At 35.9% G+C, this 57,671-nt stretch carries 46 protein-coding genes, 2 tRNA genes, 1 rRNA gene and 5 pseudogenes; 13 read left to right on the top strand and 41 right to left on the bottom strand.

What is annotated here, in order from left to right; all coding sequences use genetic code 11:
• Positions 1-223: 223 nt before the first annotated feature.
• A complete protein-coding gene (locus tag CWR45_RS08590) occupies positions 224-505 on the bottom strand; it encodes a CD3324 family protein (protein ID WP_115749453.1) in 282 nt (93 codons plus the stop codon).
• A 1,001-nt stretch (positions 506-1,506) separates the two neighbouring features.
• Between CWR45_RS08590 and CWR45_RS08585 the strand changes: the two genes are divergently transcribed.
• The gene (locus tag CWR45_RS08585) at positions 1,507-2,349 is read left to right on the top strand and encodes an HAD family hydrolase (RefSeq protein WP_115749452.1); all 843 of its coding nucleotides are present in this window, start codon (positions 1,507-1,509) and stop codon (positions 2,347-2,349) included.
• Between the two features lie 291 nt (positions 2,350-2,640).
• On the opposite strand, the gene CWR45_RS08580 is transcribed toward CWR45_RS08585, so the two are convergent.
• Together CWR45_RS08580 and CWR45_RS20130 are read right to left on the bottom strand one after the other, a co-directional pair.
• Entirely contained in the window at positions 2,641-3,903 is a 1,263-nt protein-coding gene (locus CWR45_RS08580) for a glycoside hydrolase family 18 protein (protein ID WP_115749451.1), read from the bottom strand.
• A gap of 291 nt (positions 3,904-4,194) precedes the next feature.
• Positions 4,195-4,284 (bottom strand): annotated as a pseudogene (locus tag CWR45_RS20130) (manganese catalase family protein); the annotation flags it as partial.
• A 171-nt stretch (positions 4,285-4,455) separates the two neighbouring features.
• On the opposite strand from CWR45_RS20130, the gene CWR45_RS08570 reads away from it, so the two are divergent.
• The gene (locus CWR45_RS08570; RefSeq protein ID WP_115749450.1) at positions 4,456-5,325 is read left to right on the top strand and encodes a polysaccharide deacetylase family protein; all 870 of its coding nucleotides are present in this window, start codon (positions 4,456-4,458) and stop codon (positions 5,323-5,325) included.
• A 201-nt stretch (positions 5,326-5,526) separates the two neighbouring features.
• Positions 5,527-5,707 (top strand): annotated as a pseudogene (locus CWR45_RS20390) (hypothetical protein); the annotation flags it as partial.
• A 58-nt stretch (positions 5,708-5,765) separates the two neighbouring features.
• Here the strand turns inward: CWR45_RS20390 and CWR45_RS08560 are convergent.
• The 5 genes from CWR45_RS08560 to CWR45_RS08540 form a co-directional block, all read right to left on the bottom strand.
• Complete coding sequence (locus CWR45_RS08560; RefSeq protein ID WP_115749449.1) at positions 5,766-6,719, bottom strand: zinc-binding dehydrogenase; 954 nt, start codon at positions 6,717-6,719, stop codon at positions 5,766-5,768.
• A gap of 102 nt (positions 6,720-6,821) precedes the next feature.
• Positions 6,822-7,847: a sugar ABC transporter substrate-binding protein gene (locus tag CWR45_RS08555; protein ID WP_245975391.1), complete on the bottom strand. Its 1,026-nt coding sequence runs from the start codon at positions 7,845-7,847 to the stop codon at positions 6,822-6,824.
• Between the two features lie 26 nt (positions 7,848-7,873).
• Positions 7,874-9,580 carry a methyl-accepting chemotaxis protein gene (locus CWR45_RS08550; RefSeq protein ID WP_245975390.1) on the bottom strand — a complete coding sequence of 569 codons (1,707 nt, stop codon included), beginning with the start codon at positions 9,578-9,580 and terminating at the stop codon, positions 7,874-7,876.
• 819 nt (positions 9,581-10,399) lie between these two features.
• Positions 10,400-10,501: a hypothetical protein gene (locus CWR45_RS20125; protein ID WP_245975395.1), complete on the bottom strand. Its 102-nt coding sequence runs from the start codon at positions 10,499-10,501 to the stop codon at positions 10,400-10,402.
• Positions 10,502-11,019: 518 nt separating this feature from the next.
• On the bottom strand, positions 11,020-13,014 hold the full coding sequence (locus tag CWR45_RS08540; protein ID WP_245975389.1) for a methyl-accepting chemotaxis protein: 1,995 nt from the start codon (positions 13,012-13,014) through the stop codon (positions 11,020-11,022).
• Positions 13,015-13,755: 741 nt separating this feature from the next.
• Between CWR45_RS08540 and CWR45_RS08535 the strand changes: the two genes are divergently transcribed.
• Both CWR45_RS08535 and CWR45_RS19795 read left to right on the top strand, forming a co-directional pair.
• Complete coding sequence (locus CWR45_RS08535) at positions 13,756-14,580, top strand: ABC transporter permease (RefSeq protein WP_115749448.1); 825 nt, start codon at positions 13,756-13,758, stop codon at positions 14,578-14,580.
• Between the two features lie 174 nt (positions 14,581-14,754).
• Positions 14,755-14,898: a hypothetical protein gene (locus CWR45_RS19795; RefSeq protein WP_170138828.1), complete on the top strand. Its 144-nt coding sequence runs from the start codon at positions 14,755-14,757 to the stop codon at positions 14,896-14,898.
• Between the two features lie 619 nt (positions 14,899-15,517).
• Here CWR45_RS19795 and CWR45_RS19625 read toward each other — a convergent pair.
• The 12 genes and pseudogenes from CWR45_RS19625 to CWR45_RS08480 all read right to left on the bottom strand — a co-directional run bounded on the left by CWR45_RS19625 (position 15,518) and on the right by CWR45_RS08480 (position 28,339).
• The gene (locus CWR45_RS19625; protein WP_147294829.1) at positions 15,518-15,793 is read right to left on the bottom strand and encodes a Gfo/Idh/MocA family oxidoreductase; all 276 of its coding nucleotides are present in this window, start codon (positions 15,791-15,793) and stop codon (positions 15,518-15,520) included.
• Positions 15,794-15,964: 171 nt separating this feature from the next.
• Positions 15,965-16,993: pseudogene (locus tag CWR45_RS08525) on the bottom strand (Gfo/Idh/MocA family protein).
• Between the two features lie 29 nt (positions 16,994-17,022).
• Positions 17,023-17,730, bottom strand: a complete 708-nt coding sequence (locus tag CWR45_RS08520) for a ThuA domain-containing protein (RefSeq protein ID WP_115749447.1) — start codon at positions 17,728-17,730, stop codon at positions 17,023-17,025.
• 89 nt (positions 17,731-17,819) lie between these two features.
• On the bottom strand, positions 17,820-18,443 hold the full coding sequence (locus CWR45_RS08515) for a YesL family protein (RefSeq protein WP_115749446.1): 624 nt from the start codon (positions 18,441-18,443) through the stop codon (positions 17,820-17,822).
• Between the two features lie 25 nt (positions 18,444-18,468).
• A complete protein-coding gene (locus CWR45_RS08510) occupies positions 18,469-19,362 on the bottom strand; it encodes a carbohydrate ABC transporter permease (RefSeq protein WP_115749445.1) in 894 nt (297 codons plus the stop codon).
• Positions 19,363-19,374: 12 nt separating this feature from the next.
• Positions 19,375-20,229, bottom strand: a complete 855-nt coding sequence (locus tag CWR45_RS08505) for an ABC transporter permease (RefSeq protein ID WP_115749588.1) — start codon at positions 20,227-20,229, stop codon at positions 19,375-19,377.
• A gap of 136 nt (positions 20,230-20,365) precedes the next feature.
• On the bottom strand, positions 20,366-22,039 hold the full coding sequence (locus CWR45_RS08500; RefSeq protein ID WP_115749444.1) for a type 2 periplasmic-binding domain-containing protein: 1,674 nt from the start codon (positions 22,037-22,039) through the stop codon (positions 20,366-20,368).
• 226 nt (positions 22,040-22,265) lie between these two features.
• On the bottom strand, positions 22,266-23,984 hold the full coding sequence (locus CWR45_RS08495) for a sensor histidine kinase (RefSeq protein ID WP_115749443.1): 1,719 nt from the start codon (positions 23,982-23,984) through the stop codon (positions 22,266-22,268).
• A 16-nt stretch (positions 23,985-24,000) separates the two neighbouring features.
• A complete protein-coding gene (locus CWR45_RS08490) occupies positions 24,001-25,536 on the bottom strand; it encodes a response regulator transcription factor (RefSeq protein WP_115749442.1) in 1,536 nt (511 codons plus the stop codon).
• A 269-nt stretch (positions 25,537-25,805) separates the two neighbouring features.
• Positions 25,806-26,016, bottom strand: a pseudogene (locus CWR45_RS20480) (integrase core domain-containing protein); the annotation flags it as partial.
• A 225-nt stretch (positions 26,017-26,241) separates the two neighbouring features.
• A complete protein-coding gene (locus tag CWR45_RS20475; protein WP_425453610.1) occupies positions 26,242-26,529 on the bottom strand; it encodes a transposase in 288 nt (95 codons plus the stop codon).
• Between the two features lie 151 nt (positions 26,530-26,680).
• Positions 26,681-28,339: a glycoside hydrolase family 13 protein gene (locus tag CWR45_RS08480; RefSeq protein ID WP_281271849.1), complete on the bottom strand. Its 1,659-nt coding sequence runs from the start codon at positions 28,337-28,339 to the stop codon at positions 26,681-26,683.
• 116 nt (positions 28,340-28,455) lie between these two features.
• Here CWR45_RS08480 and CWR45_RS08475 point away from each other — a divergent pair, with 116 nt between their 5' ends.
• Positions 28,456-29,334, top strand: coding sequence for an AraC family transcriptional regulator (locus CWR45_RS08475; RefSeq protein ID WP_115749441.1), 879 nt, complete (start codon positions 28,456-28,458; stop codon positions 29,332-29,334).
• 200 nt (positions 29,335-29,534) lie between these two features.
• Here CWR45_RS08475 and CWR45_RS08470 read toward each other — a convergent pair whose 3' ends face one another.
• On the bottom strand, positions 29,535-31,475 hold the full coding sequence (locus CWR45_RS08470; RefSeq protein ID WP_115749440.1) for a sucrose-specific PTS transporter subunit IIBC: 1,941 nt from the start codon (positions 31,473-31,475) through the stop codon (positions 29,535-29,537).
• A gap of 197 nt (positions 31,476-31,672) precedes the next feature.
• Between CWR45_RS08470 and CWR45_RS08465 the strand changes: the two genes are divergently transcribed.
• Both CWR45_RS08465 and CWR45_RS08460 read left to right on the top strand, forming a co-directional pair.
• Positions 31,673-33,169 (top strand): sucrose-6-phosphate hydrolase, encoded by a 1,497-nt coding sequence (locus CWR45_RS08465; RefSeq protein WP_115749439.1) that lies wholly within the window; start codon positions 31,673-31,675, stop codon positions 33,167-33,169.
• A 24-nt stretch (positions 33,170-33,193) separates the two neighbouring features.
• Positions 33,194-34,174, top strand: a complete 981-nt coding sequence (locus CWR45_RS08460; RefSeq protein WP_115749438.1) for a LacI family DNA-binding transcriptional regulator — start codon at positions 33,194-33,196, stop codon at positions 34,172-34,174.
• Positions 34,175-34,658: 484 nt separating this feature from the next.
• Here CWR45_RS08460 and CWR45_RS19790 read toward each other — a convergent pair whose 3' ends face one another.
• Complete coding sequence (locus CWR45_RS19790) at positions 34,659-34,805, bottom strand: hypothetical protein (RefSeq protein WP_170138826.1); 147 nt, start codon at positions 34,803-34,805, stop codon at positions 34,659-34,661.
• Positions 34,806-34,829: 24 nt separating this feature from the next.
• Here CWR45_RS19790 and CWR45_RS08450 point away from each other — a divergent pair, with 24 nt between their 5' ends.
• On the top strand, positions 34,830-35,060 hold the full coding sequence (locus tag CWR45_RS08450; protein WP_245975388.1) for a DUF2255 family protein: 231 nt from the start codon (positions 34,830-34,832) through the stop codon (positions 35,058-35,060).
• A 526-nt stretch (positions 35,061-35,586) separates the two neighbouring features.
• On the opposite strand, the gene CWR45_RS08445 is transcribed toward CWR45_RS08450, so the two are convergent.
• The 7 genes from CWR45_RS08445 to CWR45_RS08415 form a co-directional block, all read right to left on the bottom strand.
• Positions 35,587-36,195: a YesL family protein gene (locus tag CWR45_RS08445; protein ID WP_170138825.1), complete on the bottom strand. Its 609-nt coding sequence runs from the start codon at positions 36,193-36,195 to the stop codon at positions 35,587-35,589.
• Positions 36,196-36,249: 54 nt separating this feature from the next.
• Positions 36,250-37,218 carry a carbohydrate kinase family protein gene (locus tag CWR45_RS08440; RefSeq protein WP_115749434.1) on the bottom strand — a complete coding sequence of 323 codons (969 nt, stop codon included), beginning with the start codon at positions 37,216-37,218 and terminating at the stop codon, positions 36,250-36,252.
• A gap of 113 nt (positions 37,219-37,331) precedes the next feature.
• The gene (locus tag CWR45_RS08435; RefSeq protein ID WP_115749433.1) at positions 37,332-38,798 is read right to left on the bottom strand and encodes a glycoside hydrolase family 32 protein; all 1,467 of its coding nucleotides are present in this window, start codon (positions 38,796-38,798) and stop codon (positions 37,332-37,334) included.
• A 14-nt stretch (positions 38,799-38,812) separates the two neighbouring features.
• The gene (locus tag CWR45_RS08430) at positions 38,813-40,414 is read right to left on the bottom strand and encodes an extracellular solute-binding protein (RefSeq protein ID WP_115749432.1); all 1,602 of its coding nucleotides are present in this window, start codon (positions 40,412-40,414) and stop codon (positions 38,813-38,815) included.
• 18 nt (positions 40,415-40,432) lie between these two features.
• On the bottom strand, positions 40,433-41,329 hold the full coding sequence (locus CWR45_RS08425; protein ID WP_211315954.1) for a carbohydrate ABC transporter permease: 897 nt from the start codon (positions 41,327-41,329) through the stop codon (positions 40,433-40,435).
• Between the two features lie 16 nt (positions 41,330-41,345).
• Entirely contained in the window at positions 41,346-42,290 is a 945-nt protein-coding gene (locus tag CWR45_RS08420) for an ABC transporter permease (RefSeq protein WP_115749430.1), read from the bottom strand.
• Between the two features lie 222 nt (positions 42,291-42,512).
• A complete protein-coding gene (locus CWR45_RS08415) occupies positions 42,513-43,496 on the bottom strand; it encodes a LacI family DNA-binding transcriptional regulator (protein WP_245975387.1) in 984 nt (327 codons plus the stop codon).
• 302 nt (positions 43,497-43,798) lie between these two features.
• Between CWR45_RS08415 and CWR45_RS08410 the strand changes: the two are divergent.
• A pseudogene (locus tag CWR45_RS08410) lies at positions 43,799-44,410 on the top strand (tyrosine-type recombinase/integrase); the annotation flags it as partial.
• A 71-nt stretch (positions 44,411-44,481) separates the two neighbouring features.
• On the opposite strand, the gene groL reads toward CWR45_RS08410, so the two are convergent.
• Together groL and groES are read right to left on the bottom strand one after the other, a co-directional pair.
• Positions 44,482-46,110: a chaperonin GroEL gene (gene groL, locus CWR45_RS08405; RefSeq protein ID WP_115749428.1), complete on the bottom strand. Its 1,629-nt coding sequence runs from the start codon at positions 46,108-46,110 to the stop codon at positions 44,482-44,484.
• 51 nt (positions 46,111-46,161) lie between these two features.
• Positions 46,162-46,446, bottom strand: a complete 285-nt coding sequence (gene groES, locus CWR45_RS08400; protein WP_114915352.1) for a co-chaperone GroES — start codon at positions 46,444-46,446, stop codon at positions 46,162-46,164.
• A gap of 663 nt (positions 46,447-47,109) precedes the next feature.
• Between groES and CWR45_RS08395 the strand changes: the two genes are divergently transcribed.
• Entirely contained in the window at positions 47,110-47,814 is a 705-nt protein-coding gene (locus CWR45_RS08395; protein WP_115749427.1) for a CPBP family intramembrane glutamic endopeptidase, read from the top strand.
• 35 nt (positions 47,815-47,849) lie between these two features.
• Here the strand turns inward: CWR45_RS08395 and CWR45_RS08390 are convergent, their stop codons facing one another.
• Entirely contained in the window at positions 47,850-48,491 is a 642-nt protein-coding gene (locus CWR45_RS08390) for a redox-sensing transcriptional repressor Rex (RefSeq protein WP_211315953.1), read from the bottom strand.
• Positions 48,492-49,037: 546 nt separating this feature from the next.
• Between CWR45_RS08390 and CWR45_RS08385 the strand changes: the two genes are divergently transcribed.
• Entirely contained in the window at positions 49,038-50,960 is a 1,923-nt protein-coding gene (locus tag CWR45_RS08385; RefSeq protein WP_115749425.1) for an ABC-F family ATP-binding cassette domain-containing protein, read from the top strand.
• Positions 50,961-51,162: 202 nt separating this feature from the next.
• Positions 51,163-52,539, top strand: coding sequence for a hemolysin family protein (locus tag CWR45_RS08380; RefSeq protein ID WP_115749424.1), 1,377 nt, complete (start codon positions 51,163-51,165; stop codon positions 52,537-52,539).
• Between the two features lie 118 nt (positions 52,540-52,657).
• On the opposite strand, the gene CWR45_RS08375 is transcribed toward CWR45_RS08380, so the two are convergent.
• From CWR45_RS08375 to rrf, 9 genes are all read right to left on the bottom strand, one after another.
• Entirely contained in the window at positions 52,658-53,836 is a 1,179-nt protein-coding gene (locus tag CWR45_RS08375) for an FtsW/RodA/SpoVE family cell cycle protein (RefSeq protein WP_245975386.1), read from the bottom strand.
• Between the two features lie 227 nt (positions 53,837-54,063).
• Complete coding sequence (tsaD, locus tag CWR45_RS08370; protein ID WP_115749422.1) at positions 54,064-55,074, bottom strand: tRNA (adenosine(37)-N6)-threonylcarbamoyltransferase complex transferase subunit TsaD; 1,011 nt, start codon at positions 55,072-55,074, stop codon at positions 54,064-54,066.
• Positions 55,074-55,520: a ribosomal protein S18-alanine N-acetyltransferase gene (rimI, locus tag CWR45_RS08365; RefSeq protein WP_115749421.1), complete on the bottom strand. Its 447-nt coding sequence runs from the start codon at positions 55,518-55,520 to the stop codon at positions 55,074-55,076. Before rimI ends, tsaD begins: the two co-directional genes overlap by 1 nt.
• Positions 55,513-56,220, bottom strand: coding sequence for a tRNA (adenosine(37)-N6)-threonylcarbamoyltransferase complex dimerization subunit type 1 TsaB (gene tsaB / locus CWR45_RS08360; RefSeq protein WP_115749420.1), 708 nt, complete (start codon positions 56,218-56,220; stop codon positions 55,513-55,515). Before tsaB ends, rimI begins: the two co-directional genes overlap by 8 nt.
• A gap of 11 nt (positions 56,221-56,231) precedes the next feature.
• Positions 56,232-56,687, bottom strand: a complete 456-nt coding sequence (gene tsaE, locus CWR45_RS08355; RefSeq protein ID WP_115749419.1) for a tRNA (adenosine(37)-N6)-threonylcarbamoyltransferase complex ATPase subunit type 1 TsaE — start codon at positions 56,685-56,687, stop codon at positions 56,232-56,234.
• 4 nt (positions 56,688-56,691) lie between these two features.
• Positions 56,692-56,928: a hypothetical protein gene (locus CWR45_RS08350; protein WP_115749418.1), complete on the bottom strand. Its 237-nt coding sequence runs from the start codon at positions 56,926-56,928 to the stop codon at positions 56,692-56,694.
• A gap of 260 nt (positions 56,929-57,188) precedes the next feature.
• A tRNA-Asp gene (locus CWR45_RS08345) sits at positions 57,189-57,265 on the bottom strand.
• Between the two features lie 17 nt (positions 57,266-57,282).
• A tRNA-Met gene (locus tag CWR45_RS08340) sits at positions 57,283-57,359 on the bottom strand.
• Between the two features lie 48 nt (positions 57,360-57,407).
• A 5S ribosomal RNA gene (rrf, locus tag CWR45_RS08335) occupies positions 57,408-57,523 on the bottom strand.
• Between the last annotated feature and the right edge of the window lie 148 nt (positions 57,524-57,671).

The raw sequence follows: 57,671 nt of genomic DNA, 5'->3' as shown, positions 1-57,671 counted from the left end.
TCCACCTCAATTATTTTAGTCAACATCCTTGTTACCTCCTTTCTCTAAAATCAATCGCTATATACTTATTAATGCATGGAAAGACCTGGACAAACAAGCGAAAGAATGATTATATCCGATTTGTACCATCTAGCTTCTCGTACATTTTCAGTAAGTTTAATTTCGGGCACAAAAAAAGCATGTAGCTTGGACTTGCTGGCTTCACGCTTTTTTAAGTGAAAACTTATTTATGATGATTACTTCGCATTTTGTAAATAATTTTTCGTATGCTATCAATTGATAAATGAAATTTCACTTCCAATTGTTCAAATGAGTCGCCATTATTGTATAACTGGAAAATTTCCTCATTCCGTTCAGCGATTAACGCTCTCATTCCACTTACTTCTCCCCATCCTGCCCGCTCTTTTTTTGCTTTTGGAATATAAATTAAATCACCTTGAATATATTTCTGCATCTCTTTTAGCAAACTAGGGGGAAGGACCTCTTTTGCATTTTTGTATTGCACGATTTACGTCCTCCTTCTCAACATATACATATTCAGCAATATCGAAATTAACCTGTAAGACATTCATCACGTAACAACTCCTTTCATAATTTTTTAAAATAACAGTACTACTTATTGCAAATTATAAGCGATTTTTCCTATTATGGAAAGGTGCAAATTTTCCGAAATTTTTTATTAGAAAACTTGGCATATCGCCAAGTTTTATGGCAAAATGCCTTAGTTGCACTTATGCAGCGGAAGAAAGTTTGCTTTCTTACCTGCTAAATAAAATGGGACCGCACATCGTGATACGGTCCCACTTAGTGATTCCCGCTATGCGGAAATCACCTCAGAATTTGTGATCAATATAATCAGCCTCCTTTCACAAGAGTCTATCGGTCCGACATCTTAATTAACTCATACTTTCCATTGCATTCTCAAGGGAAAGAATGATTATAATTGTTTTATGTTTACATACTCACTTTCTTCCAATGAACAGTGTGTATTTTGATGTAAGAGTAAGAATGCATGTATGAAATTAGAGACGATAAAGTCGTGTAAGCAATTGATATATCAATGTTTAGGTTGATGTGATTACATCATGTCGCCCGTAAGATGAGAGTGTGTAATATCGTTAATGATATATGTGAAAGGTGCGTTAAATCACCATTTTGGATATTGTTGTTGCCTGTAACATCTATAACGAGAATTTATCGTTTTTCACTGGATCGCGTTAGCAAGATGTTAGCAAATAAGGGCATGTAACCCTGTTACAGTTGCTAGTTATTTCTTATTCAATCTATTCAACTTTAGTACTTTCCCCTATTTATGCGTAATGTCTAATTTTTATTGAAAAAACTCACATGAAAAGACTGCCATAATTATAAAAATGATTAATATCCACTATAAAATCAACCTCTTACAATACTGTCTAAAATTCCCATTAAATCCCTATATATTTTAGACCATTTTATGCTGATAATATACCAGTGGATATTTTTAAAGAATTACTGGAGGTAGGCATGGAAAGAAATATAATAGAAAACGCGGAATTAGTCATTTTTGATTTCGACGGCACTTTATACGAGGATACAGACCATTTCGTTTATTATGCGGAACAATTAAAAAATCAGCTGCCAGAAGATGTACAGCCATTTTTTATAAAAGAATACGAAAAGATAGTATCTGGAGAACATGTTGTAACAATAGGAAGAGTATACGACGTTATTCATGATTATGTATTAAAATTAGCTCCGGTTCAATCAACGGTTGTAAAGGCTTGGACTTGGAAAGGAAAAGAATTGGAATCAGACTTAATACGAAAGCTTTATCCGCAACCATTAAATTTTGATTCTGATACAATGATCGCAATTAGCGATGGATGGTGGATCCCAAATGTTTGTGCAAAACATTTCGGCATACAAGATACAAAATCCGCCTATGTTCAAACGAAAAACTTTATGGCAACAGATCAGTTTCATTTAACCAAAATAACTGGTCTACGGGATGCACTTATACATCTTAAAGAAAAGAAAAATATAGTGCTATTGACGAACAGCCAGAAAGAAAATGTACATCGTATTCTTCAAAATTTAAATTTGCAGAACATATTTGAAAATATTATCACTGAAGCAAATAAACCGTTAGATACAAAGAAACATTTTTTAAACCTCTTACAAGAGTTTAATATTCGACCTGAAAAAGGTTTATCTATTGGTGATAATTATATAAACGATATTGCTCCAGCCATTAACATTGGGATGCAAACGGTATATATTGATTTATATAGCTCGGAATATACCGAATATAACGGAAGAAAAGTGAAAAGTATATCGGAATTGATTAAAGAGATGAATTCACTATAGAAAGTCGTGATGATTCATGCTAATATACAAATTAGTCAAGAAGATTAAGTTCTTCCCAGCTGATTTTATTCCTGACTTGCATGGATAAGAGCTCTAGAGTCCCAAACTGTACCAAAATAATAAAGCTTCTCATCAATTTGTACAGATTGATGAGAAGCTTAAAATTATATACATTAATTTAATATTTTACATCTTTTTGCTAGGAAACCTTTACTTACAAGAATTTTCGGGCTTAATACATCATGCCGCACTGAATTTTGTTTCACTGAGTTTTTTTACATTATATTAAAATTATGCTTTTTTAATGGTGAAAAACTTTGTTAAAAGCCATGTTCCTTGAGCAAACCCTAGTGTTAATTGCCATGCACCTAATCCTAGTAAACGATACTCTCGAACTGTTATCATTTTTTTGCTCATACTTCTGACATCCTCAAACCAAACTTCATGTAGTAGTCCTTCCTCATCTCTATATCGAAAGAATGGAGATTCATATTCCTTTGAATATTGTATAGGTGACTGATACTTCATGGCTGTATCAATTGCACTCTGGTTTGATATAGCTGGTGCAACTGTCCCAGGTGTAAATGGTATTATCCAGTCATAGCCGTAAAGAGGTACTCCAAGGATAATTTTGCTTCTTGGAACCCTTTCTAAGGCAAATTCAATTGCTTTTCTAACTTCAGTAATTGGGGCAACAGGACCCGGTTCGCCCCCTCCATAATGCCAATCATAAGCCATGATAAACATAAAATCGACAACAGACCCAATTCCTCCATAATCATAGCCCTTTAACCATGGGATATCTTCGCTTGTTTTAGCGGGAATAGCTATTGTTAACAAATATCCAATTGATGCAAAGCGGTCCCTTAATTGACGTAAAAACCCTGTAAATAAATCCCTATCCTCAGTACTTACGCGCTCAAAATCAATATTTACTCCACCGTACCCTTTTCTTGATATCAAATAATAAATATTATTGACAAGATTTGTTCTCGCTGTTGGATTATTTAGCACTTGATGAACAATTTCTGTACTGAAACCTTTTGGAGTGAGATTCGTAATGGTTGCAAGTGGTGTTACTCTATTTCTCCAAGCCTCTTCAATAGCTGCTAAATCATTAAGATCATTTGCAATATCTCCATTTGCAGTAATATGGAATTCAAAAATAGAAATTGAAGTTGTGTAAGGTGCAAAGTCCCTAATTGTTGTACGATCCAATTCTGGGGTTCGAACAGCATAAAAACTTAAAGTACTTGCAAGATAATCTGATATATTTGGAATGGTAATTTTCATTCCTGGTTGTAATGAATAGGGGATTATTGAAGGATTAACTGCTCTTAATTGTTCTAAGGAAACATCTGCTTTTCTTGCTATACTAAACAGTGTGTCGCCAGGTTGAACAGTATATATATAAAGTGGAATAAGAAGTGCCTGCCCTGGAACAATATTGGTTTCCACTAAACCATTGACACTCCGTATCTGTTCAATGGACAAACCATACATTCTACTTATTGTAAATAAAGTGTTACCCGGCTGAACGATGTGAGTAAACATTTTCAAGCCCCCAATACTTCATACTATATTTAACTTAATAAAGGAAAGGTCTGACAGGACTATTTAAATCATATTAACTTTTATTCCCAAATATGCTCTTTATAGCAGGTAGATTGGATAATCATGTTTTTTGAAAACCTTTGAACAAACATTGTTATTAAAAAGAATTCATTTTGATTAATCTTTTCGAAATGGATTCTATTACGCCCTATTATTGATAGGTATCTCTATTTCTATCTCCCTAAGATGATACATTGTTTTATTTCAATGTAAGGTGCGAAGCAAAAACCTCTTCCCCACCTCTACCCCTGTAGCTACTTCGAGTACTTTCACATAGGCAATAATGTGAATAACGCCTCGAATGAGTAAGTAACCAATCACGATTTAATTGTGGTTTACCCGGAAAATGACTTAAATTAAGATACTCAATAATAATAAACGGAAACTATTTTCCTTCTTTTTGAATAAATAATCCTCTTTCATCAACAATAACAATGGTGATAATAAATAGTCCCTGTTAAACGGGTATTATAAAAGGAGATGAATGAATGGATGAAAGATCGAATATTAAAGTGGTTGTTGGTTGCCGGGTTTTTATTTTGTTTTCATATAACAGATATCATGACTGTTTATGCGAATGAGGAACACTTGGTAAATGTATCGCGACAATGGTCGAAAGAGGACATACGAGATGATTCTGAAGCAGATTTTCCTGACCTGAAAGGAGGACCTGAAAATCCCGAGCGGGAACGTCAGCAGCCTGTTGACCTGAGAATTTTACAACAACGGTATCCAGATATATTTTTCTTACAAGGTCCTACTGATCAAAAAAGAGTAGCTTTAACTTTTGATGATGGTCCTGACCCACGTTTTACAAATGGGGTATTAGATGTATTAAAACAGTACAATGTACCAGCAACATTCTTCATGTTAGGTTCAAGAGCCGTTGCTAATCCTGAAATTGTCAAGCGAGTTCAAAACGGGGGTCATATAATCGGAAACCATACGTACTCCCATCCTAATCTTGTCGAAGAATCCGACCTCAAAACCCTCGAGCGGGAAGTAACTAGAACGGAAGATGCTCTTAACGATATAATAGGTTACCGGACAAAATTATTTAGACCACCATATGGCTTCTTATACAATGAATTAGTCGAAAAGCTTGGCGAAATGAACTATTATGTGATTGCCTGGTCGGTTGATTCGTTGGATTGGCAGGAAGACCCGCCGGAAGTTATTGCTTCGAATGTTTTAGACAACATTCAACCAGGCGCGATTATTCTCATGCACGATGGGGCAGAATCGGGTGGAAATCGAACCAATACAATCGAATCGCTTCGTCAAATTATCCCGGCACTGCAAGAGCAAGGCTACGAGTTTGTCACAGTACCAGAATTATTGAATATTCCATTTAAGAAATAGAATGTATCTCTTCTATTTCTTTTTTTTACTAGTTTTATTTACCTTCTATCTAAAAATTCGCCCTATATGAATTTAAATGTTTAAACGCATAGGATGGGATGTACCAACAAAAAGACAGGCGGTTAGGCGCTTATAACAGATAAATTGGACCTAACCCTGTGTCCCGCTTTATATACTCAACGCCTAATATCTTATATGAAAGGGGCAGGTATAAAAGAGATTCAGGAACGTTTATGGCATTCTGACATTAATACTACGATGAACATTTACGCACATATTAACTAAAAATATAGAAGAAAAGACCTCTCAAAAGTTCAGTGAACTAACGAAAGGTCTTCTCTACAAGTATAAATATATGGCGTATCAAAAATATGGAAGTTAGCAAAAAAAACCTAAGAAGCAGGGAGTTAATATCCACTTCTTAGGTTGATATTAAATACTTATTTTTCCATGTTAGCTACTAATCTACCAGTTACTTTACCATTTTCTAGCATCTGAATACCTTCAGGAATTTCATCAAAAGTAATTTCAGTTATTTTAGGATTTACTTTGCCGCTAGCAAACAATTCATATATTTCTTCAATATCTTGTTTGGTACCCCCGTTACTTCCAACAAGTGTTGCTTGTTTTGTTATCAATGAAGTAACATTTAGAGTTGTTTCTAGTTTACCCATACCAACAAGGACTACTTTACCTTGGAAACCAATAGACTCTAAAGCTTCCCTCGTCGTTACATCAAATCCAGCAAAATCAATAATTACTTCAGGTTTAAATTGTTCAATATCTTTTACACTTTCATAGGTTCCTGCTGCGCCTAATTTTTCAGCTAATTCACGAGCATTTGGATTTTTATCAATTGCATAAACTGTAGCTCCTTTTGCAACAGCAGCTTCTAAAGCAATTTGACCTAACCCGCCAATACCAATCATACCAACCGTCATACCTTCTTTTACTCCACCTTTAGTGAAAGTTGCATGATATGATGTCATTCCTGCATCCGTACCAGCAGCTGCTTGTGCAAATGAAACGCCATCAGGAATCCTAACTAAGTCTTCAGCTGGCGCTAAAACTTTTGTACCAAAGCCCCCGCCATACGCATAACCTGGAGCCATTCCACTTGGGCCAGTAGGACAGACAGCTACTTTGTCGCCAACTTGATACCCTGTTACTCCTTCACCAACTTCACTAATAACACCTGCTACTTCGTGTCCCATTATAACTGGCAGTTCACCAAGTAATGCTTTCCAACCTGGGTCCCTTAAAACACCAACATCAGAGTGACAGAGGCCTGCCACCTTTGTGTCGATTACAACTTTGCCGGATTCAGCCTTCGGATCTTCTTTTTCTACCATTTCTAACGGTTCATTTGTTTCAACAAATTGCCAACCTTTCATGATGATCCCTCCTTTAGTATGTACATACTTATTATAAACCAAAAATGAAAAATACCGAATAAATTGAATTGCATCAAGTAGTGAGATAGTATATTCTTTCCTTTATTTAATATCATCTTTCGTGAGTATTCTTGGCTCGAGCAATATAGTTGGGATATCTTCTTGGCCATTTTCTACAGTTATATCAGTCTGTATATCTTCTCCGTTCGCCAATTTCATCGCCATTTCAGCTGCATGCGTTGCAATAACTACCATAGGTTTTTCAACAGTCATTGTTTGTGTTCCAGCTTTTACCCGATCAAGTGCTTCTTTTTCAGCATCCTGACCTGACACAGGAATTTCTCCAGCTAACTGTGCTTCTTCCAATGCTCGAATAGCTCCTCCTGCCGTTCCATCATTCGCCGCTATAATAGCATCGACTTGACCACTATTCGCACTTAGAACCTCTTTCATGTTTTGCTCGGCTATAGCCGGATCCCAATTATCCGTATACTGATCAAAGATAATATTAATATCCTCTGAATCAACATGTGGTTGTAAGATATTCATTGTCCCATTTCTTAACAAAACAGCATTATTATCCGATTCAGCACCACCTACATACACATAGTTACCTTTAGGAGCATGTTTTAATATTTCTTTTGCCTGTAATTCCCCAACTTTCGTGTTATCAAAAGAAATATAGTAATCAACAGCTGCATTCCTTATTAAGCGATCATAAGATATAATCTTAATTCCTGCTTCATGTGCTAACTCAACAATTGGAGCAGCAGCTTCTCCATCAGAAGGTACAACAACTAGAACATCAACACCTTCTGCAATCAATAATTCTGCTTGTTTGATTTGTACTTCAGTGTGGCCATTCGCAGCAAGTGTCTTCACATTTCCACCTAAGTTAATTATTTCATTCTCAAAAGCTTCCTTATCACCATACCAACGTTCATCACGAAGTGTATCAAGAATAAAACCTACATATAATTTTTCCTCATTGTCGACAAGTTTTATTTTTTCATTTTCTAGCGATTTCTTAGATGATGAAGCACTATCAGAACATCCTACGAGAACTAGACATAGAAATAAGCTAAAAACCAACAATTTGAATACTCTAGGTTTGGCAAATTGATTCAATTTTTTTTGCTCCTTTTTTTAAAAAATTAAAGTTTAAATCTTTGAATTAATACATTCATTCTTTCAACCATACCGGCCAATTCTTTTGCGCTTGTAGATATATTATCAACCGACATTACTTGCTCGTCTACAGAAGCTGATATTTCTTCAGATCCTGCAGCAGACTGTTCAGAAATTGCGGCAATCTGTTCTACAGATTCATTAATTGTGCTGCTAGAACCTTCAATAACTTCAAGAATATTAGATATTGTTCCGATTTTATCTGTCATCTCTTCTACATTTACCTTAATTGCTGAAAAACTTTTGCCAGTTAATTCTATTTGTTTAGCACCTTTATCTACTTCAGTGTATCCATGATTTAATTCCTCTGATATTTGGGCTGTTTCCTCTATAATCGAAAACACGATATCACTAATCTTGGTAACAGATTGGGCAACTCCTTCAGCTAAATTTCTAACTTCGTTTGCTACAACATTAAATCCTCGACCAGCTTCACCCGCTCTTGCTGCTTCAATCGAAGCATTCAATGCCAGCAAGTTCGTTTGATCTGCGATAGACTGGATAACATCTACTAGTTCTGTAATTGACCGTGTTTTGTTCTCAAGGCTTGTAATTTTCCCTAATGATTCTTTCATTACGAGATGGATGACGTCCATCTGCTGAATAGTTTCCTTCATGAGCTTATCTCCACTCGTGGACGCTTCTAGAACTTCGCTAGAAAATATATTTAATTCGTTGCTTTGCTCACCAGCGCGTATGACTTCTAAACTGAATAGTTGTGTGCTCTCAGAAATCTCTACAGAATTATCTGCTTGGTTAGCAGAGCCTTTAGCCATTTCTTCAATCGTAATAGCAACTTGTTCACTACCAGCTTTTACCTCAACAGAAGAATCTAGTAATGCCGTGCTTTGTTGATCAACTTCTCTAGAAACCTCCCGAATTTCTGAAATCATTTCACGTAAACTACTACCCATATGGTTCATTGCATATGATAGTTGTGCAACCTCATCTTCACCTTTGACAGTCAATGATTTAATATTCAAGTTTCCACTCGCAATTTCACCACTGTGTTGAACAATATTTTGCAAACTTTTACTAATATTTCGGCTAATAAAGAACAATAATATTATCGAAATAACAATTGAAAATGTGGCAGATAGGATCAAAATAGAAGTAACTTTCTTCAAATCGTTTTGCGCAGTACTTAATGATTGTTCACTTTCTTCGTTTGCAGCGTCCATGAGTTGCTGTCCTAAATCCGCAGTTTCATTTTTAAGTTCATTTGCAACCTTCTGTAGTTCTGCAAATTGATCTGTATTTATTTGCTGTACATTAGGAACAATCATACTAAAAAAATATTGGTCTAATTCATGGTTGTTCGCAATCATTTGATCAAAGTTTAATAACTGTTGTTTATTCAAGAGAGGTTTAATATTTTTAGCCACTTCCACAAATTCAATACTTTTATCCATATACTGAGAGAGCATCTCATCATCAGATAACAATATATATTCTGGAATAAATAAGTACTTCTCTTGATAAATTGTAACAAGTTCTCCAGCATAGCTCGAAAGCTCATTTTTAACAGTCGTATCTTGCATTCTATTATCAGTTGTCTGTAAAAACAAAAACGTTATGAAAATGGATGAAATAAATGCTACGGCCATAACAGAAAATACAATGGTGTATTTAGCACCTATCTTCATATTATGCCAAAAAAATTTTCTCAACAATAAAATCCCTCCACCCCAGATGTCTACTAGTAACTCTTTCTTTATATATCGGTTAAATGTCATTGTTTTTGTACTTAAATCACTTTTTGGTTAATTTTGGATAAACCACCGATAAATTAGATTATTAAAACTTATTGCACTTCTTGAAAATATCAGAATCATAATCTTAGAAAAAGGGGTGAAATAAAAAAAGGCATCTAAAAAGTCAATGAGTTAATCTGATGATTAAATCACGAGAAATATGTATTTCCACGGAACTCAAGAAATGTAAAAAGAAGCCTCTCAAAAGTTCAGTGAACTAATGAGAAGCCTCCGTTAAAAACCTCGGGTGCTAGCAAAATGTGTTAGCATTTCACTTTCACCTTACATACAAACCCAATCAGATGAAGGGGTGTAGGGCACTATTACATCATGCCACCCGTAAGATGAAAGTATGTAATATATCATCTATAACGGGAATTTACCGTTTATTATAGGATTGCGTTAACAAAATGTTAGCAATTTCAGCAGTTTTGTCTTTTCCGTTGTTCACACACTTCACATGTGCCGAGTGTATTTGGCAACACATAAGGTGCTGGTGAGTCACCTTGCAACCCGTGTCACTAGTTAATAAATTCAACTTGCTTTAAAAAAGAATTCTCCCTCACTAATCTGTAAACCATTAGGCTTCACCTGGATATTAGCTCAATTATACCAAAATGATAAGGCATATAAAAAATCACCGAAAGTCCAATACTTTCTCTAATGAAGGTAGTGACGATATGCTCCAACCTTTGTGCAAACAAGTGCAGCCACTGTATTTCTGAAAGATATAACCTTTTAAAGGTGTTCAAATTCTCCTATCATTTTCTTTGGATCCTCTTTTGCTAACTGATATAATGTTGCGCCTACGAAAGTATCACCGGCTCCAGTTGAATCAATTGACTTTACTTTAACACTCGGAATAATTTTACTCTTTTTTCTGTATAGACTGGGCCTTCTGGATAATTGTTTCTTGATTCAATATCATACGGTATGTCCCCACCAATTTCATACCAGAATGAAAACTAAAATATCTTTTCCATGTTGCACAAGTAATAAAAATAAAAATAGAAGAAGCTTCCCAAAGTTTAATCAACTAATGAGAAGCCTCTTCTATTTTACATAATGATTATGTTAGCACTTTGTTAACAATTCACTCAAAAACCCTTATATACCAAGGTCTGGAGGACATGGTTACATCATGCCGCCCGTAAGCTGAGAGTGTGTAATATCGTTAACGCGAGGTTCTAAAAGTGCGGTAAATCAACGTCTTGGATATTGTTGACTGTAATATCTTTAACGGAGATTTACTTTTTTTATGAGGTTGCGTTAGCAAAATGTTAGCATTTCATTAGTACCACACAACAATCCGGTTAAATCAAAGTCCAGGATAATAGTAATGGCTACTACAGATATTGTTAGTATTTAAAATTAGCTATAGCAGATTTTAAATCTTCTGCCATAGACGAAAGCGACTGAACTGAAGCTGAAATTTCCTCCATTGATGCCAACTGTTCTTCTGTTGATGCAGCGACCTCTTCTGAAGTGGCGGCATTGCTTTGTGCAACTTGCACAATTTCATCTGATTGAGCAGTTACTTCTTGAATAGCTGCAGACATTTGCTCGACCGCCGCTGAAACTTCTTCCATCTGTGGAGAAATCTCATTGGTGGTATGAAGAATTCCATTAAATTTCTCAATAGCTTCTCTTGTAATCTCTACTCCGTCTTCAACGTCCTCCGTAATACGTTCCATAATACCCACTGTATTTTCCGTATCATCTTGAATCTTCGTGATAATCGCATGAATTTCTTTAGCTGATGTTTGCGTCTGTCCAGCAAGGTGCCTTACTTCTTCTGCTACAACCGCAAAGCCCTTTCCATGTTCGCCTGCACGGGCCGCTTCAATAGCTGCATTTAAGGCAAGCAAATTCGTTTGATCTGCAATACCTGAAATAACGCTCAAAATTTCGTTGACCGCTTTGGAGCTCTCATGCAAAGATTGTATGGTTTCATGCGATTCGCTAACAGAAGTATGAATAGACTGCATTTGAGTGACTGTTTTGGATACAGCTTGCCCCCCTTCATCTGCCTCGAGAACAGCATGGCGGGAAAGGTCTGTAACTTTTGATGAACGTTCGGCAATGTTGGTAACACCAATTGCTACTTCATTATAGGTTTGGGACACCTTATCAACGGTATTTGTCTGTAATTCCGCATTTTTCGCTACTTCTTGGATCGAAGAGGATACTTGTTCGGTTGCAGCATTTGTTTCTTCAGTGTTCGCAGATAATTGTTCTGAAGCAGACGCCACACTTTCGGCTGTTCGTTCCACTTTTTGAGTAAGAATACGTAGACCATCTATCATTTCATTAAATGCCTGCCCTAATTTTCCAATGACATCATTCGTTTGTATTTCCACGTATTGGGTTAGATCCCCTTGACTTACTTTTACGGCTGATTCTCCTAATTGTCTTATTGGTTTAGTAATGGATTTTATGATAAAGATGACAGCAATGATTCCTATAACGACGGCGATTGCTGCCACCAACCATGATGTATATAAAATAGGGGCGGATGCCTGTTTAATTTCTTTGGTGTAGATGGTTCCACCTATTTTCCATCCAGTCAAATCATTAGTTATGTAATCCAAAACTACAGTTTCTCCACTAACCTTATTGTTTAACTGGCCACTTGCTTCTTTATATAAATTGCCATAGACTGCTGCTTCTGCTTCACTTCCTAAATCAGCAGTGGGGTGAGCAAGATACTTTTTGTTTTGATCTAAAATAAATCCATACCCTTCTTTACCAATTTGAGTGGTCTGGGCTACTTCCTGTAGCTTATTAAGATTAATATCAATACCTACTACTCCTGTACCGTCGTCATTTGCTTTTGAAATAGTTATAACCATCTCACCCGTACTTGCGGCAACATAAGGTTCTGAAATCACGCTTTCGCCTTTTCGTTCCATTGCCTGCTTATACCAATCTCTTTCTCTTGCATCGTAGCCATCTGGTACGCCTAACTCCGCTGGCTCCATTATGTAAACTCCATCTTCGTTACCTGTATATACAATATCGACTTCTGGGTGTGTCTGCTGATAAAATTTCAAAGGTTCTTGAATTTCAGGACTACTTAATACTTGGTATTGGTTTGAAGTAATATTATTCGCTAAAACTTCAATATCAATTAACTTAGGATTAATCGTATCGTTTATTGCCCTATTCAGTTTTGCTACATTATCATTAACACTATCTAATATTTGTTGTTGCATCTCGTTTTTAGCGGTTTCGTAGGATAATAATCCGATTGCTAAGGCAGGAATAATTAGGATTAATGTAAAAGAAAGAAATAATTTTACATGTAAATTACGCAAACTAAACTTGCTTACTTTTTTTGAGACAATTTTCACTAGGCTACCCCTTTTCTCTGGATGATAATAGTAAAGACTGATGGAATGCATTTCCAAAATTAACCACCTTTATTATATCGACCAATTTATCAAACATTTAATCATTTTATCCTATATTTAAAACTTTTCTTTCTTTACACAAGACTTTTGACCTACTAAATTTTGCACAATAGTTACGAAAAAAGCTTTAGGTTTTGTATCCGGAATACCTAATTTTGAAATTGGTGCATCTAAACGATCTTGAAGGACTTTTCTTGTGCAGAAATTGGAAGTACAATACTAAAACTCGCTAACTGGTATTCATAAGAAATAGTTACCTTTAATTCGTTTTCTTCATTGTTTTACCTTGCGCCTTTCCTTTTAATTAAACAAAGCAAGCCATAGCAATCTATTCACTCTGTCAAATTCCAAGACAAAAATGATAGTTTTAATCCCTATGATATGTTCTGTTTAAATAATTACTTCTATTAAGAAAGGGAAAAAATCCTTCTTGTATAAAGAACTATTGTTAATACAAAAATGGGTTTAAAAAGCACTTCTTTTAATTTTTTTAATAATATCAGGAAAATTTCCCCTGATATTTCTACATTTATGACTAATAAATGATAATTTAATACTTAGTTTTCCCAACTCATCATTAAATAGACAAGGGACAAAAATACACATTTATATGTTAGGATATAGATATAGTTTCTTTAATTTCTATATATTCAGATTATTTTCCTGAGAAATAAATTGGTAATGAAACTAAAAATGAAGGAAATAGTGGTTTTCCACCAGACTTGTATTATTATAATAATGGTACTTATAGAATGGAATAAAGAGACACAGAAAGTAGATAATACCGGTCTATTTTATGTTTATACGTTTTTTCAATCGCTAATATACTTGTTTCCTTCGCTTCTCTTGATTATTTTATTTGGTACTGGTTTCGCAGCGGAGAAGTGGAAAGTACGTACGCTTTATTTTTTGAAAACACAACCCGTTTCAAATTTTGACTTATTGATGGGTAAATATATGACCTCAATTGCATTTACAGTAGGGACATCACTTGGACTGATTTTTCTTATGGTAATAATCGGTACAATTGGTAATCGATTTGGTGACTGGTCCTTCCCCGTTCTTTATTATGAAACGATCCGGAGCAGTACGTCGATTGAAGGGGACTTTCATTTTATTAACATGGGAAATTACCTAGTAGAAACGAGTATTCTATTTCTGGCTTCACTTGTATTTTTACTTACACTGTCTATATTTTTATCACTATTTTTCACTAACACGATTAGTTCCGTGATTGCGACCTTTATTTTGGCGATAGGTTTGCACATTGCAAGCAATTTGCCCCAAACATCATTCATGGCGCATATATCCCCTTTCACTTACTTAAATGTGGGGAAAATTGCAAATGGAGAAATGGCAACCTTATTAAACAATCATCTTATTCAGCCATGGATAGGCATCATTAGCTTGTTAGCAAGTACCATTATCATTTTAGCGTTTAGTTTCCTTTGGATACAGAAGTTAGGAATAAAACGTGTGGAAGCAAAAAGTAAATACTTCTCTTGATATATGAAGCAATAAATGAAGGATCGTTCGATCGAGCAACCTGACCCGCACCGTAAATTACGGTGCGGGTTTTCTTTTTGCTCTATCTAAGTTGAACGTGTGCAGCTAGTCGGATTGCTACGCTCCCGACCGATAAAAGGCTCGAAGCCAAATGAAAAAAATGAGGTGGACATAATGGAAACAATCTTAACGAAAAATAATATCGCTGAGGTGTTCGAACGCTTGTTGGTTGGACTTATCAAAGCGGAGAACTATAACAAAAACTGTTTCGGAATGTCAGACCTGGGATATTTACGCTCACATGACAAAGAACGTTAAAAAAAGAGGCTTCCACTAAGTTTAGTAACTTAATGAAAAACCTCTCCCAAATCTTATTGATTAAAACATGAACAAAAGCATGAACATGATACATTTATAACGCTTGTAAACATTGTTATATCAACGTTTGTAGGCGTTTATTACATCATGCCACCCATAAGGTGAGAGTGTGTAATATCTTTAACGGTGTGTGCGAAAAGTGCGGTAAATCAAGGTTTTACTAAATCTTAGGTGTAACATCTTTAACATGAATTTACCGTTTTTCATGAGATTGCGTTAGCCCAATGTTAGCATTTAGTTAACGCTCTACCTTTATTGATTATCCCAGTTTTTGTATTGACTAGAAAATAGAAAAATCCAACACGAAATTCGCGCTGGATTTTTCTATTTAATGTCTTTACTGCAATTCATCAGACACTATTTATTATCAACGCTAATGCAAAACTTTAACCATTTTGACTGGTATAGAAGAGGACTTTTTCATTACAGCAGCCAAATCAGATCAACGGTTGGGGTAGCTATGATCATGATGCTGTTGATGGCGATGATCATGTGAGCGCTTATATCCGTTTTGATGATCAAGGTCCGTTGTTATTTGGATGTTCTTGGGCGGCAAATATCAAAGAGGATAAAACACATTACTTAAATGCTGATAGGTTTGCGCATTTACTTCTACTGGTTTGGAAGGGGCAACAAGCCAAAGTGCTGTATAAAGTAAATAGCAGCCCCAATCAATCAAATTTCCGCCTCCTTGAAGCTCCTTGTAGATAAACACACACACACCACAGCCGGGTACTTTTCTCTGGCGCAACGCTTGCACCCTTGTAACGATAGGTGTTCCCACTTCCTCCATCGATTCTTTTGCCAGCATCACAGAATCTACAAAACTTTTCATATACTTGGGGAATCGCATATTTTTCTGCTACTTCCCTGGCACGGACCAAGTTAACATCCTGCACACCAGGTATTTCTACATATTCGTTTAATGACTGATAAACAGGGATATGGCGGTTTCCGCAATTCCCCCTGCACCAATCAGTCCCATTTCCAACCGTTTCATCATGGATCACTTCTCCAAGGAAAAAATTCTTTTGGTTTTGACAGATTCTAAAGCACCCAAAATAATAGCGAGGGATTTCTTCCCTTCTGCACCGTCAATTAACGGCTCAGTATCATTTTGAATCGATTCAATAAAATGATCAATCACATGCGTCGTTGTCTGGGCGGCCTCATCATTGGACTGAATCGCACCGAGCCCATACTTTACTACTTCTCCATTTGCATACTGAGCTACTAAAGAATACGCTGGGTCATCTTCCAAACGCAATATAGCCTTTTCTCCATAAATAATAGTAGAATTATCTTCTCCAGCTGTATAAGCCTAGCTTGCTGCCAGCGTGCCGATAATACCCTTTTCCGACTTTAAGATTAGTGTTGCATTGTCATCGACATCGGTATTTTCTTTAGCACTTATTTCTACAAAGGCTCCTACTTCCACAAACTCATCATTTAATAGATAACGGATTAAATCTGCTTTGTGTACTCCTAAATCCCCCATGGCTCCGATGAACGCTTCCTCTTTTTTAAAGAACCAGCTTTCCTTACCATCGGCGCTCCATCCTTCCGGGCCGCCATGGCAAAATGCTGTACGAAAGCTGTAGACCTTTCCAGTCTCTCCAGATGCAATCAGATCTCTAGCTTTTTGGTGAGAAGCAACAAAACGCTGATTATGACCAATCATTAATTTCTTTCCATTACGTTTTGCAGCCTCTATCATTTTATCTGCTTCTTCTAAAGAGGTTGCCATCGGTTTCTCACAAAGTACATGGGCTCCAGAATCGAGCGCATCGATACTGACAGAAGCATGTAAATAGTTTGGTAGGCAAACACTGACAGCATCTACATTTTCTTCTTTTACCAGTGTTTTATAATCTGTATATACTTTTGCCTGATATTTTGCTGCTACTTCTTCTGCCCGTTCTTGGACAATATCACAAACTGCCACAATATCCACCTGCTCATTCTGTCCGTATTCTTGTAAATGACGATGTTTTGCGATACTGCCGCATCCGATAACTGCTACTTTTAAACTCATTTTTCATCTTCCTCTCTATCGATCTTGTTTTATTTTTCAATCGGCTGATAATTCCCATACGTATGTTTTGGAGTATCTTGATTTTCAGCCCATGCTACCGCATTTTTAATCACTTGTTGCACCTCTGCCTGATGATACGTCGGATAGGTTTCATGACCAGGACGGAAATAGAAGATCTTTCCTCTGCCGCGTTTAAACGTCGCTCCACTACGGAAAACTTCCCCGCCAGTAAACCAGCTGACAAAAATTAATTCATCTGGTGCGGGAATATCAAAATGCTCCCCATACATTTCTTCTTTTTCGATTTCAAAATACTCGCCGATTCCTTTAGCAATGGGATGGGATGGATCTACATTCCATACTCGCTCTTTATCATCCGATTCGCGCCATTTTAAATCACAGCCTGTCCCCATGAGAGATTTAAAGATTTTGGAAAAGTGTCCTGAGTGAAGAACAATTAATCCCATGCCGTCTAACACACGCTGTTTTACGCGTTCCACAACATCATCCTGTACTTCCTCATGCGCCATGTGCCCCCACCAGACCAAGACATCGGTGTTATTCAACAATTCTTCGGATAACCCATGTTCCGGCTCCTCTAATGTCGCAGTTGTCACTTCATGCCCTGCTTCAGATAAAAAGTCGGCAATCGCTCCATGAATCCCTTTTGGATAAATGGAAGCGACCGTTTCATTTACTTTCTCATGACAATTTTCATTCCAGACTACTATATTCATGCTAATTCCTCCTCGTAAGTTATATTATTTGCATAATATTATGAATAAAATTTTTAAAAGAAAATAAAATCATTAAAATATTATCCTTTTTATTTCTCATACTTTTCAAACATACTTCTAATCATAAATGAGCTAATATAAGCAATTAAGGAAAAACCGAGAAAAGTATCCATGTATAATTTTATTACTAGCCAGTATGGTGAAAAGAACATTAAAATAGCAGGACCTAGCATAAGTATGATAATTAACAACAATGAACCAAGATTGGCTGTTCCCATTTTCAATACATTTACGCAAGCTTCCTTTATTGTACATTTATAACGTGCAATATATGGAAAAGTCAGTACAAGATACATGCAAAAAATCATCGAGAACATTACTAAACTCATGAAAATCATCATCGGAAAATTTCCCGTATAGAATTGTAAAAAGAAATAATTCAATGCTAAAATGACACAGAATAAAATTAAAAATCCCCACATAACCGTACTTTGTTTGAAATTTTTTTTGAATGCCGCCCAAAACCCGCTGATTATTCCTCCCTCTTCATTTCGAACCATTTTCAACGTTATAGAAAACAAAGCAGTAATAGAAGCCCCAATTGTAACAATCGGCAAACTACAAAGGATAAACAATATATTTAATAAAATTAACTCTACTACTCTAGATAATAAACGATATACCGGGCCATCTATCCTTAAAATACTTTCCATGTTTTTATACTTCCCCCTCCTGGTACTATTCTTTAACAGATCCTACAACAATACCTGTTACAAAATACCTTTGAAGAAAAGGATAAATCAATAACAAAGGAATAGTAGAAATCACTATTTTCGCAGCATTTAGATTGCGATTCTGTACTTCTGCAATATTTTGTAAAGCATCACTATTGGTTCCCGACCTGACTAATTCAGCGATATCGATTGTAAGGGACTGAATATAGGTCATAATTGGATAGTTACTTACTTGGGTCATATAAATCAGACCAGTCATAAAGTCATTCCAGTTACCCACAATACTAAACAATGCTACTGTTGCCAGAGCCGGTAAAGAAACCGGAATATAAACCTTAAATAATATTTGTAGCGGACTAGCACCATCAATAATAGCTGCCTCTTCTAATGATTTTGGAACACCGACGAAGAAATTCATAATTAAAATCACACTAAAAATAGGCACTGCTCCGGGTAAAACTAACACCCAAATCGTATCTAATAAATTCAAATTTCTAATTACGATAAATGTTGGAATTAACCCGCCACTAAACAACATGGCAAAAATGATGATGTTCATGTAAATATTTCTACTCTTAAATTCGCGTTTTGTTTTGGATAATGGATAGGCCATTAACACAATCAGTATCAAGTTCAGCGCAAGAGCAATCACTACGCGTTGTACAGATATAGAAAATGATCTCCAGAACTGTGCATCCTCCATAATCATTTCATAAGCCTTTGTGGAGAAATTGACAGGCTTAAGCCCAACTAAGTTGGCCGCCACTGCTTCCCCACTACTGAAGGATATAGCAACGATATTCCATAAGGGCAATAGACATACTAACCCTAAAGAAATAACTATAAAATAGATGATAAATTTCCCAATTTTCGTGGAGAGATTATTTCCTTGTATCATCTTTACTCCCCCTTAGAATAATTTTCTTTCTGTATATTTTTTGGCTATGTTATTAGCAGATAGTATTAGAATCAAACCAATTATTGATTTAAACAGACCTACAGCTGCTCCAAAGCTGTAATCACGCCCAACCAAACCGTTCCTGTACACATAAGTATCAATCGTATCTCCAGTTTCATAAACAATTGGCGAATAGAGATTATACACCTGATCAAAGCCACCGTCTAATACACTTGGTAAACTTAAAATCGCCAAGAGTAAGATAATTGGCAACATTCCTGGTAAGGTGATATGCCAAACCCGCCTCCACCAACTTGCTCCATCCATACCGGCTGCTTCATGCAGCCCTGGATCCACAGAAGCAATAGCGGCTAAATAAATTACCGAGTTAAAGCCAAACTCTTTCCAAACATCAGAACCGATTAATAAGGGTTGAAACCATGTATTGCTTCCTAGAAAATTTATCTTTTCTAAACCGAAGAAATCCATAATTTGATTAACGGTTCCATCTAGATTAAATAAATTGATAACAACCGTTGAAAGTACGACCCACGATAAAAAGTGTGGTAAATAAACAACAGTCTGTACTGACTTTTTAAGGAATTTTAAACGGATTTCATTTAATAAAATTGCAAATACAATTGCGAGCAAAGTGCCAAAAATAATTTTCCCTAATGCAATCACAATCGTGTTACGGAATACTTTTCCGATATCGGGTAAATTGAACATATATTTAAAATGTTCAAGTCCTACAAATTCTGAACCAAAGAAACCTTTTGCCGGTACAAAATCCTGAAAAGCCATTACTATCCCAAACATCGGTGCAAAACTAAAGATAAGTAAAAAAATCATTCCAGGTGCCAACATGGCGTGATAGGTTAATTTCGCCTTTTTTTTATCTTTTTTCCGACCACGAATAGGCGCCTCTAGATTATTCTCCGCCATCTTACGTACCTCCTATATCAGAAGGGCTGTTAACCAGCCCTTCTTCACTTGCCTACCCTTACTGAGCCAGCTCTTCTTTCACCTCATCAAGTATTTCATCCCCACCTTGGTTTTGCCATTTTTCTACAAAAACATCGAAATAATCAAGCGGCTCCGCTCCAGTTACAATTTTAATAAAATCTTCTTCTTCCATCTTTGTTAAATTGCCTTGTTTTTGCTCCATGGTTGGTGTATTACCAACATAAGCTGCTTCTGCCCAATTAAATTGATCATCCTCTGTCAGCTTATTCATTAATCCCCATCCTACAATACGAGAATGATAATTGGACCAGCTATTAGTTAAAGCGTCTTCAGGGGTTTCCATATATTCTATAATTCCATTTATATTCTGCCTAACTTGAGAGTCAGTAATTTCTCCAACAGTCATCTCTTCATCCAAAACAGCTTGGACATCTTGATAATCATCCAAATATTTCTGATTAGGAAGAATTACGATATTAAACGGTTTAGTCGAATCATCTACTCCCCGTTCTAAATATTCTGCTATCTCAGGAAAAGTATTTTCCATATCCGCTTCCTTTGTGTTTAGCATAACATCGTAGAATAAGTTCAACATTTGAACTGCTTTTTCCGGATGCTCATATCCTTTTCTGACAACAATAAAACGACCAGTTGTAGCCTGCTCAAATACATTTACGTTACCTTCATCGTCAGCTAATGCATAAGCAGCAAATCTTGCATCGTTGTCCATCTCTCTAACCGTTGATAATCCCCAATCCGGTATATGCCAAGGACCTGTTAAGATACCTGTTTGTCCATTTGTCAGTAAAGCCATAATGTCGTCAAAAGATCTTGTTCCAAATTGCGGGTCAATAATGCCTTTATTAAACCATTCATTCATTACTTCAAGCGCTTGTTTCGTACCTTCTGAAGTTGAGCCATATGTTATACTGCCATCTTCTTCTATTAAATATTTTCTTGGCTGTCCTTCAAAAACAGAAGCAATCGAGTTCATAGTAAAAGCTGATCCTCCATAATCTCCTGCATTTAAGAAGGAAGCGAATGGTATCCCTACAGGATTACCTGAATCTCCTGGATCATTTTCAATGAAAGCTTCAGCAACTTTTTCTAATTCATCTAAAGTGATTAAACGATCTCCTTCTTCATCTATTGTTAAATCTAATTCTTCTAACCAATCCTCACGTATCCAGATCATCTGCGGCGCACTTAGAGCTTCAGTTCCCGAAAGCGCCATAAGACTGTCCTCAAATGTAGCGTCTGCTAAAGGACGATTATCATAGGTAGCATAGGTTTCCTTAATGTAATCACTTGCATGTTCTTCATATACCTCGCTTAAATCTTCAATTAAGTCATTATCAACTAAATCTTTTAACTCTTCTCTCGAAACTACCATCATGTCAGGTAAATCACCCGAAGAAATAGCCAAAGCTACTTGCCTATCATAGTCTTCTCCATTTGCTTCGAAGGCATTTCGAATATCAATATCTAATTCTTTCTCTGCTGCACGGGTATACGCATTATCTTCAAAGGTATCTCCTTCCGGTAATTTGTGATTGGTACCTATAGAACGTCCGATATTAATAATCGTCTTACCATCTTCTGTAGTTGTTTCGCCATCATTTGAAGAACTCTGTACACACGCAGTTAATAAAATAGTTAGCACCAGTAAGACAATTAACGGTTTAAACTCTTTGAATGAATCCGCTATCATTTTTGCAATCCCTCCTTAAATTTTCCTGTCTTTTCAGCAAAATCATGGCCATTGATTTCGTATAATCTTATTCTAATTGATATATGATTCGTAGGAAATATCAAATAATCCGTTTTGATATAACATTTTCCGGAATATCGTGTTATTTAAATCTTTTGGATTTAAAAGAAAAACTCCACATATATCTTGTGGAGTTTTTCTCACATTTACTTATACCATTAAACTACTATTCCTCTCTATCAACAATTGGTATGACCAAAGTTACCTTCGTATAATGATCGAACTCGCTTTCATACCTTAAACCGTATGAAGGACCATAATATAACTGCACCCGATTATGAACATTTCTAACTCCATATCCTTCTGTTTCGGTAGTTAGAATAGACTGTAGCTTCGTTGGGTTTATTCCAATCCCATTATCAATAACGGAAAATTCCAGCATGTTTTCTACTCTTTTTAACCTGATAATCAGCTCTCCCCCATCAGATCCTTCTTTATGATCAATGCCATGATTAATTGCATTTTCTACTAATGGCTGTAAGAGCAAGTTTAGCATCGTGTAATGATAGGCTGATTTATCCAATTCATAATGTACATCAAATGAATTCGAGTGCAACAATCGTTGAATGTTTATATAAGAAATTACATTTTCAAGTTCTTTTTCCACATTTATTATGCTTCTGCCTTTATTTAAAGTTGTCCGATAAAAAGTGGATAAGTGTTGAGCCATCTGACTAATATCTTCTTGTTCTGCCATAATAGCTTTACTATTTATTAACGATAGGCTATTGTAAAAAAAATGAGGATTAATTTGCGCTTGCAAAGCCTTCATTTCATATTCTTGTTGAGCAATTTTACTCTTATATACCTGGTTTATCATATTTCTTAATTTATTGACCATATTCCCAAATTGCTTAATTAAGCTCCCAATTTCATCCGTACCGCTATTAAAGATAGAGACCGTCAAATCTCCATTTTCTATTTTCTCCATATTTTTCGACAGCTTTTCTAGTGGCCTAACCACTACTCTTGCCAATAAATAAATAGATAAGGACATAATTAACATACTTAAAAAGATAACCAGCACAACGGTTAGTCTCATCGGCAGAGTAGTGGTAGAAATAATATCCGTTGGTCGATATAAATAGACAGTCCAATTGTAAGATGACAAATCAGCTTGTTGAAAGACAAAATCAGCTTCAAATAAACCATTATTTAGTCTATCAACGAAATCTGATGAAGAAAATTGGTCCGCTAGATTTTGGTTAGAAAAAGTTTCAAAAGAGTAAATAGGCTGATGATCGCCATCCAAAATAATAACACCATAATCCTCTTCAAATAAACTAGACATGAAAGCAAAAAACTGTTGATAATTTATTTCCATTTGGACAATATTATTAAACGTTCTGCTGTCATCAAATATTCGATTACTCAGTCTAAATATTTCATCACTCGACGAGGCTACCAAGGTTGCCCCATTTGAGGCCATGATGCCGTCAAACCAACTGTAATCTTTAATATCTGTCAACGGTCTCAGCAATTGACCATGGGGATTCATTTGATTGTCGGTATAGATTGTAATAGAGTTGATATCTGTTTGTAAATTCGGTGGAGTAAGCAACGAAGGAGACAACGTATCACTATAAAACTTATACATTTCATAATTATCGTTATACTCTGCTGTTATTCCATTTTTAATTTCATCATTCCATGCGATTTGGTCGATAATATTAATATAATTATTAATTTTATAATCTATATTTAAAATGGATTGGTTTAATGCTTCAGATAAATTTCCCTCTTCGCGAGTAACCAATAAATCTTGTATTTGATAATACCATATACTTCCTAATGCAATAATAGGCAAACAGCTTGCAATAATACAAATTAGTAAAATTTTATTTCTAAATTTTAAATTAATAAACCACAATTTAAAGGGATTCATCTCATTCACTTCACCTCTAGAGTTTCTTCATTTCTCGGTGTTTTTTCGGACTGACACCAAAATGTTCTCTAAAAATTTTAATAAAGTAGGAGGCATTCTTATAACCGACAGCTTTACTAATTTCATTCACTTTCATATTGGTATTGCTAAGTAATTCTACCGCCTTATCCATTCTCACCTGTTTAATATATTTATTAATTCCCAGTCCAGTCTCCTGTTTAAATTTATCACTTAAATAACCTGGTGTTAGATACACCTTTTCTGCTAACATATCCAAACTCAAGTCATTCTCTATGTTATCTATAATATATTGCTTTACTACTTCTATAATATGCTTAGGTGAATTTTTCTCCTTATCTAGCTTTTTTATTACTTTATTTTGAACATCTAATAAAGTTCGCTTGATATCAGAAAAATGTGTATACGAATAAATTAATTCAATGTATCTATTCATGTTGTCTTTACTGTATTCCGGCATTATTTGAAAGAAAAGTTGCAGCAATCGAGCAAATAGGAAGCGAAGATAAACTTGTGAAGTCTCAGTACTTTTTTCATACTTTTGAATAATAGCTGCTATTTTTTGCTGTAGCCTTTCTGTATCAGCTTGTTGAAGCTCTTTCTCTATTTCTTGTAATATATATTCGTCTTTTTTATATTCTTCTCGATTTGTTAACGGGGTATCAATTGGATAGATAAAAACGTCTGAATAGAAAAAGCGATCTTTTAAATAGTCTTCTAAATCACTATATGTTTGCGCTATTTGATTTGGAGAGCTAATGCGTTCGCTTATTGAGAGAACACAATCAATTCCATTTGCAGATTGGATCTTTTTTTGTATTTGCACAGCTATTTGTCTATATGTAATTAATTTCTTAGGATTCTCTTTAAATAGTATGATGATTTGAAAAGGATTTAAATTGATTACATCATATTTACTATCTAACGTGGCTTCCTTTATTTGCTCGTATAAATATACAATTTCTTCTTCAAATAGGTTATCCAAAAAAGTCGTATCTGAATGAATGAGAATCATTCGATTATAATCATTCAAAAAATCGAAGTTTACGTAAGGGTATTCATTTAGCAGTACATCTATAGGTGTTTGATTTAATAACCTATATAGAATATGCTTCTTTATAAATAATTGATTTATTTCTCTTTTTTCTTGTTCCTCCTTATGTTTTTTTATATTATCTATTACTGTTGTCATCGTTTGTTTGAATTCTTCTGGTTTAACAGGCTTTAGTATATAATTATCTGCTCTTAAAGTTAGCGCTTTCTTCACGAAATTAAAGTCATCATAACCGCTAAAAAAAATAATTTCCATCTCTGGATGCTGTTCTCTTACTATTGTTGCTAATTCCATCCCATCAACAAAAGGCATTTTCACATCAGTAAGCAAAATATCAGTTGGATTTTTCGCTAACTCTTCCAAAGCACCTTTTCCATTAGAGGCTTCCACTATTTCCAATTCGAACCTGAATTTGTTTAACAGAAAACGAATAACGTTTCTTTCCTCTTTTTCATCATCCACAATTAGAATACGATACATAACTTGAGTCTCCTTTATTCAACTGTCTCCATTCTTTTAGGGTTAGCATCAGTAATGGATCTAAGTCAATATTTCGGACAGATAGAGCTTAGTTTTTGCTTTACACCTTGAATCTTATTTCGGTAAATATGTGATGGCTTTACATGGAGTTTCTGTGCGCGTAGTGATTTGCGAAAGACGCAAAGGTTGTACAACACTTTTCGCAAGTAGAAATCCGTACAACGCGCACCTCTCCATGTAAAACCGCGTTACATTGGCTGCATGTGCACTTACGCTGCATCTTGTGAGAAGTTTTCTATCTCTTGTGGTGTTTTATAACCTAGGCTGTCGTGAATTCGTTTACGATTATTTCAGCCTTTAATATATTGAAACATTGGCTGAGTGAAAATCAAAATATTGTACATGATTAACTTCTTCTTTCTTGAGAATCACATGAAAAGATTCAATGCAAGCATTATCATAAGTACTGCCTTTGTAACTATAGAAAAGTCTCTCTTAAGTATATTTTACGTTCAACGACTTCCTCTTTACTAGGAGTTGATCTGAATTTCTTAGTGGTAATCGAGCGGATACCAGCTGCTTTCATTAACCGCTGAACACGTAAGATACTAACTTTATAGCCTTCTTTTTCTACAAGATCAGACATTTGCTGAATAGGATGGACATCCTAGTGTTCATCAATCAAATCAATAAGAACTGAGTCATTTACTTTCTTGCGAATATGGTCATAGATTTTTTTAATATCTCGTTCTCCTTTTTTAGATGACGCATTTCCGTTTGAAGCTTTGCATAGTCATCTGGAGTCACGGAAAATCTATCTTCCATTTCGATTGGAGTAAACTTTTTAATCCATGCATAAATCGTTACATCAGATACACCATATTCGCTACTTAAATCTTTATCTGAGCTACCAGTATTATAGAGTTCAACAATCATTTTTTGAAAATCATAATTATACCGTTTACTATTATTTCGATGTCCATAGTGACATATTCCTCTTAAAGTTTATTGTATAAACTTATCTTGGATGTGTCCATGAAACTATACTAGCATCAGTGACACGTTTCTATCTACTCACACTTATTTAAGGGTGCTTATATATTTTTTATAAATTCACTTAGACTTAAAAAGTTGTCAACACCACCTATTTATCACTCTTTCCTTCACTTATTTGATAAATAATAGCTTCATAAGGCCGTAACCGGATATTGCTTATATCTAAACCAGAATTATTGTAATTACTTAATAATATTCTAGCTTTTGTGTATTCTGTAACTGGATAATAGAATTTTTTTTCAACCTCGTAAAAATTACAAACAATTAATAACTTTTCATTCTCTAAAATACGTTCATAAGCATAAATGTTTTCATTATCAGGTTCTAAAAGGTTATAAGTACCATATACTATCAAATTGTTATTCTTTCTCATATCGATTAATTTTTGATAGTGATAGAAAACAGAATCTTCATCTTCAAGTGCATTCTTCACATTTATATACGTGTAATTTGGATTTACCTTCATCCAAGGTTTCCCTTTAGAGAATCCAGCATTGGGCTCATCAGACCATTGCATCGGGGTTCGGGCATTGTCTCTTGCTTTCATATAAAGTGATTTCATAATTTCCTCTTCGCTAAATCCATCTTTAATTCTTTCTTTATAGACATTTCGAGTTTCAATATCTATATAGTCATCAATCGAATCAAAAACAGCATTCGTCATCCCAATCTCTTCCCCTTGATAAACATAAGGGGTACCCTTCATGCCGTGTAGTAATGTTGCTAACATCTTCGCTGATTTGACTCGATATTCACCATCATTCCCCCATCTTGATACAATTCTTGGTAAGTCATGATTGTTCCAAAATAGGCTGTTCCATCCTTCTTGGCCAAGAGCATATTGCCATTTACTTAATACCTGTTTTAACTCAACTAATTCTAATTTTTTCAAATCCCATCTTCGCTTACCCGGTATTTTGTCTAAATTCATATGCTCAAACTGAAATACCATATTTAATTCTTTTCTTTTAGGGTCAGAGTATAACTTAGCATTCTCTGTTGTCGCTCCCCATGTTTCTCCAACTGTTAGTAAATCATGTTTTCCAAAAGTATTGATATACATTTCTTGCAAATAATCATGTAATTTGGGTCCATTTTCTTTAATTTGTTTATCTGGATTTTTTCCTATTAAATCAATTACATCCATACGGAAACCACTTATGCCTTTATCTATCCAAAAATTCATCATTTCCCATATACTAATTCTCATTGTTTCATTCTCCCAATTTAAATCAGGCTGCTGCTTGCTGTATAAATGTAAATAGTACTGATTTGTACTTTCATCATATTCCCAGGCTGATCCACCAAAATTAGAATCCAGTTCATTCGGCTCCTGACCATTCATTGGATCACGCCAAATATAATAATTTCTATAGGGATTGTCTTTTGATTTCTTTGCTTCAATGAACCATGGATGCTGATCTGAAGTATGATTTACAACTAAATCCATGATAATCTTAATTTCTCGTTGATGACTCTCTAATAACAATTTATTCATATCATCCATAGTTCCATATTCAGGTAAAATAGAATAGTAGTCACTTATGTCATAGCCATTATCCACATTAGGTGATTCATAAATCGGACTTAACCAAATAACTTCAATCCCCAGTTCTTTTAAATAATCCAGCTTTTGTATGATTCCTTTTATATCGCCTATTCCATCGTTATTACTGTCATTAAAGCTACGAGGATATATTTGATAAATTACACTTTTATGCCACCACTGTTGCTGAATTTTTGTCATTTTCATCCTCCATTTTGTATTATAATTTCAAATCTATTATAATTTAATTATGTTATTACATCTTGCACTTTTATGAATTAAATAACACTATTTTCACTTTAGGAGATAATAAATTTATGAATAAAAGCCGATTAAAAGAAAAGTCCACTCATGGCACTCCATCATTTCCGTTACATATATACAGTAAGTATAATGAAAGAAGATATTTTGTAGACTTCCATTGGCACGAGGAATTAGAATTTATTTTTGTTGAGGATGGTATCATTGAGGTCAGTATTAATTCGAAAATCATCCCTATTACTAAAGGGCAGTTTATTTTTATTAATTCAGGGGATTTACATAAAATAACCTCAAGAGGTCCTTCGATTCACCATGCTATCGTATTTCATCCTGAGATATTAAACTTTGACTATCCTGATATAAGTCAAAATTCTATTATTTATCCTATTAGTAAAGGACTCTTGCGTTTTCCATCCACTTCTGAGATTGACGTAAGTTTGACCAAATCTATAGCTGATAAGTTAAAAAACATTATTAAGAGAAACCCGTTAGAGTATGGATTATCTGCATTGAGAATTAAGATATTGTTGCTAGAAATTATATTAGTTCTTTTTGAGAAGCAGCTTTTTTTGGAATTATCAACAAACGTTAAAGAGAAACAAGAAAATATCAAAAAGGTAATTATCTATATACAGCATAATTACAATAGTAAAATATCACTAAAAGATCTGGCTTCACTTTTAAAGATGAACAAAAATTATTTTTCTAAATATTTCCATGAAGAAATTGGAAAAACACCGATTACCTATATTAATGAATATCGCTGTGAAAAAGCAGTAGAGTTATTAAAATACAGTAACCTTAAAGTGTTAGATATCTCGTTTATGGTTGGTTTTGACAATTTCAGCTATTTTATTCGCAAATTTAAAGAATATAAACGTTATTCTCCCAACCAATATAGAAAAAAATTCAACTTAATAGATGCACCAGAATAAGGAATAACGCTAAAAAACCGCATATACTGTATTAAATCCTGAAAACCAAATAAAAGAAGCAGGATGACAAATAAGTTCCTGCTTCTTTCATTATCTTTACTATTCCTCACCTTACATTTCAAGGGGGCTATTCAAACTTTAAATAGTTAATTCTCTAACTATATTACTAAACCACAAATGAAAATCAGAACAGTCAATATTTATTTTCTCAATTGTAACAAATCGTTTCCCTCAGCAATTTCTTTCAGATCTACCACAGATACCTCAGCATAGTCGCCTGTATTGGTTATGATGACCATTACAGTAGGGTCATAACCGGCCTTTTTAATCTCATCGACGTTAAAAGCACCTAAAATATCACCTTTTTTCACTTGCTGTTCTTGACTTACTTTTGAAACGAAGCCTTCTCCATTCAGATTTACTGTATCAATACCAATATGAATCAAGATTTCTACTCCTTGATCCGTATGAATTCCAAAAGCATGCTTTGAATCATAAGTGACGGTAATCGTCCCATCTGCCGGAGCTATAATTTTATGGTTTTCAGGATAAATAGCTATCCCTTTTCCCATCATCTCAGAAGAAAACACTTGGTCATTGACGTCTTGTAACGGAATGAGTCTTCCGGTAAGTGGAGAGCTGATTGTCACTTCATCTGCTTTGACAGATGATACTGCTGGGCTTGTTTCACTTGCTGATTCTTCCGAACTCTTATCATTTTCTGGTATAGCTAACTTTCGCTTGCCATAAATAAAGGTTAACGCAAAAGCAACTGCCATACTTATTAAGATACCAACCATAAACATCGGAATAGACCTAGGTCCAATTGAAATGAAACCAATAACACTTGCTGGTCCCATTGCTACTGCCAATACATTGAAAAAACCAATAAATGCTGAAGCAATTCCCGCTCCAATCATTCCAAAGATAAATGGGAATTTTAGTTTTAAGTTCACACCGAAAATTGCCGGTTCTGTAATTCCTAGCATGGCAGATACACTGGCAGAAGATGCAAGTCCTTTTTGCTTTTTATTCTTTGTAACAAAGAATATCGCCATACAGGCAGCTCCTTGTGCTACGTTTGCCATCGCAGCTACTGGAAAGATAAAGGAACCGCCAGTTGTAGCTATATCGGCAAGAAGCATTGTTTCGATTGCCGGGAAGCTTTGATGTAACCCGGTAATAACAATTGCTGAGTAGAACGTACCCAATAGCCCTAAGCCAAATCCTCCTGTTGTCTCATATAACCACACGAGCCCTTCCGTTAATCCATCAGATAAATATCGCATAACTGGCCCTACGAAAATAAACGTTAAAAACCCTGTGATAATCACCGCAAACATAGGTGTGAAGGTGAAATCAAAAGCATTTGCCATTCGTTTATGGAAGAATTTCTCGATATTAGCCAAAATCCATGATACTGCCAGTACAGGCAATACAGATCCTTGATAACCAGCTTGAGCCACATCCAGACCAAAGATATTCCAGTAGCTCATTGTACCATCTTCAATCGCATTTGCTACAGCATAGCCATTGACTAACTCAGGCATAACCATGGCCATCGCCATTGCAGCACCTAAATACGGGTTACCGCCAAATCGTTTCGTAGCGGAGTAACCAATCAAAATAGGTAAAAAGGCAAATGGTGCAGAAGCTAATAGATTAATAATACTAGCTACATCTTCAATAGCAGGAAACATTTCCACAACAGATTGAGGACCGAATAAATCCGGAGATGTTAAAACATTATTTAAAGCCATCAATAAACCGCCGGCTACTAACGCCGGGATAATCGGAACGAAAATATCAGACAGCAATTTAATAAAGGACATAATCGGATTTGGTTTTTTCTTTCCTTCTGATAATGCTTTCAAATTGTCTTTAGATACCTCTTGTACTCCTGTTGCATCTCTTAATTCTTTATAAACTTTATTTACTTCACCAGGTCCGATAATAATCTGAAATTGGCCATCTGATTTAAATGTTCCTTTGATATCCGGATGATTATCTAATCCTTGCTGGTCAATATTTTTGTCATCTTTTAATACTAAACGCAAACGAGTTGCACAATGAGCAGCAGCTTGAATGTTATCTTCGCCAAGCATTTTCAGTATATCTTCTGCAACCTGCTTGTGATTCATGATTAATCCCTCCCTTGTAACCGCTTTTTTACATCATACAAATAAAAATAATATATGTCAATCGTTTGTCATAAAATATATAAATATTAAACAATTACATTATATAAGCTTTATTATTATGTTAAACGTTTGACATATTAACCCTTATTGCATATGTTTTATAGTAGGTTTAATGAATATATAGGAGTTGAAAAAACATGAAATTAATAACAGAATGGACAACGCCTTTGCGTTATAAACCTTATCATCAATGGCCGGCAGCCTATCAAGATATGCTTGAATCAGCGATACAGAAATCAGACTGGAAGCAAGCATTTCATATTCAACCGAAGACAGGTTTATTAAATGATCCAAATGGTTTCTCGTTCTATGATGGGAAGTGGCATCTCTTTTATCAGGCTTATCCATTTGGACCTGTGCATGGCGTGAAATCCTGGTATCATATGGTATCTGATAACTTAGTTGACTGGGAAAAACGTGATTACGCTTTATTACCTGATTCTCCCTATGATAGTCATGGTGTATATTCAGGCTCTGCTATCACAGTGGGAGACAAACTTTTTCTTATGTACACGGGTAATGTACGAGATGAGAGATGGGAGCGCCACTCCTATCAACTGGGAGCTTGGATGGACTCCGAAATGCTAGTAGAAAAGATAACTGAACCATTAATAGAGAATCCGCCAACAGGATATACAGATGAATTTCGTGATCCACAGGTGTTTCGTTATCAAGACCAATATCTGATGGCGATTGGAGCACAAACAAAAAGAGGAAAAGGTGCTGTCTTAGTTTATCAAAGTAAGCAGTTAACAGATTGGGAATTGCTTGGCGAACTGGATTATACGACTGAAGAAATGGGGTTTATGGTTGAATGCCCTAATCTAGTCTTTGTTGATAATCAGCCAGTACTATTGTTCTGTCCACAGGGACTAGACCAGAATATAACACCGTATCAGAATATATATCCAAATATGTATGTCATAGGATCAGCATTTAATAAAGAAACGGTTTCTATTGAAAACACTTCGGATTTAGTAAATTTGGATGAAGGTTTTGATGTCTATGCGACACAGGCTTTTAATGCGCCAGATGACCGTGTACTGAGTATCGGCTGGATTGGGTTGCCTGAATTAGATTATCCTAGCTTTGAAGAAGGCTGGGCTCACTGCCTCAGTATAGTTAAAGAATTGTCTATCAAGGATCAGCACCTGTATCAAAAACCAGTTGCAGAAATGCAGGTATTACGTCAAAATCATGAGGTATTGCAAGGGTCTGTACAAGATGAGTATCTGTTATTAGGCTCTCCCGATAAAAATGTTTACGAATTAAAGCTTGAATTAGATGCTAGTGCATCAGGTTCATTATATTTATTTGCAGATAAGCAGAATACAGAAGGACTGAAGCTTTCTTTCGATGCAAAACATGATACAATAAGCATGGATCGCAGTAAGGCAGGTATCCCTTTTGGAGAATCATATGGTTCCATAAGAACTGCTACACTAAAAAGACAGGATAAGCTAACATTGCACATTTTTGTAGACCGTTCTGTCTGCGAAGTTTTTGTTAACGATGGCTATTGCGTCATGACTAGCTGCGTCTTTATCAAAGACCCTCAGCAGACGCATATCTTTCTTCATGGATTTGAAGGGAACTATACAGGAGATTTCTGGACCCTGCGTGATATGAACTAGTTATGAGTAAAGGGAGAGAACATAATGGGGATTAAATTGACAGATGTAGCGAAAAAGGCAGGCGTTTCTGCAACAACCGTTTCACGAGTAATTAATAATTATGGTTACCTTAGTCAAAAAACCATTGATAAGGTGCATAAAGCTATGGAAGAATTAAATTATCAGCCTAATTCGATGGCCCGTTCGCTGCAGGGAAAAAATACACAATTGATTGGTCTGATTTTCCCTACCGTGTCTCATCCCTTTTTTGGAGAACTAGCAGCCAAAATTGAATCAAGTCTATTCGAAAAAGGTTATAAAACTATTCTCTGTGACAGTGCCAATAACAAGGAAAAAGAACGGGACTACCTGAAGATGCTGGCTGCAAATAAAGTAGATGGTATTATTGCAGGCGCGCATAATCTGGATATCCCGGAATACGGAAATGTGGGATTACCTATTATTTCATTTGACCGTTATCTGGCAGAAGGAATCCCAATTGTCTCTAGTGACAGCTATCAAGGCGGACGCTTGGCAACTGAGCAGCTATATCAAAGAGGAGGCAGAAAGATTGCCATATTCACAGGAACGAATGAATCTGCCTCACCAACTAACCGGCGTCTGAATGGTTATCTGTCCGTGTTAAAGGAACATCATTTGGAACCAATGGTTTATCACTTTCCCCCGGAGTACTCTCCGTTTTTAAAAGCCACCGAGATTCGTCAGATTTTGTCCAAAGAGGAAATAGACAGTGTTTTTTGCACGGATGACTTAACTGCGATTTTGGTTATCAATAAAGCGCAAGAGTTAGGACTTGAAATCCCGGAACAGTTAAAAGTTATCGGTTACGACGGGACTGAGTTTGTTCAAAACTATTTCCCGCAGCTGTCGACAGTATTACAGCCAATGGATCAGTTTGTCGATCTTCTAATTGATTTACTAATGAAACGGATAAATAATGCTGAAGTGGAGTTAGATAACCTTTATCAATTATCTGTAAAGTTTATTCAAGGACAGACCAGCTAAAACTTACTCTCTAGCAATCTTCATTTTTTGTTAGAAAGCCATAAGCAGATGTTCCAAAGGTCAATATATAACACATTAAATAAGATATTCAGTTACTTAATTTGTGGAATTTTAAAAATCTACTACGAGAGCTCATTTTCGTTTATCAAAAACTCAGCGATGAAACTAATTCAAAAGCTTTCCAATGAACGACATATCAAAGTCTTAATAGTGACACATGATATGGATATGCTGATCTCTGACAATCATGTTATTGAAATGCAGAATGATAAAATTGTTGCTAAGAAAACAACCTAAAGATATAAGTAATAGCTATTTCTCATTGAAATAGCTTATTACTTATTCCTGCACACTATGCACTCTTATTACCTTCATTATTTCTTCTCTTCATTTTTCCAGAGATCTTCTACTTTATTTTGTACATAGTGAAATCAAAAAGCTAGATCTTCTAGACTCTTTTATTTTTTATCAATTGCTTTAATAATCAACTCATGGTTATGAATAATACGCTTGCCCATTGCTTTCTGTCTTCATGGAAAGAAACCTTTGGTTCATTTTGGACATTGAAAGTGATATCTCTTGCTAACCAAAGGCGTTTATTCGGATTTCTAGGTAGTGATTTAAATTTCATAGATAAGAACACATCCTTTTTCGCTTGTTAGTAAGCTTATGCGACTTATGGAAAAGTAACAATCGAGCAGGAAAGATAAAATTAGCTGGCGAAGAATACAATGTTACTTTTCAACTTATAGATAATGATCCTGCATTAACAGCAAAAATAGACGAAGCTAATACAGAAAGATACAGTAACAGTATATACTTTTCACCTATGTTAGGAAAAGGACCAGTAAGTGCAACCGCAAAAATTTTACCGCGTAATGAATAACACACTTTACAAAACCACCTAATCTGATGTTGACTAGGTGGTTAATTAATCTAAGATCTGTATTGAGCAGGAGTTAATCTAAATACATGATTTCCTTCTTCTAGATTCCCTGATCTCGGAGAAGTATTCGTTGTTATCACATAAAAATAAACGTCAAAGGGGTATACGTTTCTTAACCTCTCATTAGAAGTAAATACAACATCTAAGGAATTTGCTTCTTCATTAAAAGCATATAAACTTTGTCCTCTTAAACCAGTTATAAATAAATATAAAATGTAATCCCAGACGGTGCACAAGTCTCATTTCCTGAATAAACTAACAGGGTCTCCATGTTCTCTTGTTCTTCGTCCCCTTCTATCTCTGACCAACAATAATTATTTCCTGCATTAATGATATGGATTAAAGCAATATACTAGATTGAGTGAGAATTAGCATATTAAATAAAATAATCAAGTAAAAAACCAAAATAAAAAGGTGTTAATAAATACCCACAAAAAGGTCCTCCTAAAATAGAGGTAAACCTTTCTCATTCGACGGCTTTTTTTGAAAAAGATAAATACGCAAATTTCATCAATATAAAACTAATTAAGCTTATGCCAAAGAGTAACATTAATACCGGTAATTTCATATATACAAATAAGATTCCAGTTAAAGTAATTGCCATTATTAATGTGCGCAACGGTCTGGCAATGGCGGGAATTAAAGCAAATTTTGGATACTGCCAAAGTTTTAAATCATAGTGAACAAACACAGGGAAAACATACAATAAACTGAGTAAGTACACGAGTATAATAACCATCGTTAAACTCATCAAAGCCATATAAAGTGTATTCTGCTTAATATGATGCAATACTTTAAAATCAACATATAAAAGAAGTCCAATTAACAGCATCAGATAACCAATTACATTGGATGCGAGGAACTCCGTTTTAAATTTATTCCAAAACAGTTTTATAATCGAACCACTGTCTGTTTCCATAATAATAAGCCTAATAACCGCAAATAACGCGGCAGTAGCCGGGAAAATCCCTAATATGAACAAACCAGAAGCCGAAAACAGTATCCATAAAAAATTTAACAATACTAAATTAAACCCTAAATTCCCAAGCCGGAAGTACCATTGTGTGCCAAACATTATTTCACGAGCCTCCATTTCAGCTGACGGCATTAATTTTATCTGTCATATATATTATATTACTTCATCTAAAGTAGGAATGGCAGAGATCGCCCCAACTCTAGTACAAACAATCGCTCCAACCTTATTGCTTATATAAGTTATCTTCTTAATCTTATTAAAGTCTACCAAAACTTTTTTGATAGCTTCCTCTTTTGCTAGTTGATACAGCATTGCACCAACAAACGCATCCCCTGCACCAGTTGTATCTATGGAATCTACTTTTATACTTGGAATTATTTCTTGTTTATAGTTATTGGAAATCATAGTGGAAATCATAGTTCCTTCTTTTCCTAATGTAACTGCAATCAAGGACGCTCCCATTTGATGTAGATGTTCGATTCCGCTATCCAAATCAGCTGCACTCGTAATAATCTCCAATTCCTCATGACTGACTTTTACAAAGTCAGCTATTGCAATTCCTTGTTTCGCTAGTTCTATAAAATTCGATTTCTTTCCTTTCCAGAGATCTGATCTGTAATTTGGATCAAACGAAACAAAAATCTCATTTTTTTTTGCCGACTTCATTGTATTCAGATATGTAGTTTGAAACGGTCCGTCCAGTAAAGCAGTTGCAGACCCGAAATGGAGAATGGCAGCCTCTTTTAATTTCTCCTTGTCTAGCTCTTCTTCCTTTAAAAATGCATCGGCACCTCTGTTAAATACAAAATCTCTTTCTCCGTTTTGCATTAAAGAAACAAAAGCAAAAGTAGTTGGATTAACATCATCAAGTATTAGCATTGAAGTATCAACATTTTTTTCCTCCAACGTATTTTTAAGGAATCTACCAAACGGATCATTTCCAACCTTTCCGCTGAACAACGCAGTTCCACCTAATTTCACAATAGTAGCACATACATTAGCAGGCGCTCCTCCAGCTTGTTTTTCAAAAATCTTTCCATCCACCAGATTATCTCCTGTATCTTTACAAAAAAAATCGATTAACAACTCTCCGATACAAACTACGGATTTTTTTTCACTCATTGCCTTTTCTCCTCTCATGGTTTTAAATACTTATCCATTTAGATTTAAAAAGGAGGAAACATTCGAACTGCTTCCTCCTTCCTAGGTTAATATTCACCATTAGATATTACATTTTAAATTGTAAATCTCTTATTAGGTGTGGATATGTAACCATTTTCAACAGTTATTTTTCCGCTCTCACTATAAAATGCCACAGTTTCACAAGTTTGATCAGGATAAACTAAGCTCGTTATAGCATAAGTACCGTCATTAACAAAAACTTCAATTGAGAAAGTATCAACAATTACTCGAAGCTGAACATTTTTGCTGTTATCCATTTTCAACCTTTTTTCCAGTGAAAACATCTCGGAGAATTCCACTTTTCCTGATTTCTCTCTGTTTAATGTGATTACATCATTTGAAGCATCATATTCAATAGTGGTGCTATGGGTTTGTGTATGATTCAGCGTAATACCAAATTGATCTGCATCACTATTTAATATATTCATAAACAACTCCAGATAAGCCTCGTTCACTTCGAACACTATAGTTTCAGAATTATTTATTTCAAGATCATGAATATCTCTGCTTCTTTCAAAATAAGTATCGAGTTCCGCTACAGGATGTTGAATAACTATATACTTTCCTTCTATTTTCCGAAGCTGAAGCTTTCTTGGTATAGTCATCTGATTTCTCCAACCCTCTGTAGGAACCTCATTAGCATATCTCCAGTTGCTCATCCATCCAAGATAAATCCGGCGGCCATCCTCTTCAGGAATGTCGGAAAAACTTACACCAGCATAGTTGTCTCTCCCATGATCCAGCCATCTAATGTCATCATGCTCCGCTTTAAATACAGATCCATCAAAATCACCAACAAAGTACTGTGTACACGATCCCGTCTCTGATATCCCGTTATCACCGATACTCACTAATAAAACCCATTTTTCTTCGCCGGTGCTCTCTACCTTTAATTTAAATAAATCAGGACATTCCCAGACCCCATCATGGGAACCAATATTTTCTCCGAATTCGCTTTCAAACTGCCAATCTATTAGATTTAGCGAAGAATAAAAGGTAATCGTTTGCCCTGTTGCTAATGACATGATCCATTTACTAGTTTTCATGTTCCAAAAAACCTTAGGATCTCTGAAATCAACTTTTGTCTTATGAAAAAGTACAGGGTTGCCTTTGTATTTAATCCATGTTCGCCCATTGTCACTACTATATGCCAGACTTTGTGATTGTTTTGGCGGATTTTCGCCATTTCTATCCTTGTGGTGTGTAAAAATAGCAACTAAACCTGGCTCTTCAGGAAAGAATCCGGTTGTATTATTCCAATCTACCACTGCACTTCCGGAAAAAATAGTTCCATGCTCATCCGGATAAAGCGCTATGTCAAGCTCCTCCCAGGTGATCATGTCCTTACTGACAGCATGCCCCCAATGCATGGAGCCCCAAACGTTATCATGCGGATTATATTGGAAGAACAAATGATATTCGCCTTTGAAATATACCAATCCATTCGGATCATTTAACCAATTTCTCTTAGCCGTAAAGTGTAAGTTCGGTCTGTATCGCTGTAATTTTTGATTTGTCAATTATTTCTCCCCCATTAATTAGTACTTCGATCATATCCCTCTTGTTTAATATCCAACCACTCTTGCAATCCGAGGCGATCTAACTCGGCCAAATACTCGTCCCATTCTTCTTCTACATTCCCATTTGCAATCCATTCCGCTTTTTTACGCTCAATATACGGAAGTAAATCTGCTTCTATTTTAGAAAGGCGATCCAATTCTTCAAGACTGAAAAATACCTTTGGGAATATGTTGTCGGCTTTTATATGTGGAACCATCACTTCTTTCATTAGGTCCAATCTCCATGAAGCATCCTCCGGCATTGTCGTTACCTCTCCATAATAGCTGTCTAAAATTGCCAGTGGTCCGCCAACTGATGTTCTTTCTCTTAATTCAACAGGCGCAGTACCTTGCAAATCAAGGTGTTTCAGCATATTTTCCTCTTTATCAAATTCAAAGATATTCTGCATATCCTCATCTCCATACGTACCCCAGTTGTTTTGCACAGATTGAGTAGGTTTATAGAATTGATCAATCCATTTTACTGTCAATTCAAGATTTTGGTTGGCATTAGTGATAACCATTTTCGAACGGTCAAATCCCGTTCCATTTGTTCTGGCAACATTTTTATGACCATCTGGTCCCTCGAGGGGAGGCATAAGTTCATAATCGTCATTCATACCTGAAATATTTGCTTTATCCCAGGTAAAATATATGCCATAGCGACCTTCTTGGCCTTTAGCTACATAGGTAGGCCACTCCTGTTCAAAGGCTTCGATGTCAATTAAATCTTCTCCCTGTAATTCATTCATAAATTTTATAGCTTCTTTGTATCCTTCATCGTTAGAAGTCAATTTAACCTCCCCATCGTTTGTCACAACAGTATGATCCCAATTATCCCCAAGACCAAACGAACCAAATAAGAAACCAGGATCCTGTCCTCCATCATTGATGATAAATGACATTGGAATTGTTTGTCCGTTACCTGCCGGGTCACTATCTCTAAAGGCAATTAATACTTCTTTTAATTCTTCCGTTGTTGTTGGCATTTCCAGTCCTAATTCATTTAGCCATTTTACATTTATCCAAGGAAAATTGTCTACAGAATGAATACTCTCTTTTCCTTGACCCAGTTCTTCTATCCAAGGAAATGCATAAATATTGCCATCTGGTGCAGTGATCATATCCCTATATTCTGGTGCTTCTTCCAGAACTGCGTTTAGATTTGGCATGTAATCCTCTACTAAATCGTTCAGTGGAATGACAGCGCCATCTTTTGCGAGTTTTAATAAATCATAGTCACTGTAACCAGCATTCATAATTGCGTCAGGCATATCCCCACTAGTCATTGCCAGATTCCTTTTCTCTCCAAATGTTGCTCCCGTAAAGTTTCTCCACTCAATATGAACATTCGTTTCTTCTTCTAATCGCTGAAAAATCAATTTTTCATTTGGATTTTCAGGTGCTAAAGAGGAACTTTCCGTCATAATTTTCAGTGATACTTTTTCATCTAAAGGAAATGAAATGTCAGAGAGCCCATAATCTTCAGACCAAGTATCCCCGCTATTGTCACTACAGCCCGCACCTACAGTTACGATAATCAGCAGCAACGAAACTGCTTTTAAAAACTTTTTCATAAAAAAACCTCGCTTTCTTTATTTTAATGAGCCTACCATTACACCCTTTTCGAAATACTTTTGGAAGAAAGGGTACATAATCAATAATGGTAAACTTGAAATTACAATAGAAGAATACTTTATCATTTCTGCAATTCTTTGAATCTCAGCTCTTGCAAGCTGATCTGCAATCATACCCGGCTGCACTTCATTCTGAATAAGAATATCACGCAATACCAGCTGTAGTGGATAAAGTGATTGATCTTCAAGGTAAATCATTGCATTGAAATAAGAATTCCACTGCCCTATAAAAGCATATAATGCAAGCACAAAAATAATAGGTTTGGATAGTGGCAATATAATCTTTAAAAATATCTTAAAATCAGAAGCGCCATCTATTCTTGCTGCTTCCTTCAATTCATTTGGCAATCCCTTAAAATAAGTTCTCGACAGGATAATATTCCAAACGCTTACTGCCCCTGGCAATATAATTGCCCATGGTGTATTGATCATACCCAGTTCTTTAATGAGTAAATATGTAGGTATCATCCCACCATTGAAAAACATAGTTACGATAAAGAAAATCATAAAAAGCTTTTTTCCAGCTAAGTTCTCAACGGATAAAGCGTATCCAGCAAGAATAGAAAACAATACAGATACAATAGTGAATCCACCTGCATAAATAATAGAGTTAAGAAAACCTCTCATGATGGATCCATCCTGGAATATCCTTCTATAGCCATCAAGCGTCCAGTCATCAGGATTAAACGATATACCTTTTGTCAGTAAAATATTCGGATGTAGAAAGGAGCCGAATAAGACATACAATAATGGAACTGTAACAATAAGTACGAGTAAAATTAAAATAAATTTGTTAAGCAGGAGAAGCATTCTATCTGTTTTCGAGTTATTTACAAGGTCATTTTTGAATTTCATCGATTTGCGCTCCTTTCTAATAGAGTGTTTCTCCATTTAATTTTTTGACAACAGTATTAGCAGTTATCAGTAAAACCAGACTAATAACAGAATTGAACAACCCTACCGCAGCTCCAAATGACCAGTCTCCTGCTTGTAACCCTCTTTTATATACATAGGTGTCAATAATTTCTGAAGCAGGCAAGTTCATGTCAGTTTGAAGTAAATATGCTTTTTCAAAACCGACTCCCATAATTCCACCAATCGCCAGAATAAACAACACCGCTATAGTCGGTTTAAGAGCCTGAAGGTCAATATGAATGATTCTCTGCAATAGAGAAGCTCCATCAATCGTTGCTGCATCATGAAGCTGCGGATCCACATTTGAGAGTGCTGCAACATAGATAATTGATGAAAAACCTGCAGCCTGCCAAATACCGGAAGCAATGAATATACTCCTGAAATAAGACGGATCTGTCATAAAGGAAATAGGCTCATCCATAAATAAAGTCAGAATTCCATTAACCGGTCCTGCTGGTGATAGATAGATAAATAACATTCCCGCTATTACCACTGTTGATAGGAAATATGGAGCATAAATGATTAATTGGATATTTTTTTTGACTTTGGCTCTTCTCAACTGATTTACCATGATAGCCAAAATGATAGGGATTGGAAATCCGATAAGAAGTTCAAAGCCACTTAATTTGATCGTATTCATGAAGATTTGCTGAAAGTTGGGTGATTGCAAAAAACTTATGAAATGAGTGAAACCTACCCATTCACTTCCCATAATCCCTTTGATCGGACTGAAATCCTTAAATGCAATTGTCACTCCATACATTGGTATGTAATTGAATATCAATACTAGGACAACAGCAGGTGCTAAAAATAAATACAAGATGAAGTTATTTTTGGTATAGTTTTTACGACTTCCCATCCTTTTTGTAGTTTGAGTTATTTTCCTGGACATTTTATCCATGATATCCTCCCTTGCATAATTCTTTTCTATTAAAATTCCCAATTAACCACTTTGTTAACGATTACATATGAGCGCAAAAATTAAAAGACAACAATCACTTAATGAATATGTCAACCGGTTGACATATAGATCTTATAAAAAAGAGTATAGCTAAATACTCTCCGTGTGTCAACCGGTTGTCAGAAAAAATAAAAAAAGACTTTTTCAGCTTATATATTTATGTTAAGTTGTTTCACCTTTAATTAACTTTATTGGTAACTTCCATTCTATTTGGGGTTCACTTTCACCATTGATTTGTTTCATTAAAAGTTTAATTGCCAAATCTGCAATTTCTTTAACAGGCTGCTGAATTGTACTTAGTTCCGGCAATAATATTCTGGTTGTTTCTGTACCATCGTAGCCAATTACTTTCAAATCGTCAGGTATATTTCTGTTCCTCCTCTTTGCTTCTCTTATCACATTGGCTGCTATAAGATCATCACTTGCAAAAATACCATCAACATTTGGGTTCTCATCAAATAACTTTTCTATAACGTTGTCACCAATTATATAAGTGCGCGGATGAAATTCATTCTCTTTCATGACATCTTCATATGCTTCTCTTCTTAAATTAGCAGGCGTTTCCAATGAAGGTGAACCGTTAATATGAATAATCTGTTTGCAGCCTTTATCAATTAATAATTGAGTAGCCTTTTTCCCACCATCATAATTATCACTGGAAACAACAGGGATATTTTTAGACAAAAATCGATCAATGCCTACCAGTGGAAGATGTTGGTTGTTATATTCTTCAATTCCTCTGTTATGGGCTCCTGCTATAATCCCATCAACTTGGTGCCTTAGCAGCATTTTCAGGTAGTTCCTCTCTTTATCTTCACGACCTTGACTGTTGCATAACAATACTCTGTAACCAAATGATTCACAGATATTCTCTAAATGGAAAATCAGCTGTCCATAAAAGGGATTGTTTGTGGTGGGAAAAATAAGGCCGATGATAAAAGTCTTTTTAATAAAGAGTGACCTTGCTATTTCATTTGGTTGATAATTTAACAGTTCCACTGCCTCGTGTACCTTTTGTCTTGTCTTATCACTTATGTACCCCCTATTATTTAATACCCTTGAGACAGTTGTCCGAGAAACACCAGCTTTATCAGCAACATCATCTAATTTTACTTTTTGAATTTCATTCTCGTTTATCTTCCTCACTATTCATCACCTTTACTAATTCTTTTTTGCTGTATCAAACTTTTACTAACCTTAAAAATTATACACTAAAATATAACAATTCTACTGTATATAATAATTGAAAACCAAAAGCAATACAAATGATGTTAAGTATTATCGGCACTCCTCTCAATATAATATTTCTTTTTTTACCTTCTACATAGAGATGGAACCTACCGGACATAAACAAATCTGCGAATTGCTCTCAATAGTAATATTTTACCATATTTCAAAGTTATGTTTAGAGGATTTTCATTTAGAAAAAGAATCTAGCATTATTCTTAGAAACCGCTAATAATCAAGGCCTAGAAATGGACTATTTGGTTTTTTTAACACTTTCCTATACAGGGATGCGAGTAGGTGAACTAGTTTCCATTAAATGGAGTGACATTAATTTTAATGAAAATACCATAAGAATCATAAAAACATACTACAACCCTACTAATAATACTGTTGAGTATCAATTGGTTCCGCCAAAAACAAAAGGTTCAGTAAGAAAGATCGTCGTCGAAGATGATGTTATTGATACGTTAGAAAGACATAAAGAGACTCAAGAAAAAGTAAAAAAGAGCATAGGGAATTCTTATTATGATAAGGATTTTATCTTTTCAAAGACAAGCCACCACCCTGGGTATCCTATTTTTATTAAAACGGTAGAAACCAGGATGATACGCTTGATAAAGATAGCTGGTTTAAATCAAGAATTAACCCCCCATTCATTACGACATACGCATACTTCCTTGCTTGCAGAAGCAAAAGTTGGTCTTGAAGAAATAATGGATAGGTTAGGACATACAGAAGATAAAACCACAAGAAATATCTATCTACATGTAACAAAAGAATTGAAAAAAGAGGCCTCTCAAAAGTTTGGTCAACTGATGAGAAGCCTAAAATAATGTACCAAATGTTAGCCAAATGGCTTTTCCCTTACACAAAACCCTAATATATCAAGGTTTATAGGGGCAGATTACATCATGCCGCCCATTCCACCCATGCCGCCCATATCAGGCATTGCAGGTGCGTTTTCTTCTGGTTTGTCAGCTACTACTGCTTCAGTAGTTAGGAACATTGCTGCTACAGATGCTGCGTTTTGTAGTGCAGAACGCGTTACTTTAGCAGGGTCAACGATTCCAGCTTCAACCATGTTTACATATTCGTTAAGCTCAGCGTTAAAGCCGATGCCAACTTTTTCATGTTTTAGACGTTCTACAACGATAGAACCTTCTAATCCAGCGTTTTCAGCGATTTGACGAACTGGTTCTTCGATTGCACGAAGTACGATGCTTACGCCTGTTGCTTCGTCGCCTGTTAGGTCAAGTTCTCTTACTTTATTGTAAACGTTAAGAAGTGCTGTACCACCACCTGCTACAATACCTTCTTCAACTGCAGCACGTGTTGAGTTTAGCGCATCTTCAATACGAAGTTTACGCTCTTTTAGTTCTGTTTCAGTTGCAGCACCAACTTTAATTACTGCTACACCGCCAGATAATTTAGCAAGACGTTCTTGTAATTTTTCTTTATCGAATTCAGAAGTAGTTTCTTCAGCTTGTGCACGGATTTGTGCAACACGGCTAGAAATTGCTTCAGGATTACCAATACCTTCAACAATTGTAGTAGCTTCTTTCGTTACGACAACTTTAGATGCGCTACCTAATTGCTCGATTGTTGTTGCTTTAAGCTCTAATCCTAATTCTTCTGTAATAACTTCTCCACCAGTAAGAATTGCGATATCTTCAAGCATTGCTTTACGACGATCACCGAATCCTGGTGCTTTAACAGCTACAGCGTTGAATGTTCCACGAAGTTTGTTTACAACTAATGTTGCAAGTGCTTCACCTTCAACATCCTCAGCAATTAATAGAAGTGGTTTACCTTGTTGAACAACTTGTTCTAACACTGGTAGGATTTCTTGGATGTTTGTAATTTTCTTATCTGTAATTAAGATATATGGATTTTCAAGTACTGCTTCCATCTTGTCTTGGTCTGTAACCATGTAAGGTGAAGCATAGCCGCGATCGAATTCCATACCTTCTACTACATCTAATTCTGTGCTGAATCCTTTAGATTCTTCAATTGTAATGACACCGTCACTACCAACACGTTCCATAGCTTCTGCGATTAGTTGGCCAACTTCTTCGTCAGATGCTGAAATAGCAGCAACTTGTGCGATTGATTCTTTATTTTCAACTGGTTGTGAAATTGCATGCAACTCTTCTACAGCAGTTGCAACAGCTTTTTCAATACCGCGGCGAATGCCTACAGGGTTTGCACCAGATGTTACGTTTTTCAATCCTTCACGAATCATTGCTTGTGCAAGAACTGTTGCAGTTGTTGTACCATCACCAGCAACATCATTTGTTTTAGATGCAACTTCAGATACAAGCTGTGCACCCATGTTTTCGAATGGATCTTCAAGTTCGATTTCTTTTGCAATCGTAACTCCATCATTTGTAATTAGTGGAGAACCGAATTTTTTACCTAAAACAACGTTACGACCTTTTGGCCCTAAAGTTACTTTTACTGCATTTGCTAATGTATCTACACCGTTAAGCATTGCACGACGTGCGTCTTCATTAAACTTAATATCTTTTGCCATAATAAGTATTCCTCCTTAAATTCTTATCTTAAGTATGTTAAATGAATCGTTTTATTGTACGACAGCCAAGATGTCATTTTCGCGAAGAATTAAGTATTCGTTACCTTCGTATTTCACTTCAGTACCCGCAAATTTAGAGTAGATGATGCGATCTCCTTCAGAAACTTCAAGTGCTACTTTTTCTCCATTATCTAAAACTCGGCCAGAACCTACTGCAACAACACGACCTTCTTGTGGTTTCTCTTGTGCAGAATCTGGAAGTACGATTCCACTTGCAGTTTTTTCCTCTTGCTCAACAAGCTCGATAATAACTCGATCTCCTAGCGGTTTAATCATGTAAAAAAGCCTCCTTGATATCTTTCTAAATTTTATTATTAGCACTCAAGGGTATCGAGTGCTAACTTCTATCATTATCATAATGAATTCATAAAAAAAATGCAAGCAATGTATCGCAATTTATTTTGCTTTGCATCCTTAATGCCCTAGCTGTTTAAAAAACGCGAAATTCGACAATCCTAAACTAGAAAAGCAATGTACAGTAAAGGGAATATTATTCTTTCTATCCACTTAAGAAAGACATCCCTCTTTCTACATGTTAAAATATTTACTATGTATTACTAAAAGTAAGGATCAATACATAGACTACATTACGATCAAATCTCTAAAGCGGAAACACCCTTTAGCGACGTACGGACTGCTCCCCACAGGATGTGGGGTGGTTCGACGATGTCACACGATGTGATGCTATTGTCGAACATTCCTTTGTAGAAGATAAAGGAAACCTGCCCCTTCACTATAGGGGTACGCCGACGTTGGCGATGCCTCAGTTTAGACGGCCTTCCTTAATCGCAGGAATCGATGTTGACTTATTGTACTGAGGTGAGGGAAGTCTCGCTAGGAGCACGGGTGCTGGATCTGGACGTGGCTAATTATATAAAAAACATTATCCACTGCCTTTAATTTTAACAAGTTCTTAAACGAAAAAGGAGTCGTTCTATTTTGACGAAACGATATTGGTACGTTATCTTAGCCTATATAATCATGCAGTATTCTGTATTTCTCGGAGCACCATTATTCTATGCAATCCTACCAGTCTCAGGTGATGAGGCCTCAATTTACTGGACAGTATTTAGTTTCATTCTAGGATTAGTTATTGTTTTATTCCTCATGAAGCCCGATATGCAGATGCGCACAGAACGTGATGCATCATCGGCTGTGATGGTTATTACTTGGTCTATTCTCGGCTTATTCATGGCTTATTTTGCACAAGCATTCTCGGTAATGCTAGAAATCGCTATATTTGGGATTACTCCAGGTTCGGCAAATACTGCTCAAATCATGGATATTTCACGTGCATTTCCTCTATTTGTCATTGTTCCAGCGCTTATCGGGCCAATATTAGAGGAAATAATCTTCCGGAAAATTATCTTTGGAAGCTTTTATAAAAAAATGAATTTCTTTTTTGCTGCATTATTATCAGCGCTCATCTTCGGATTTATCCACCAGGAACCAGAGCACATCCTAATATATGCATCAATGGGATTTGTATTCGCCTATCTGTATGTAATAACAAAGCGAATCATTACGCCGATTATCGTGCATATGGCAATGAATTCTCTCACCATCTTTGCACAATACTCGTTAACTCCCGAACAAATTCAACAACAGTTGGATAAACTTCAACTAATTATTATTGGCGGTTAATTGAAAAAAAAGAAGTAACACGAATTTTTAGCGTGTTACTTCTTTTTACTATCTAAAGGATAATGCTTCAAGAAATATACGAGTGATTGTAATTCAACAGCTAGATCAATATGGTGAACACGAATATGTTCAGGTACAGAAATTCTTGCTGGTGTGAAATTGAGAATCCCCTCAATTCCCTCATTAACAAGCTTCTCCGTTATCGATTCTGCTTCTGTTGCCGGCACAGTCAGGATTGCTACGCGGATACCTTCTAATTTCTCATGTAATTCATCTATATGATAAATAGGTACTCCACCAATATTCGTTCCAGCCTTTTCTGGGTTTGCGTCAAATCCTTTTGTGATTCTTATATTATTATTTTTTAGGAAGCTGTAATTTAAAAACGCTGTCCCTAAGTTACCGACACCGATTAATGCGACTTCTGTAGTTTCATGTTGATCTAACGTACTTCGAAAGAATCCGAGTAAATATTCAACATTATAACCGTATCCCTTTTTCCCCAATGCACCGAAATAGGAGAAATCTCTGCGAATTGTCGCTGAGTCTACTTTTACCGCTTCGCTCAGTTCTTTGGAGGATACTCGGTTTTTCCCTTGTTGATTTAAATTATTTAAAAAACGATAATATAGTGGTAGCCGTTTAGCTGTTGCTTGTGGAATTTTGCTTTGTTCCATATTTATCCTCTTTTCAATTCAATAATCAAGTTATTTATATATTACCTATAGTTTAACAGATATCAAGTAAATAGTCGTGATAATTTTCACAAATGAATTTCGTGTATAATGAACAAAAGCTTAAAGCTAGTTTGTGCTGTGTACAGACTGCCCCCCAAAAGGACGGGGGTGGTTCGATGTGTCGAACTTACCTTCGAGAAGGTAAAGTAAACTCTTTAGAAGTGAGAGTAAATCGATGTTAACTTTCACCACAAGTGTATAAGTGTGGCTAAGCCTCATGTGTAACCAATCGGCAAGTCTTCTTTAGATTAGGGGAAGTCTAGCTAGGAGCACGGGCGCTAGAGCTGGATATGGCATATCTTAATATCTTGGTAGTTAAGAAAGTATATAGTATTTCTTACTACATAAGTGCGACTAAGGCTGTCACTGAAAGACCTAGTGACAACCAAGTCTTCTAACCACTGGAGTTGGAATAGGAAATTTTTTATACTTTCCTATTGTATAATTAGATCAATAATAGAATTAGAATTTTATGGGGTGAACGTTTTGATATTAATGCAAATTAATGAGTTATCAAAGTCCTTCGGTGCGGAAGAGATTTTGGCAAATATAAAAATAGAAGTGAAGAATAATGATCGCATCGCAATAGTCGGCAGAAATGGTGCGGGAAAGTCAACGCTACTAAAGATAATGGCTGGGGAGCTTTCTCATGATGGTGGGGAGATTTTCAAACCGAAGGACCTCACATTAGGATATTTATCGCAGCACATGGAGCTTGAATCGGGAAATTCGATTTGGGATGAAATGCTTGAAGTATTTATGCATCTTGAATTGCAGGAGCAGGAGCTGCGAAAACTTGAGAAACAAATGGAGCAGGCAACCAATTTACCTGCTGCAGATTATGAGAAACTGTTACAAAGCTATGACAAGCTGCAGCATGCCTTTCAAACAAATGGTGGCTATCAGTATGAGTCTGATATTAAAGCAGTTCTTAATGGATTAAATTTCCAAGGATTCGATTACGATACACCAATTACAGAGTTAAGCGGTGGGCAGAAGACACGTCTTGCATTAGGTAAATTACTATTACAAAAGCCGCAGCTGCTTATTCTGGACGAGCCTACGAACCATTTAGATATTGATACACTCTCATGGCTAGAAAATTACTTAGTAAACTATCCTGGTGCAGTTGTGATTGTTTCACATGACCGTTATTTTCTAGATAAAACAGTTTCCATTGTTTATGAAATTTCCAGGCATCGAACGAAGAAATATCATGGCACATACAGTAAATTTTTAGATCAGAAGGCATTGGATTATGAACAGGAATTAAGGGAATATGAACAACAACAATCTGAAATTAAAAAATTAGAGGATTTCGTCCAACGTAATATTGTTCGTGCATCAACGACAAAACGTGCACAAAGCAGAAGAAAACAATTAGAAAAAATGGATAAACTAGATAGACCACTAGGAGACGAATCTTCTGCATCATTTGCTTTCCAAATCAATCGTCGCAGTGGCAATGATGTACTAAAGATAGATAAATTGGCAGTCCGATATGATGATGAAAGTGATACATTGTTTAAAAATGCGAAGCTCCATGTCAATCGCGGGGAGCGGATTGCCCTCGTTGGCCCGAATGGTGTAGGTAAAACAACATTATTGAAAACGATTATGGGAAAATTAGAACCAATCGAGGGAACGCTTCACTTAGGAACGAATGTCCAGATTGGTTACTATGACCAGGAGCAAGCAGATTTATCGTCATCGAAAACAATATTACAAGAGCTCTGGGATGACTATCCGTCTATAAATGAAAAGGACATTCGAACAGTTTTAGGAAATTTCCTATTTACCGGCGATGATGTTTTAAAACCTGTTCCTACATTAAGTGGTGGCGAAAAAGCACGATTAGCCCTAGCAAAATTGATGATGCAAAAAGCAAACCTGCTAATATTGGATGAGCCGACAAACCATTTGGATATCGACAGTAAGGAAGTGTTGGAAGCAGCATTAAATGAGTTTCCAGGAACCATTATCTTCGTATCGCATGATCGCTACTTCATAAATAAAATTACCGATCAAGTTGCAGAAATGCAACGCGATGGGATTACGATCTATTTAGGTGATTATGATTATTATTTAGAGAAGAAAGAAGAAGAAGCAGAATTGCATCGTTTGCAGCAAATTGAGAAACCTATTATTAAAGAAGAAAAGAAAAAGCTCAGTTTTAAAGAAGAAAAACAGCTGCAAAGTGAAAGACGGAAGAAACAACGTCGCATCACGGAAATTGAAGAAAAGATTGAACAGCTTGAATCAGAAATCACTAAAGTCGAAGAGAAAATGGCAGAACCTGAAGTTTATCAGAACCATGAAAAATCGCTTGAGTTAAACGAAAAAATTAGCGACATGAATTCGGAAATTGAGCAATTGATGGATGAATGGTCGGTACTGCAAGAGGCTTAGATTTGTATCGAAATATAGATTGCCGTATACTTTAAGTGGAATGATTTGTCTTATCATGAAGATAATGGTTACTTTTTTGGAGGTTCGGCCCGTGTAAAACAATCGGTAAACTGTAGGAGCATGTAATAAATTGTATAATGTTTACAATCATCGTACTCTTTCTTAGTATGATACGATTGGAAATTTATGGAGGGTTATATAATTGGCGATAGCAATCATAACACTTATTGTGCTTATTTTAATTAATGCTTTCTTTGCAGCATCGGAAATGGCATTGGTTGGAATGAATGATACAAAAGTACAGAAAATGGCGGAAAATGGCGATAAGAAGGCAATAATGATTTATAATCTTATTTCAGAGCCAAGCCGCTTCCTTAGTACAATCCAAATAGGTATTACATTAGCTGGTTTCTTATCCAGTGCATTTGCAGCAGACTTCTTTGCAGGTCCGCTAGCAAGAGGTTTAGCAAATATTGGTGTTCCATTAGAAATGGACGTGCTCAATACGATTTCCGTAGTGGTAATCACTTTAGTTCTATCATACTTTACACTTGTTTTCGGAGAGCTTATGCCGAAACAAATTGCGATTCAAAAGACAGAAGCAATCGCAAATTTCGTAGCAAAACCACTCACATTTCTATTTAAGATTTTCTTACCTTTAGTTAAACTTCTAACTTTTTCAACAAATACAGTTGTTCGTATGTTCGGAATTGATCCGAATGCACATAGTGAAGAAGCTACAGAAGAAGAGATTAGAATGCTCGTAGATGTTGGCGGCGAGAGAGGTACTATAAATATTGCAGAAAGATTAATGATTAATAATATCTTTGATTTTAACGATAAAGATGTCTCTGATATTATTACGCATCGAACCGATATGTCTGTTCTCTCGATTGATGCAACATTAAAAGAAACAGTTGATATGGTGAATGAATTTAAATATACAAGATTCCCGATTTTTGAAGGTGATATTGATAACATTATTGGCATTCTCCATGTAAAAGATTTACTTCCGTTTATCGATTATGACCATGATGAAAACTTTCACTTGAAAGAACTAATTCGAAAACCGTATTTTGTACTCGAAACTCAAACCATTGATGTATTATTTGCTGATATGCAAAAAAATAATGCACATATCGCTATAGTACTTGATGAATATGGCGGTACAGAAGGATTAGTAACAATTGAGGACGTTATTGAAGAAATTGTTGGTGAGATATTCAGTGAAAGTGATGGGCCTGAAGAAAAGGAAATCATTCAGATTGCACCTGATAAATACTCTATCGAGGGTGTTGCCCATCTCTATGAGCTTCAAGACATACTCAATATCGATTTTCCTATCGAAGACTTCGATACAGTAAGTGGTTTTCTAATTGGCGAAATTGGCTATATCCCTTCAAAGGAAGAACGTCCGGTAATAACTTATAAAAATCTCGTGTTTGAAGTAACCGAAGTAGCTGAGAATCGAATAGAGAAAATAATCCTAACAGTCGACGGTAACAAAGATGAAAGTAATTTGAGTGAAGAAATAGAGGAAGGCAGTAAGAACTCTTTTAATATTAGGCCGAAAGCTTAATGTTTACTCCAATAGCCAATGACTCGCTGGCTGTCCGTAGTATATCAACATCGCTACTTCGATTTAATATAATCTAAAGCTAATTTTAAAAGCCCATGAGAAACTCATGGGCTTTTTCCTATTTAAATAGATAGTCATTTTGGATTGTGTACTCCACAGCAACTCGATATACAATTCCTAAGCCAAGCATAGTCGACATGACCGAGCTCCCACCATAGCTAATTAACAGCAAGGGAATACCCGTAATCGGCATTATACCTATTGTCATGCCAATATTTTGAAAAACATGGACAAGAATTAAACTAAGGAAACCAAAACAGAAATACGAACCAAATGGCGAATGCTGAAACATATTTAACCCTAATGTTACAAGTTTATATAACAGCATAAAGTATAAAAAGATTACAATTGCGCCACCAACAAAGCCGAAGCTCTCTCCTATTACGGAATAAATAAAATCGGAATGTGCCTCTGGATAGTAGACCTCAATACTATTTAAGCCTTTTCCAAAGAGCTGTCCAGATCCTAAGCCCATAATGGCACGATCGAAATGATAGCTCGCATTGCTTGTTTGCTGGGCAGGGTCAAACCAAGTCATAATTCGATCGATCTGGTATGCATTGCCCTTTCCGACAATTTCCTTAGCCAAGTCTGGAAACTTCACGATAAATCCGAGAACCGCTCCAGCACCAGCAGCCACTATACCAATCAAACTTAAGATTATCTTCCAGCTAATCCCTGCAAAAATAATCATCATTCCAGCAATAAATAGATACACCATAGAAGTTCCAAAGTCTGATTGCATCATAATTAGTCCTATTGGGAGAGCAACAACAATTAGGATTTTAATAAGCAATAAAATATCTGTTTTTAAAGTGTTTAATTCAAATTTCGAACGATGCATTGCTATTACCCTACTCATATAAAGGATTGTCGTTATTTTAGCAAATTCAGCCGGTTGTATCGACAAGCCCGGTAATGTAAACCAGCTCTTTGCACCATTTATTTCCCTCGCAATTGATTCAGGACTAACTAAAAGAATAGCAAGTACTATAAGTCCAGCAATATATGAGTAAATACTTACTTTATATAATTGTTCTAAATCAAAAAATTGGATTGTAGCTATGAAACATATACCAATTATATACCAAACGATCTGTTGAATTACGAAATTTTTACCATCATATTGCTCAAATTGCTGTGCATTATAAATGGCTAGTAAACTAACACAAACAAATAATATAAAAAGTACAATCAAATCTGTTTGCATATAATAGGATTGCTTCTTGTTCAACATGTATCACCAAATTTCTTTTCAGACTTCTTTTCTCAATACAATATGTTCTATAAATTATCCACAAGCACATTTAAAGTAGAAGTGCATATATATCAATTAACATTGAAGTTATACACACTATCCACATAGTGTTTTAAAGTTTCCCCCAACATCCATCCACAATAAGATTATTAGTATCATAAGTTTTTCTGATTTATATCTACAGGTATGTGGATAAGTTTTGTTGCCTATTTCAATAATAGAGAAGGATTTGCATTCAAGTCTAAACCAGAGCGTCTTCCTTGTTCATAAGCAATCGTCCCCGCAGCAGCAATCATGGCAGCATTGTCTGTGCAAAGTTTAAGTGGTGGGATTAGCAATGGAATATTGGTTTCAGAGAATTTTGCTTCCAATTCGGTTCTTAACCCCTTATTCGCAGCTACCCCGCCTGCAACAATTACTTGCTTCACATTAAATTCCTTCGCAGCACGGAGGGTTTTTGTTGTAAGCACGTCAACTACACTTGCTTGGAAGCTTGCAGCAATATCCTCTGCCTTCAGCGTCTCCCCGCGTTGCTTTGCATTATGAATTTTATTGATCACCGATGATTTTAATCCACTAAAACTAAAATCATAGCTACCGTCTTCTAGCCATGCTCTAGGGAAATCAATCGTTTCTTCACCAATCGTTGCTAATCGGTCAATATGTGGTCCACCTGGATATGGCAAATCAAGCATTCTAGCGACCTTGTCATATGCTTCTCCTGCCGCATCATCACGTGTTTCTCCGATTAACTCATAAGAACCGTGCTCTCTCATTAAAACAAGCTCAGTATGCCCTCCTGATACGATTAAAGCTAAAAGTGGAAACGCGAATTCCTTTTCCAATCTGTTGGCGTAAATATGCCCCGCAATATGATGGACTCCGACTAACGGTTTTTGCTTTCCAAATGCTAATGCTTTAGCAGCATTGACACCGACTAGTAATGCGCCAACAAGTCCTGGACCCTCGGTAACGGTTATTGCATCAATTTGCTCCCAGTTAATGTCAGCTTCTTGGAAAGCTTCTTCAAGCACAACGGTAATCTGTTCGACATGATGTCTTGACGCTATTTCCGGAACTACTCCGCCGAAACGTTTATGGCTTTCAATTTGCGAAGCAACCACATTGGAAACTATTTCTGTTCCATTTTTCACAATCGCTACAGCAGTTTCATCACAGCTTGTTTCTATTCCTAGTATAAAAGTATCTTTTTTCATTATAAGTTCACCCACATTACAATAGCATCTTCTTGATTATCTGTATAATAGTTTTTTCGAATACCACCAGGAACTAGCCCAAACTTCCGATACATCGACTGGGCCACACGATTGGATACACGTACTTCCAATGACAAATGCCGTACACCCATCCCTATCGCTGATTGGATTACATATTGGAACAGCTTTTCTCCCAATTTATAGCCGCGATACTCTGGCATTATTGCGATATTCGTAATTTGTGCATCGTCAATAACAATCCATGCGCCAGCATAGCCGACAATCTGCCCATTTAATTCAATGACAAAGTAATGGGCGAAATTATTATCGACAATTTCCTGATAAAAAATGTCTGTTGTCCATGGTATAGTAAACGAAGCTTTTTCAACCTCTACTACATGTTCTACATCCTTAATTTCCATTTTTCGTATAAGGACTTTATCCATTTTTCTCGTTTTCCTTCTGTGCTTTCAACCAATTTGCCTCCGCTTCAGCTAAGCGTAGATAATTCGGTGTTAGCGTATGTGTTGGCTCCGCACTTTTTCTTAGACCAGCAAGCCCAAGGAAACCAGGTCTAGCAATATGATATGGCCCCTCAGGAATAATAGCTAAATTTCCTAAAGCTGCTTCTATTGCATCCTGATATACCGAAATATCTGGACTTAAGAAAAGTACTCTACGCTTTTCTTCAGCAAGCTTCGCTAATACCTCTTCCATTGAAATGTTCTTCTCTTCATAGACCGATACAAGATCATTCTCCTGCCATTCATAAAACCCAGTAAAGACCATGCCACGACGTGCATCGAAGAACGGACAAATAATTCCTTCAAAAAATCTCCCTTGATAAGCAAGTACTTCCAGACTAGAAATGCCCGTAATCGGGATGTCTAGTGCCCATGCTAATGATTTCGCGGTAGATATTCCAATTCTTACCCCAGTATAAGATCCCGGCCCTTTGGCAACGACAATCTTATCTAATTGTTCTGGAGTAAGGGAAACCTCATTCATCAATTGGTCAATTGCTGGCATTAATCTTACGGAATGGTTTTTCGCTATATTTGTAACTACTTCTCCTATGATTTGCTCGTCCTTTAGTATTGCTACACCTAGCACTTGATTCGATGTATCAATTGCAAGTAGATTCATTCAAGTAACTCCTAACTCAATAATTCATTTAATACTAATTCAAAATATCCGCTTGTTGAGGTAAATTCCAACTCACGTTTGTTTTCATTAATATAGTTGATTCTAATATTTATACGTTCCTCAGGGAGAAACTCCTCAATAAATTGCGCCCATTCGATAACCGTCACTCCATTTCCATGAATATACTCTTCTAGACCGATATCCTCTTCAGAATGTTCTAGTCGGTATGCATCGATATGGTAGAATGGAAGCCTTCCCTCGTACTCTTTTATTATTGTAAATGTAGGACTACTTACCGTACGTTCTACACCTAATCCTTTTGCCAATCCTTTTGTGAAAGTCGTTTTACCAGCGCCTAAATCGCCTTCTAACGTAATTACATCACCAGTTTGAAGTAACGAAGCTAGTTTCTGTCCTATAGCTGTTGTTTCTTCAACTGTTTCTGTTTTTACCTGGTGTTTATTCATAAAGTCACCTACTTAAATGATTATATCGGTTTTTCTCTAAACGTTCCTCTTTATTATCTATCGTTAAACGGATATGTTCTTCATAATTGCCTACTTTAACATATCCTATTTTACTTATCTTTTTATTGTTCTTTTCTGCAATCCTTTTTAGTTCTATTTTTAAAGCTATCCTAATAATAGCAAAAAGAATAGGAAAAAGGAAAAGATTGAGTGGAATAATGCTACTCTCCCCTGAAAGCATTTTAATCCAATTCCAGATAAATTATGTTCAGACTTTCCAGGTGAACAGTTAATTTCCACAAGCATTAGTAAACTTCATGGGGAATAATACAAACTGCCAATTAACATCGAAAATCAAGTCAATATGTACCAATGACCATTGATGATTGATTAAAGACAGTATCATCAAAAAAATTATTAGATAAAGTTTATAAATATTAAAAAACACACGATTTTCGTATAAGAAATCCTGTGTGGGTATCAATGCTATTATATTTTTAATGGCGGTCCGGACGGGACTCGAACCCGCGACCTCCTGCGTGACAGGCAGGCATTCTAACCAACTGAACTACCGGACCATTAACTATAAAGTAATTGGTTGCGGGGGCAGGATTTGAACCTACGACCTTTGGGTTATGAGCCCAACGAGCTACCAGACTGCTCCACCCCGCGATAATAATAAATTAAATTGTTTCTAACTCTAGTATAGAACAATTTATTGCCTGGCGGCGTCCTACTCTTGCAGGGACAAAGTCCCAACTACCATCGGCGCTGAAGAGCTTAACTACTGTGTTCGGGATGGGAACAGGTGTGACCTCTTCGCTATTACTACCAGACAATCCTAAAAAATTAGGACAAGTTCTATTATATACTTTTTAAAGATAAAAAGCAAGGTATTTTAGGTTTATACCTTAAAAACTAAATAAGAGTAATGGTCAACGACAATCAAATAAGAATTTAGTTAAGTCCTCGATCGATTAGTAT

The organism is Oceanobacillus chungangensis (genome assembly GCF_003369565.1).
Taxonomy (GTDB): Bacteria; Bacillota; Bacilli; order Bacillales; family Amphibacillaceae; genus Oceanobacillus; species Oceanobacillus chungangensis.
The sequence above is the reverse complement of the archived record's forward strand: the minus strand, read 5'-3'. Positions and strand labels throughout refer to the sequence as shown.

Bases quoted from the DNA above. Each gene is read 5' to 3' on its own strand.
- CWR45_RS08505 (WP_115749588.1), bottom strand. From the start codon at position 20,229: ATGTTGGCACCTGGAATGATTTTTTTACTTATCTTTAGTTTTGCACCG.
- tsaE (WP_115749419.1), bottom strand. From the start codon at position 56,687: ATGAATAAACACCAGGTAAAAACAGAAACAGTTGAAGAAACAACAGCT.
- CWR45_RS08420 (WP_115749430.1), bottom strand. From the start codon at position 42,290: ATGGATAAAATGTCCAGGAAAATAACTCAAACTACAAAAAGGATGGGA.
- CWR45_RS08515 (WP_115749446.1), bottom strand. From the start codon at position 18,443: ATGGAAAGTATTTTAAGGATAGATGGCCCGGTATATCGTTTATTATCT.
- tsaB (WP_115749420.1), bottom strand. From the start codon at position 56,220: ATGAATCTACTTGCAATTGATACATCGAATCAAGTGCTAGGTGTAGCA.
- CWR45_RS08430 (WP_115749432.1), bottom strand. From the start codon at position 40,414: ATGAAAAAGTTTTTAAAAGCAGTTTCGTTGCTGCTGATTATCGTAACT.
- CWR45_RS19790 (WP_170138826.1), bottom strand. From the start codon at position 34,805: ATGAAATTTAAATCACTACCTAGAAATCCGAATAAACGCCTTTGGTTA.
- groL (WP_115749428.1), bottom strand. From the start codon at position 46,110: ATGGCAAAAGATATTAAGTTTAATGAAGACGCACGTCGTGCAATGCTT.
- CWR45_RS08470 (WP_115749440.1), bottom strand. From the start codon at position 31,475: ATGAATCACAAGCAGGTTGCAGAAGATATACTGAAAATGCTTGGCGAA.
- CWR45_RS08350 (WP_115749418.1), bottom strand. From the start codon at position 56,928: ATGCTTTCAGGGGAGAGTAGCATTATTCCACTCAATCTTTTCCTTTTT.
- CWR45_RS19625 (WP_147294829.1), bottom strand. From the start codon at position 15,793: ATGAAAAGTTTTGTAGATTCTGTGATGCTGGCAAAAGAATCGATGGAG.
- CWR45_RS08375 (WP_245975386.1), bottom strand. From the start codon at position 53,836: ATGTTGAACAAGAAGCAATCCTATTATATGCAAACAGATTTGATTGTA.
- CWR45_RS08440 (WP_115749434.1), bottom strand. From the start codon at position 37,218: ATGAGTGAAAAAAAATCCGTAGTTTGTATCGGAGAGTTGTTAATCGAT.
- CWR45_RS08510 (WP_115749445.1), bottom strand. From the start codon at position 19,362: ATGATACAAGGAAATAATCTCTCCACGAAAATTGGGAAATTTATCATC.
- groES (WP_114915352.1), bottom strand. From the start codon at position 46,446: ATGATTAAACCGCTAGGAGATCGAGTTATTATCGAGCTTGTTGAGCAA.
- CWR45_RS08560 (WP_115749449.1), bottom strand. From the start codon at position 6,719: ATGAAAGGTTGGCAATTTGTTGAAACAAATGAACCGTTAGAAATGGTA.
- CWR45_RS08520 (WP_115749447.1), bottom strand. From the start codon at position 17,730: ATGAATATAGTAGTCTGGAATGAAAATTGTCATGAGAAAGTAAATGAA.
- CWR45_RS08495 (WP_115749443.1), bottom strand. From the start codon at position 23,984: ATGAATCCCTTTAAATTGTGGTTTATTAATTTAAAATTTAGAAATAAA.
- CWR45_RS08585 (WP_115749452.1), top strand. From the start codon at position 1,507: ATGGAAAGAAATATAATAGAAAACGCGGAATTAGTCATTTTTGATTTC.
- CWR45_RS08535 (WP_115749448.1), top strand. From the start codon at position 13,756: ATGAAACTAAAAATGAAGGAAATAGTGGTTTTCCACCAGACTTGTATT.
- CWR45_RS08465 (WP_115749439.1), top strand. From the start codon at position 31,673: ATGAAATTAATAACAGAATGGACAACGCCTTTGCGTTATAAACCTTAT.
- CWR45_RS08445 (WP_170138825.1), bottom strand. From the start codon at position 36,195: ATGTTTGGCACACAATGGTACTTCCGGCTTGGGAATTTAGGGTTTAAT.
- CWR45_RS08580 (WP_115749451.1), bottom strand. From the start codon at position 3,903: ATGTTTACTCACATCGTTCAGCCGGGTAACACTTTATTTACAATAAGT.
- CWR45_RS08390 (WP_211315953.1), bottom strand. From the start codon at position 48,491: ATGGAACAAAGCAAAATTCCACAAGCAACAGCTAAACGGCTACCACTA.
- tsaD (WP_115749422.1), bottom strand. From the start codon at position 55,074: ATGAAAAAAGATACTTTTATACTAGGAATAGAAACAAGCTGTGATGAA.
- CWR45_RS08500 (WP_115749444.1), bottom strand. From the start codon at position 22,039: ATGATAGCGGATTCATTCAAAGAGTTTAAACCGTTAATTGTCTTACTG.
- rimI (WP_115749421.1), bottom strand. From the start codon at position 55,520: ATGGATAAAGTCCTTATACGAAAAATGGAAATTAAGGATGTAGAACAT.
- CWR45_RS08460 (WP_115749438.1), top strand. From the start codon at position 33,194: ATGGGGATTAAATTGACAGATGTAGCGAAAAAGGCAGGCGTTTCTGCA.
- CWR45_RS08425 (WP_211315954.1), bottom strand. From the start codon at position 41,329: ATGAAATTCAAAAATGACCTTGTAAATAACTCGAAAACAGATAGAATG.
- CWR45_RS08475 (WP_115749441.1), top strand. From the start codon at position 28,456: ATGAATAAAAGCCGATTAAAAGAAAAGTCCACTCATGGCACTCCATCA.
- CWR45_RS08570 (WP_115749450.1), top strand. From the start codon at position 4,456: ATGAAAGATCGAATATTAAAGTGGTTGTTGGTTGCCGGGTTTTTATTT.
- CWR45_RS19795 (WP_170138828.1), top strand. From the start codon at position 14,755: ATGGAAACAATCTTAACGAAAAATAATATCGCTGAGGTGTTCGAACGC.
- CWR45_RS08490 (WP_115749442.1), bottom strand. From the start codon at position 25,536: ATGTATCGTATTCTAATTGTGGATGATGAAAAAGAGGAAAGAAACGTT.
- CWR45_RS08480 (WP_281271849.1), bottom strand. From the start codon at position 28,339: ATGACAAAAATTCAGCAACAGTGGTGGCATAAAAGTGTAATTTATCAA.